The 54,681-nt window shown below is 73.1% G+C and carries 57 protein-coding genes and 3 pseudogenes (1 of these 60 only partly in view); 37 read left to right on the top strand and 23 right to left on the bottom strand.

Features of this window, described 5'->3' with window-relative positions:
- The 4 genes in view from ACFOX0_RS29850 to ACFOX0_RS29835 are tightly spaced (at most 14 nt apart) and all read left to right on the top strand, a layout consistent with a single transcriptional unit that may run on beyond the window.
- A protein-coding gene (locus ACFOX0_RS29850) for a serine/threonine-protein kinase (RefSeq protein WP_377552260.1) crosses the window boundary here: on the top strand, positions 1–1,141 show its 3' end. The gene continues 1,172 nt to the left of window position 1, outside the view; the window shows 1,141 of its 2,313 coding nt (coding positions 1,173–2,313); the start codon falls outside the window, past its left edge; its stop codon occupies positions 1,139–1,141.
- On the top strand, positions 1,138–2,211 hold the full coding sequence (locus tag ACFOX0_RS29845) for a PP2C family protein-serine/threonine phosphatase (RefSeq protein WP_377552258.1): 1,074 nt from the start codon (positions 1,138–1,140) through the stop codon (positions 2,209–2,211). The genes ACFOX0_RS29850 and ACFOX0_RS29845 overlap by 4 nt, the downstream gene beginning before the upstream one ends.
- A complete protein-coding gene (locus ACFOX0_RS29840) occupies positions 2,208–3,503 on the top strand; it encodes a VWA domain-containing protein (protein ID WP_377552257.1) in 1,296 nt (431 codons plus the stop codon). The genes ACFOX0_RS29845 and ACFOX0_RS29840 overlap by 4 nt, the downstream gene beginning before the upstream one ends.
- Positions 3,504–3,517: 14 nt before the next feature.
- A complete protein-coding gene (locus ACFOX0_RS29835; RefSeq protein ID WP_377552256.1) occupies positions 3,518–4,507 on the top strand; it encodes an FHA domain-containing protein in 990 nt (329 codons plus the stop codon).
- A gap of 45 nt (positions 4,508–4,552) precedes the next feature.
- Here ACFOX0_RS29835 and ACFOX0_RS29830 read toward each other — a convergent pair whose 3' ends face one another.
- Positions 4,553–5,197, bottom strand: coding sequence for a response regulator (locus tag ACFOX0_RS29830; RefSeq protein WP_377552255.1), 645 nt, complete (start codon positions 5,195–5,197; stop codon positions 4,553–4,555).
- On the bottom strand, positions 5,197–6,537 hold the full coding sequence (locus ACFOX0_RS29825) for a sensor histidine kinase (protein WP_377552254.1): 1,341 nt from the start codon (positions 6,535–6,537) through the stop codon (positions 5,197–5,199). Before ACFOX0_RS29825 ends, ACFOX0_RS29830 begins: the two co-directional genes overlap by 1 nt.
- Positions 6,538–6,703: 166 nt before the next feature.
- Here ACFOX0_RS29825 and ACFOX0_RS29820 point away from each other — a divergent pair, with 166 nt between their 5' ends.
- Positions 6,704–7,006: a metal-sensitive transcriptional regulator gene (locus ACFOX0_RS29820; RefSeq protein WP_377552253.1), complete on the top strand. Its 303-nt coding sequence runs from the start codon at positions 6,704–6,706 to the stop codon at positions 7,004–7,006.
- Positions 7,007–7,019: 13 nt separating this feature from the next.
- On the opposite strand, the gene ACFOX0_RS29815 is transcribed toward ACFOX0_RS29820, so the two are convergent.
- On the bottom strand, positions 7,020–7,472 hold the full coding sequence (locus ACFOX0_RS29815; protein ID WP_377552251.1) for an Lrp/AsnC family transcriptional regulator: 453 nt from the start codon (positions 7,470–7,472) through the stop codon (positions 7,020–7,022).
- 94 nt (positions 7,473–7,566) lie between these two features.
- On the opposite strand from ACFOX0_RS29815, the gene ACFOX0_RS29810 reads away from it, so the two are divergent.
- The 3 genes from ACFOX0_RS29810 (at position 7,567) to ACFOX0_RS29800 (ending at position 9,413) form a co-directional block, all read left to right on the top strand.
- On the top strand, positions 7,567–8,415 hold the full coding sequence (locus ACFOX0_RS29810) for an LLM class flavin-dependent oxidoreductase (protein ID WP_377552250.1): 849 nt from the start codon (positions 7,567–7,569) through the stop codon (positions 8,413–8,415).
- Positions 8,416–8,429: 14 nt separating this feature from the next.
- Positions 8,430–8,855, top strand: coding sequence for a nucleoside deaminase (locus tag ACFOX0_RS29805; RefSeq protein WP_377552248.1), 426 nt, complete (start codon positions 8,430–8,432; stop codon positions 8,853–8,855).
- A 312-nt stretch (positions 8,856–9,167) separates the two neighbouring features.
- Positions 9,168–9,413, top strand: coding sequence for a hypothetical protein (locus tag ACFOX0_RS29800; RefSeq protein WP_377552247.1), 246 nt, complete (start codon positions 9,168–9,170; stop codon positions 9,411–9,413).
- Between the two features lie 366 nt (positions 9,414–9,779).
- Here ACFOX0_RS29800 and ACFOX0_RS29795 read toward each other — a convergent pair whose 3' ends face one another.
- On the bottom strand, positions 9,780–10,094 hold the full coding sequence (locus ACFOX0_RS29795) for an ArsR/SmtB family transcription factor (protein WP_377552246.1): 315 nt from the start codon (positions 10,092–10,094) through the stop codon (positions 9,780–9,782).
- A 57-nt stretch (positions 10,095–10,151) separates the two neighbouring features.
- On the opposite strand from ACFOX0_RS29795, the gene ACFOX0_RS29790 reads away from it, so the two are divergent.
- Positions 10,152–11,210: a flavin-containing monooxygenase gene (locus ACFOX0_RS29790; RefSeq protein ID WP_377552244.1), complete on the top strand. Its 1,059-nt coding sequence runs from the start codon at positions 10,152–10,154 to the stop codon at positions 11,208–11,210.
- Here the strand turns inward: ACFOX0_RS29790 and ACFOX0_RS29785 are convergent.
- From ACFOX0_RS29785 to ACFOX0_RS29775, 3 genes are all read right to left on the bottom strand, one after another.
- Entirely contained in the window at positions 11,139–11,600 is a 462-nt protein-coding gene (locus tag ACFOX0_RS29785; RefSeq protein WP_377552242.1) for a hypothetical protein, read from the bottom strand. The two genes, ACFOX0_RS29790 and ACFOX0_RS29785, sit on opposite strands and share 72 nt — an antisense overlap.
- A gap of 67 nt (positions 11,601–11,667) precedes the next feature.
- Positions 11,668–11,871, bottom strand: coding sequence for a DUF397 domain-containing protein (locus ACFOX0_RS29780; protein WP_377552241.1), 204 nt, complete (start codon positions 11,869–11,871; stop codon positions 11,668–11,670).
- A gap of 15 nt (positions 11,872–11,886) precedes the next feature.
- On the bottom strand, positions 11,887–12,723 hold the full coding sequence (locus ACFOX0_RS29775) for a helix-turn-helix domain-containing protein (protein WP_377552239.1): 837 nt from the start codon (positions 12,721–12,723) through the stop codon (positions 11,887–11,889).
- Positions 12,724–13,013: 290 nt separating this feature from the next.
- Between ACFOX0_RS29775 and ACFOX0_RS29770 the strand changes: the two genes are divergently transcribed.
- The 4 genes from ACFOX0_RS29770 (at position 13,014) to ACFOX0_RS29755 (ending at position 15,438) form a co-directional block, all read left to right on the top strand.
- Positions 13,014–13,409: a DivIVA domain-containing protein gene (locus ACFOX0_RS29770; protein ID WP_377552238.1), complete on the top strand. Its 396-nt coding sequence runs from the start codon at positions 13,014–13,016 to the stop codon at positions 13,407–13,409.
- Positions 13,402–13,638, top strand: a complete 237-nt coding sequence (locus ACFOX0_RS29765; protein ID WP_377552236.1) for a hypothetical protein — start codon at positions 13,402–13,404, stop codon at positions 13,636–13,638. Before ACFOX0_RS29770 ends, ACFOX0_RS29765 begins: the two co-directional genes overlap by 8 nt.
- A 268-nt stretch (positions 13,639–13,906) precedes the next feature.
- Complete coding sequence (locus tag ACFOX0_RS29760; RefSeq protein ID WP_377552235.1) at positions 13,907–14,752, top strand: VOC family protein; 846 nt, start codon at positions 13,907–13,909, stop codon at positions 14,750–14,752.
- On the top strand, positions 14,749–15,438 hold the full coding sequence (locus tag ACFOX0_RS29755) for an alpha/beta fold hydrolase (RefSeq protein WP_377552234.1): 690 nt from the start codon (positions 14,749–14,751) through the stop codon (positions 15,436–15,438). Before ACFOX0_RS29760 ends, ACFOX0_RS29755 begins: the two co-directional genes overlap by 4 nt.
- 42 nt (positions 15,439–15,480) lie before the next feature.
- Here ACFOX0_RS29755 and ACFOX0_RS29750 read toward each other — a convergent pair whose 3' ends face one another.
- From ACFOX0_RS29750 to ACFOX0_RS29725, 6 genes and pseudogenes are all read right to left on the bottom strand, one after another.
- On the bottom strand, positions 15,481–16,185 hold the full coding sequence (locus ACFOX0_RS29750) for an alpha/beta fold hydrolase (protein ID WP_377552233.1): 705 nt from the start codon (positions 16,183–16,185) through the stop codon (positions 15,481–15,483).
- Between the two features lie 96 nt (positions 16,186–16,281).
- Entirely contained in the window at positions 16,282–17,478 is a 1,197-nt protein-coding gene (locus ACFOX0_RS29745; protein WP_377552231.1) for an NAD(P)/FAD-dependent oxidoreductase, read from the bottom strand.
- A 97-nt stretch (positions 17,479–17,575) separates the two neighbouring features.
- Positions 17,576–18,520: an RNA polymerase sigma factor SigJ gene (gene sigJ / locus ACFOX0_RS29740; RefSeq protein WP_377552230.1), complete on the bottom strand. Its 945-nt coding sequence runs from the start codon at positions 18,518–18,520 to the stop codon at positions 17,576–17,578.
- Between the two features lie 9 nt (positions 18,521–18,529).
- On the bottom strand, positions 18,530–19,480 hold the full coding sequence (locus ACFOX0_RS29735; protein ID WP_377552228.1) for a 5'-3' exonuclease: 951 nt from the start codon (positions 19,478–19,480) through the stop codon (positions 18,530–18,532).
- 78 nt (positions 19,481–19,558) lie between these two features.
- On the bottom strand, positions 19,559–20,539 hold the full coding sequence (locus ACFOX0_RS29730) for an FAD-dependent oxidoreductase (protein WP_377552226.1): 981 nt from the start codon (positions 20,537–20,539) through the stop codon (positions 19,559–19,561).
- Positions 20,529–21,445 (bottom strand): annotated as a pseudogene (locus ACFOX0_RS29725) (MerR family transcriptional regulator). The gene ACFOX0_RS29730 and the pseudogene ACFOX0_RS29725 overlap by 11 nt, the downstream one beginning before the upstream one ends.
- A gap of 164 nt (positions 21,446–21,609) precedes the next feature.
- Between ACFOX0_RS29725 and ACFOX0_RS29720 the strand changes: the two are divergent.
- The 4 genes and pseudogenes from ACFOX0_RS29720 to ACFOX0_RS29705 all read left to right on the top strand — a co-directional run.
- Positions 21,610–22,680 (top strand): DUF4037 domain-containing protein, encoded by a 1,071-nt coding sequence (locus ACFOX0_RS29720; protein WP_377552225.1) that lies wholly within the window; start codon positions 21,610–21,612, stop codon positions 22,678–22,680.
- Between the two features lie 179 nt (positions 22,681–22,859).
- Positions 22,860–23,183 (top strand): annotated as a pseudogene (locus ACFOX0_RS29715) (M24 family metallopeptidase); the annotation flags it as partial.
- Complete coding sequence (locus ACFOX0_RS29710) at positions 23,180–24,322, top strand: acyl-CoA dehydrogenase family protein (protein ID WP_377552223.1); 1,143 nt, start codon at positions 23,180–23,182, stop codon at positions 24,320–24,322. The pseudogene ACFOX0_RS29715 and the gene ACFOX0_RS29710, both read left to right, overlap by 4 nt.
- Before the next feature lie 111 nt (positions 24,323–24,433).
- Positions 24,434–24,935, top strand: a pseudogene (locus tag ACFOX0_RS29705) (Lrp/AsnC family transcriptional regulator); the annotation flags it as partial.
- On the opposite strand, the gene ACFOX0_RS29700 reads toward ACFOX0_RS29705, so the two are convergent.
- Positions 24,924–25,499: a histidine phosphatase family protein gene (locus tag ACFOX0_RS29700; RefSeq protein ID WP_377552222.1), complete on the bottom strand. Its 576-nt coding sequence runs from the start codon at positions 25,497–25,499 to the stop codon at positions 24,924–24,926. The pseudogene ACFOX0_RS29705 and the gene ACFOX0_RS29700 overlap by 12 nt on opposite strands.
- 275 nt (positions 25,500–25,774) lie before the next feature.
- On the opposite strand from ACFOX0_RS29700, the gene rox reads away from it, so the two are divergent.
- The 3 genes from rox (at position 25,775) to ACFOX0_RS29685 (ending at position 28,581) form a co-directional block, all read left to right on the top strand.
- Entirely contained in the window at positions 25,775–27,208 is a 1,434-nt protein-coding gene (rox, locus tag ACFOX0_RS29695; RefSeq protein WP_377552221.1) for a rifampin monooxygenase, read from the top strand.
- 58 nt (positions 27,209–27,266) lie between these two features.
- Positions 27,267–28,163, top strand: a complete 897-nt coding sequence (locus ACFOX0_RS29690; RefSeq protein WP_377552220.1) for a serine hydrolase domain-containing protein — start codon at positions 27,267–27,269, stop codon at positions 28,161–28,163.
- A gap of 223 nt (positions 28,164–28,386) precedes the next feature.
- Positions 28,387–28,581 (top strand): CsbD family protein, encoded by a 195-nt coding sequence (locus ACFOX0_RS29685; RefSeq protein WP_377552218.1) that lies wholly within the window; start codon positions 28,387–28,389, stop codon positions 28,579–28,581.
- Positions 28,582–28,655: 74 nt separating this feature from the next.
- Here ACFOX0_RS29685 and ACFOX0_RS29680 read toward each other — a convergent pair whose 3' ends face one another.
- Positions 28,656–30,068, bottom strand: a complete 1,413-nt coding sequence (locus tag ACFOX0_RS29680; protein WP_377552217.1) for a KamA family radical SAM protein — start codon at positions 30,066–30,068, stop codon at positions 28,656–28,658.
- Between the two features lie 135 nt (positions 30,069–30,203).
- Between ACFOX0_RS29680 and kdd the strand changes: the two genes are divergently transcribed.
- From kdd to ACFOX0_RS29625, 11 genes are all read left to right on the top strand, one after another.
- Positions 30,204–31,259 (top strand): L-erythro-3,5-diaminohexanoate dehydrogenase, encoded by a 1,056-nt coding sequence (gene kdd, locus ACFOX0_RS29675; protein ID WP_377552216.1) that lies wholly within the window; start codon positions 30,204–30,206, stop codon positions 31,257–31,259.
- Positions 31,260–31,264: 5 nt separating this feature from the next.
- On the top strand, positions 31,265–32,854 hold the full coding sequence (locus ACFOX0_RS29670; RefSeq protein WP_377552214.1) for an amidohydrolase: 1,590 nt from the start codon (positions 31,265–31,267) through the stop codon (positions 32,852–32,854).
- Positions 32,851–34,428 carry a lysine 5,6-aminomutase subunit alpha gene (gene kamD / locus ACFOX0_RS29665; RefSeq protein WP_377552213.1) on the top strand — a complete coding sequence of 526 codons (1,578 nt, stop codon included), beginning with the start codon at positions 32,851–32,853 and terminating at the stop codon, positions 34,426–34,428. Before ACFOX0_RS29670 ends, kamD begins: the two co-directional genes overlap by 4 nt.
- 55 nt (positions 34,429–34,483) lie before the next feature.
- Positions 34,484–35,233: a lysine 5,6-aminomutase subunit beta gene (gene kamE / locus ACFOX0_RS29660; RefSeq protein ID WP_377552212.1), complete on the top strand. Its 750-nt coding sequence runs from the start codon at positions 34,484–34,486 to the stop codon at positions 35,231–35,233.
- Positions 35,230–35,625 carry a 3-aminobutyryl-CoA ammonia lyase gene (gene kal / locus ACFOX0_RS29655; protein WP_377552211.1) on the top strand — a complete coding sequence of 132 codons (396 nt, stop codon included), beginning with the start codon at positions 35,230–35,232 and terminating at the stop codon, positions 35,623–35,625. Before kamE ends, kal begins: the two co-directional genes overlap by 4 nt.
- On the top strand, positions 35,622–36,962 hold the full coding sequence (locus ACFOX0_RS29650) for a glutamate mutase L (protein ID WP_377552210.1): 1,341 nt from the start codon (positions 35,622–35,624) through the stop codon (positions 36,960–36,962). Before kal ends, ACFOX0_RS29650 begins: the two co-directional genes overlap by 4 nt.
- A gap of 574 nt (positions 36,963–37,536) precedes the next feature.
- The gene (locus ACFOX0_RS29645) at positions 37,537–37,881 is read left to right on the top strand and encodes an ArsR/SmtB family transcription factor (protein WP_377552208.1); all 345 of its coding nucleotides are present in this window, start codon (positions 37,537–37,539) and stop codon (positions 37,879–37,881) included.
- A gap of 186 nt (positions 37,882–38,067) precedes the next feature.
- Positions 38,068–39,798, top strand: coding sequence for a SulP family inorganic anion transporter (locus tag ACFOX0_RS29640; RefSeq protein ID WP_377552206.1), 1,731 nt, complete (start codon positions 38,068–38,070; stop codon positions 39,796–39,798).
- Between the two features lie 113 nt (positions 39,799–39,911).
- Positions 39,912–41,519, top strand: a complete 1,608-nt coding sequence (gene lnt / locus ACFOX0_RS29635) for an apolipoprotein N-acyltransferase (RefSeq protein WP_377552272.1) — start codon at positions 39,912–39,914, stop codon at positions 41,517–41,519.
- Between the two features lie 31 nt (positions 41,520–41,550).
- Positions 41,551–42,333 (top strand): polyprenol monophosphomannose synthase, encoded by a 783-nt coding sequence (locus ACFOX0_RS29630; RefSeq protein ID WP_377552205.1) that lies wholly within the window; start codon positions 41,551–41,553, stop codon positions 42,331–42,333.
- Positions 42,334–42,393: 60 nt separating this feature from the next.
- Positions 42,394–42,945 (top strand): FxsA family protein, encoded by a 552-nt coding sequence (locus ACFOX0_RS29625; RefSeq protein ID WP_377552204.1) that lies wholly within the window; start codon positions 42,394–42,396, stop codon positions 42,943–42,945.
- A gap of 69 nt (positions 42,946–43,014) precedes the next feature.
- Here the strand turns inward: ACFOX0_RS29625 and ACFOX0_RS29620 are convergent, their stop codons facing one another.
- On the bottom strand, positions 43,015–43,356 hold the full coding sequence (locus tag ACFOX0_RS29620) for an RNA polymerase-binding protein RbpA (protein ID WP_377552203.1): 342 nt from the start codon (positions 43,354–43,356) through the stop codon (positions 43,015–43,017).
- A 227-nt stretch (positions 43,357–43,583) separates the two neighbouring features.
- Here ACFOX0_RS29620 and ACFOX0_RS29615 point away from each other — a divergent pair, with 227 nt between their 5' ends.
- Positions 43,584–45,059: a peptide MFS transporter gene (locus ACFOX0_RS29615; protein WP_377552202.1), complete on the top strand. Its 1,476-nt coding sequence runs from the start codon at positions 43,584–43,586 to the stop codon at positions 45,057–45,059.
- Between the two features lie 8 nt (positions 45,060–45,067).
- On the opposite strand, the gene ACFOX0_RS29610 is transcribed toward ACFOX0_RS29615, so the two are convergent.
- Positions 45,068–46,204 (bottom strand): hypothetical protein, encoded by a 1,137-nt coding sequence (locus ACFOX0_RS29610; RefSeq protein WP_377552201.1) that lies wholly within the window; start codon positions 46,202–46,204, stop codon positions 45,068–45,070.
- Positions 46,205–46,570: 366 nt separating this feature from the next.
- On the opposite strand from ACFOX0_RS29610, the gene ACFOX0_RS29605 reads away from it, so the two are divergent.
- Positions 46,571–47,197, top strand: a complete 627-nt coding sequence (locus ACFOX0_RS29605; RefSeq protein ID WP_449288876.1) for a carbonic anhydrase — start codon at positions 46,571–46,573, stop codon at positions 47,195–47,197.
- Between the two features lie 248 nt (positions 47,198–47,445).
- Complete coding sequence (locus tag ACFOX0_RS29600; RefSeq protein WP_377552200.1) at positions 47,446–48,012, top strand: DUF3455 domain-containing protein; 567 nt, start codon at positions 47,446–47,448, stop codon at positions 48,010–48,012.
- On the opposite strand, the gene ACFOX0_RS29595 is transcribed toward ACFOX0_RS29600, so the two are convergent.
- Positions 47,991–49,172 (bottom strand): MFS transporter, encoded by a 1,182-nt coding sequence (locus ACFOX0_RS29595; RefSeq protein WP_377552199.1) that lies wholly within the window; start codon positions 49,170–49,172, stop codon positions 47,991–47,993. The genes ACFOX0_RS29600 and ACFOX0_RS29595 overlap by 22 nt on opposite strands.
- 54 nt (positions 49,173–49,226) lie before the next feature.
- Between ACFOX0_RS29595 and ACFOX0_RS29590 the strand changes: the two genes are divergently transcribed.
- Both ACFOX0_RS29590 and ACFOX0_RS29585 read left to right on the top strand, forming a co-directional pair.
- A complete protein-coding gene (locus ACFOX0_RS29590) occupies positions 49,227–49,970 on the top strand; it encodes a helix-turn-helix transcriptional regulator (protein ID WP_377552198.1) in 744 nt (247 codons plus the stop codon).
- Positions 49,971–49,991: 21 nt separating this feature from the next.
- Positions 49,992–50,231: a DUF6204 family protein gene (locus ACFOX0_RS29585; protein WP_377552268.1), complete on the top strand. Its 240-nt coding sequence runs from the start codon at positions 49,992–49,994 to the stop codon at positions 50,229–50,231.
- Between the two features lie 125 nt (positions 50,232–50,356).
- Here the strand turns inward: ACFOX0_RS29585 and ACFOX0_RS29580 are convergent, their stop codons facing one another.
- The 3 genes from ACFOX0_RS29580 to ACFOX0_RS29570 all read right to left on the bottom strand — a co-directional run bounded on the left by ACFOX0_RS29580 (position 50,357) and on the right by ACFOX0_RS29570 (position 53,161).
- Positions 50,357–50,917: a DUF1062 domain-containing protein gene (locus ACFOX0_RS29580; protein WP_377552197.1), complete on the bottom strand. Its 561-nt coding sequence runs from the start codon at positions 50,915–50,917 to the stop codon at positions 50,357–50,359.
- Positions 50,918–51,141: 224 nt separating this feature from the next.
- Positions 51,142–52,338 carry an MFS transporter gene (locus ACFOX0_RS29575; RefSeq protein WP_377552196.1) on the bottom strand — a complete coding sequence of 399 codons (1,197 nt, stop codon included), beginning with the start codon at positions 52,336–52,338 and terminating at the stop codon, positions 51,142–51,144.
- A 34-nt stretch (positions 52,339–52,372) separates the two neighbouring features.
- On the bottom strand, positions 52,373–53,161 hold the full coding sequence (locus ACFOX0_RS29570) for an SDR family oxidoreductase (RefSeq protein WP_377552195.1): 789 nt from the start codon (positions 53,159–53,161) through the stop codon (positions 52,373–52,375).
- A 56-nt stretch (positions 53,162–53,217) separates the two neighbouring features.
- Between ACFOX0_RS29570 and ACFOX0_RS29565 the strand changes: the two genes are divergently transcribed.
- A complete protein-coding gene (locus ACFOX0_RS29565; RefSeq protein ID WP_377552194.1) occupies positions 53,218–54,195 on the top strand; it encodes an ArsR/SmtB family transcription factor in 978 nt (325 codons plus the stop codon).
- Between the two features lie 196 nt (positions 54,196–54,391).
- Here the strand turns inward: ACFOX0_RS29565 and ACFOX0_RS29560 are convergent, their stop codons facing one another.
- Positions 54,392–54,547 (bottom strand): hypothetical protein, encoded by a 156-nt coding sequence (locus ACFOX0_RS29560; RefSeq protein ID WP_377552193.1) that lies wholly within the window; start codon positions 54,545–54,547, stop codon positions 54,392–54,394.
- Between the two features lie 7 nt (positions 54,548–54,554).
- Positions 54,555–54,681, bottom strand: a 127-nt coding sequence (locus tag ACFOX0_RS29555) for a zinc ribbon domain-containing protein (RefSeq protein ID WP_377543596.1), incomplete at its 5' end; no start/stop codon positions are given.

Genomic DNA, 54,681 nt, shown 5'->3' with positions numbered 1-54,681 from the left:
GGTCCCGCTGCTGGCCCGGGAGGAGTCCTACTACCGGCTGCTGCGCCGGGCCACCCACCCGGAACCGGAGCGCCGGTTCCCGTCCGCCGTCGAGATGACCGACCAGCTGCTCGGCGTCCTGCGGGAGGTGTTGTCCGCGGCCGACGGGGTTGCCCGACCGGCGGTGTCCCGGCAGTTCACCCCCGAGCGGCGGGCGTTCGGCACGGACGCCGGTGCGGTGGGTCTGGCCGCGGTGGCCCCCCGGTTGGACCCGCCCACCGTCGCGGCGGCCCTGCCGCTGCCGCAGGTGGACATCCAGGACCCGGGCGCGGGCTTCCTGGCCACCCTCGCGGCGACCGACCCCGGCGAGCTGATCGCCCAGCTCGCCGACGCCCCGGTACGCTCCGGCGAGGTGGCGTTCCGCCTGATCCGGGCCCGGATCGAGGCCGGCGACCTGGCCGGCGCGGCGGCCGACCTGGACCGGTCCACCGGCGCCGACCCGCTGGACTGGCGCAACGACTGGTACCGGGGCCTGCTCGCACTCACCGCCGACCGGGCCGGCGACGCCCGGGTGGCCTTCGACGCGGTCTACGACCAGCTGCCCGGTGAACCGGCGGCCCGGCTGGCCCTCGCCGCGGCCGTCGAATGCACCGGCGACGCGGATCTGGCCGAGCGGCTGTACGACCGGGTGTGGCGTACCGATCGGGGCTTCATCAGCGCCGCGTTCGGGCTGGCCCGCATCCGGCTGGCCCGGGGTGCCCGGGCCGACGCGCTGCGGGTGCTCGACGAGGTGCCGGATTCCTCCAGCCACCACCTCGCCGCCCAGGTGGCCGCGGTCCGGGCCAACCTGCCGAGCGAGCTACTGCCCGGCGACGCGGGCGAGCTGCTGGCCGCCTCCGCCCGGCTGCAACGCCTCGGGCTGGACACCGAGCGGCAGGTCCGGCTGACCGTGGAGACGCTGGAGGCGGCCCTGGCCTGGCTCTCGGCCGGCAACCGGTTGCCGGCCGACGCCCAGGTGCTGGGCCACCCGGGCCACGAGCGCGGGTTGCGGTTCGGCCTGGAGCGCGCCTACCGGACCCTGGCCCAGCTCGCGGCGGATTCGCCCACCCGGGTCGCCCTGGTGGACCGGGCCAATGCCGTCCGCCCGAGGACGTTGACGTGACGGCGCCGTCCTGCCCGGAGCACGGGCCGCCGCCGGACGCGGGGGACAGCTTCTGCGAGGTGTGCGGGCGGAACCTGCGTACCGGTGCGGCCCCGACGCTGACCGCGGCGCCGTTGCCGGGGCCGTCCGGCGGGGCGGCGCCGGTCGTACCGTGGCTCTCCTCGCGGGCCGGCGACGGCGCCTGCGCCGGCTGCGGTGGGCCGGTGCCGGCCGGCGCGTACTGCGACCGGTGCGGGCGGCGGCGCGGCACCGGCCGGGACCGGTCCGAGCTGGAGCTGGACGGCCTGGCCGCGGTGACCGACCGGGCCAACCGGCGGCGCAACGAGGACGCCGTCGCGATCGGCCGGACCGCCACCGCCCGGGTCGCGGTGGTCTGCGACGGGGTGTCCACCTCGGCCCGCGCCGACACCGCCGCCCAGGCGGCGGCCGAGGCCGCGGTGGCCACCCTGCTGACGGCGTTGACCGCCGGCGCCGACCCGGCCGAGGCCAGCCGGCGGGCGGCCCGGGCGGCGACGACCGCGGCCCGGGAGGTGGCCGTCGCCGAGGACCGCGATTCGCCGCCGAGCTGCACCTACGTCTCGGCGGTGGTCACCGGCGAGCAGGTGACGGTGGGCTGGATCGGCGACAGCCGGGCCTACTGGCTGGGTCGGGAGCCGGCGCAGTTGACCGTGGACGACTCGGTCCGCGCCCTGCTCGCCGCGGGCCGGCCGTTGCCGGCCGGACTGGCCGGGGTGGACGAACGCTCCGCGTCGCTGGTCCGCTGGCTCGGTTCGGACGGCGACGGCGCCGAGGCCCAGCTGGTGACCGTCCGACCGACCGGCCCGGGGCTGGTCCTGGTCTGCTCCGACGGGCTGCACCACTACCTGCCGTCGGCGGCGGACCTGGCCGACGCGGTGACCGGCCTGTCCGCCGGTCTTCCCGGAGCGCGGGGCGGTCCGGCCGGCCGCCCGCTGGACCTGGCCCGGGGCCTGACCGCGCTGGCGGTACGGGCCGGCGGGCACGACAACATCGCGGTCGCCGTCCTGCCGTATGCGGCGACCGGAACAGCAGAAGGAGGAACGATGCTATGAGCGGGCAACCGGAGTTCGTGGCCGAGGTCGACCAGAACGAGTACCTGCCCGCCGGGCGGCGGATCGTCGACGCCATCGTGACGGTCACCGCCAGCGGCGCCGGGCTGCGCGGCGGCGGCACCGGCGCGTTGAGCGCGGCCGAGGTCATCATGATTGACACTTCCGGGTCGATGAACGTGCCGCAGTCCAAGATCCAGGAGGCGAAGCGGGCCACCGCCGTCGCCATCGACACGCTGCGCGACGGGGTCGCCTTCGCGGTCATCGCCGGCTCGGCGCACGCCCGGATGGTCTACCCGGGCCAGCCCGGCATGATGGCCGCCAACCCGCAGACGAGGGCCGAGGCCAAGCAGGCGGTGTCCCGGCTGCGCGCCGAGGGTGGTACCGCGATCGGCCGGTGGCTGCACCTGGCCAACCACCTGTTCGCCCACCAGCCTGCCGAGGCCCGGCACGCGATCCTGCTCACCGACGGCCAGAACGCCCACGAGACGCCGCACGACCTGCAACGGGTGCTGGACAGCTGCGAGGGCAGGTTCGTCTGCGACAGCCGAGGAGTGGGCGACGACTGGGTGGCCGACGAGTTGCGCAAGGTCGCCTCCACCCTGCTGGGCACCGCCGACGGGCTGGAGGACCCGGCCGAGCTGCCGGCGGCGTTCCAGGCGATGATCTCCTCGGCGATGGGCAAGTCGGTGGCCGACGTGGCGCTGCGGGTGTGGACCCCGACCGGCGCCACCGTCCGCTTCGTCAAGCAGGTCTTCCCTCAGGTGGAGGACCTGACCGGGCGGCGTACCGAGGTCAGTGCCCGGATCGGCGAGTACCCGACCGGGTCCTGGGGCGCGGAGAGCCGCGACTACCACGTCTCGGTGGAGCTGGAGCCGCAGGCCGTCGGGGAGGAACTGCTCGCCGCCCGGATCAGCCTGGTCGCCGCCGATCAGGTGCTCACCGAGCGGCTGGTGCTGGCCCGGTGGACCGACGACGAGGAGTTGTCCACCCGGATCAACCGCCAGGTGGCCCACTACACCGGGCAGGCCGAACTCGCCGAGGCGATCCAGGACGGCCTCAAGGCCCGGGACGCCGGCGACGTGGAGACCGCGACGGCCAAGCTCGGCCGGGCGGTGCAACTGGCCACCGAGTCCGGCCACACCGACACCGCCAAGCTGTTGGCCCGGGTGGTCGACGTGGTCGACGCGCCGAACGGTACCGTCCGGCTGAAGAAGCGGGTGTCCGGTGTGGACGCCGAGCTGACCAACGTGCGGTCGGTGAAGACCGTCCGGGTGAAGAAGACGCAGGACTGACGGGAGCCGACGCGATGGCCACCTGCCCCAGGGGACACGACTCCGCGACGCTGGACTACTGCGACCAGTGCGGCACGCCGATGGGCGGCACCGCCGCCGGCGGCCCGGCGCCGACCTCCGGTGCCGGGCCCGCACCGACGACCGGGTCCGCCGCCGGGCCCGCGCCGAACCCGACCGCGCCCACCGCCGCCTTCGTGCCGGACGCCGAGGCCGCCGGCAGGCCGTGCCCGCTCTGCGGTACGCCGCAGGCCGGCCGGTTCTGCGAGGAGGACGGGTACGACTTCCTGCTCGCCCCGCCGGTGCCCACCGCCTCGCCGTCCGTTTCCCCCGCCGGGCCCGGTCCGGCCACCGGTGCCCCGGCCGACGGAGCTGCCCCGCCGTCCGGGGAGGACGCTCCGCCGACCGACCCCTGGGCGCTGGCCGAGGAGGAAGAGGCGCCGGCGTCCGGCGCCGACGCGACCGGTCCCGCGCCGACGGGCCAACCCGCCGGCACCGGCGCGGGCACCGCCGCCGGCGGTAACACGGGCGCGGGCACCGCCGCCGGCGGTGACCCGGGCACCGGCGCGGGTCGGTCCGGGTCCGGGTCGTCCGGCCGGCCGGCCCTGGTGGTCGTGGTCGGCGCGGACCGGGCGTACTTCGACACGGTGACCGGCCAGGGCGGCGAGGACGCCGACGAGCTGCGGTTCCCGCCGTACGTCGTCGAGCGGCGGTTCCCGTTGCGCGGCGTGCAGCTGCTGATCGGCCGGGCCAGCCGGTCCCGGGGGGTGCACCCGGAGATCGACCTCGGCGGTCAACCGGAGGATCCGGGCGTCTCGCACACCCACGCGCTGCTGGTCTCCCGGCCGGACGGCTGGGCCGTGGTGGACCTGGGTTCGGCCAACGGGACGTACCTGAACGACCCGGCGTCGGACCCGATCCCGGACAACACCCCGGTGCCGGTCCGCGACGGTGACCGGATCTTCGTCGGCGCCTGGACCAGCCTGTCGATCCGGACGGCCGGCTGACCTGGCGGTCGACGCCGAACCGACATCCGGTTGGGCCCCTCCCGCTCAGCCGTCGGTGGCCGCCCGCAGGTAGGTCAGCACGGCCAGCACCCGGCGGTTGGTGTCCTCGGTCGGCGGCAGGTCGAGCTTGGCCAGGATGTTCCCGACGTGCTTGCCGACGGCCGGCTCGGAGATCACCAACGACCGGGCGACGGCGGCGTTGGACCGCCCCTCGGCGATCAGCGCGAGCACCTCGCGTTCCCGGGCCGACAGCCGGGCCAGCGGGTCGCGCCGCCGGCGCAGCAGCTGGCGGACCACCTCGGGGTCGACCACGGTGCCCCCGTCGACCACCCGGTGCAGCGCGGCGACGAAGTCCGGCACGTCGACCACCCGGTCCTTCAGCAGATAGCCGACCCGCCGCCCGTCGCCGGAGTCGAGCAGCTCGGCGGCGTAGCTGGACTGCACGTACTGGCTGAGGGCGACCACGGCCAGGTCGGGCCGGTCGCGGCGGAGCGCGACGGCGGCCCGCAGGCCCTCGTCGGTGAAGCCCGGCGGCATCCGGATGTCCGTGATCACCAGGTCGGGGGAGTGCGCGGCGACCGCGGCGGTCAGCGCCGCCGCGTCGCCGACGGCGGCGGCCAGGTCGAAGCCGAACCGGGTGAGCAACCCGGCCAGCCCCTCCCGCAACAGCGCGCCGTCCTCGGCGAGCACTACCCGGACGGTAGGTCGGTGTTCTGGTCGCACGGGATCTCCACACGCAGCAGGGTCGGGCCGCCGGCCGGGCTGGACAGCAGCATTCTGCCGGCCACCGCGGCGACCCGGTCGGCCAGGCCGGTCAGCCCGCCGCCCGGTCCCGGGTCGGCGCCGCCCCGGCCGTCGTCGCCGACCTCGATCACCAGCCGGCCGTCCCGCCGGTACGCGGTCACCCGCGCGCCGGTGGCGCCGCTGTGCCGGGCGACGTTGGTCAGGGCCTCGGCCACCACGAAGTAGCCGGTGGACTCGACCGGAGCGGGCAGCCGGCCGGCCAGGTCGGCGTGGACCGTGACCGGGAGCGGGGACCGTTCGGCAAGGTCGTGCAGGGCCGCGGCCAGCCCGAGGTCGGTGAGCACCCGGGGATGGATGTTGTGGATCAGCTGCCGCAACTCCGTCATCAGCTCCTTGGCCCGCTCGTGCGCGTCGCCGACGGCCCGGCCCGCCGGGCTGTCGGGCGGCAGGTCGAGCCGGGCCAGGCCGAGCTGCAGGGTGAGCCCGACCAGGCGTTGCTGGGCGCCGTCGTGCAGGTCGCGTTCGATCCGGCGGCGCTCGACCTCGAACGCGTCCACCAGCCGGGACCGGGATCGGGACACCTGCACCAGTTCGGCCCGTAACCGGTCGTCCGGCCCGCCACCCAGCAGCGCCCTGGCCAGCGCGGCGTGTCCGCCCGCGAGCACCGCCACCAGGTACGGCACGGCGGGCAGCAGCACCAGTCCGGTGATCAGGTAGGGGACGGTCTGCCCGACGGAGTCGACCGTCCGGAAGCCGAGGGTGATCGGCTCGCCGGCGCCGACCAGCGCCGGACTGGCCAGGAGAACGGCGATCAGGAACAGCACGAGGGCGAGCATCCCGTACGCGGCGGGGACCAGGGTGGCCAGCAGCGCCAGGTAGCCGAGCGCGCGCCAGGTGGCCGGTTCGGCGTACCGGGTGCGCAGCCAGGCCCACGGGCCGGGCGCGTCGGGTCGGCGGTGCCCGGACCGGACCGGACGCCGATCCACCAGCCGCAGCCGGCGGCGCTCCACCGCCGCGACCGGCAGCGCCGCCAACGGCCCGAGGGCACCGACGAGCACGCCGCTGACCACGGCGAGCGCGGCGATCAGGCCGATCGGTTGGTGGCCCGCGCCGGACAGCCGACGGGCCAGCGCCAGCCACGGCAGGGCGAGCACCGCGGCGGGCAGGCCCACGGCCAGCAGCACCGGCACGGTGCCGAGCAGGTAGCCCAGCGACCGCCAGGGCCAGCCGGTCAGCAGGAACCGGCGCCGACCGATCGCCGCCAGCGGGTTGCACGGGGTGGACACGCCGACGACGCTAGCCGGCCGGCGGGCGCCGGCCCAGCCGGCCAGGCGTACCCCCGGGGTATGCCTGGCCATACCGCGGCCCGGCGCGGGGCCGGGGTGAATGCCGGGCCGATGCCGGTACGGACCGTGGTTGGCATACCCCCAGGGGGTTAGCTATCCTTGCCGCATGACCTCACCGTCGTCGTCCCCCGTCCGGGGCTACACCGCCAGCAAGGACCAGTTGCTCGCCCGGCTGCGCCGGGTGGAGGGGCAGGTGCGCGGCATCGAGAAGATGGTGGACGACGACCGGTACTGCATCGACGTCCTCACCCAGATCTCCGCCATCCAGGCCGCCCTGGACAAGGTGGCCCTGGGCCTGCTCGACGGCCACGCCCGGCACTGCATGCGGGAGGGGGCCGCCGACGGGCGGGCCGACGAGATGGCCGGCGAGATGATGGCCGCCGTCGGGCGGCTGATGAAGCGCGGCTGACCGATCCCACGGCTCACCCGCCGACCGGGCGTGGCCCCCGGTACGGCAGCGTCGCGCTGTAGACCACGTTCGTGGTGGTGCTGCCGAACGACGCGAGGTCGTTGATGATCTGCTCCAGGTGGGCCGTCGACGTGGCGGCCACCTTCAGGACGTAGCAGTCGTCGCCCGTGGTGCGCAGACACTCCAGCAACTCGGGTCGCTCGGCGAGCATCCGTCGCAGCGGCTCGTGCCGGCTGCCGGGGTACTTCAGCCGCACCACGGCGAGCACGGCGAACCCGACCTTCGCCAGGTCGACCTCCGCCCGGTAGCCCGTGATCACCCCGCTCGACTCCAGCCGCTTCACCCGCTCGGTGGCCGCCGACGCGCTGAGGTTCACCCGCCGACCCAACTCGGTGAGCGGGAGCCGGCCGTCGTTCTGCAACTCGGTGAGGATGGCCCAGTCGACGGAATCGAGACTCACGGTCATCCGGGGAAACTACCGGCAGATCCCCGGCGGAAGCGAGGGGATACCGGCAGCACTCCGTTCCCCGTCGGGACGTCGTCCCGATAGCGTTGCGTCCGTGGATATCGGCGTAAACGTACCGAACTTTGCCCCGGGCACCGAGCCGGAGACGCTGCGCCGGTGGGCGCAGACCGTCGAGGGCCTAGGCTTCGACATGCTGCTGGTCTCCGACCACATCGTGGTGACCCCGGACGTGGCGCAGCAGTATCCGGCCCCGTTCTACGAGCCGTTCACCACGCTGTCCTACCTGGCCGGGGTGACCCGCCGGGTGCGGCTGGGCACCACCGTGCTCATCGTGCCGTACCGGCATCCGCTGCTCACCGCGCGGATGGCGGCGAACCTCAACCGGCTCAGCGGCGACCGGCTGGTCCTCGGCGTCGGGGTGGGCTGGGCCCGGCAGGAGTTCGAGGCGCTCGGGGTGCCGTTCCGGCAGCGTGGCGCCCTGACCGACGAATACCTGGCGACGATGCGGCGGGCGTGGGCCGACACCGCCGACTACGACACCGCGCCGATCCCGATCTGGGTCGGCGGCAACAGCGACGCCGGCATCCGTCGCGCCGTACGGCTCGGCGACGCCTGGCATCCGCTGCGGGTCACCCTCGACTGGTTGACCGACGCGGTGGGCCGACTCAAGGCGACCGCGGACGAACTAAACCGTCCGGTGCCCGCGCTGGTGCCCCGGATCGCGCTGCGGATGACCGACGAACCCGTCACCGACCCGGACCGGCTCGCCGGCGTCGGCACCGTCGACCAGATCGCCGCCGACCTCGACCGGCTCCGGCTGCTCGGCGCGCGGACGGTGGTGCTCGACCCGTTCAACAACGACCTGACCGAGATCCGCGAGCCCGAACGGGCCTGGCGGGCCCTGGCCGCCGTGGCCGCCCTGCGCGACCCGACCACCCGATGACGGAGGAAGACCGGATGACCCCCGACGACGAGAAGTTCCTGCGGCGGGCGATCGAGCTGGCCGACCGGGCCGGCGCGGCCGGCGAACGGCCGTTCGGCTCGTTGCTGGTCGGTCCGGCCGGCGAGGTGCTGGTCGAGGACCACAACACGATGGTCTCCGAGGCCGACATCACCGCCCACCCGGAGCTGAAACTGGCCCGCTGGGCGGCCCGGGAACTCGCTCCGGAGGTGGCGGCCGGCACCACGATGTACACCAGCTGCCAGCCGTGCCCGATGTGCGCCACCGCCATCGACCGCTCCGGCCTCGGCCGGGTCGTCTACGCCCTGTCGAGTGAGCAGTTCGAGAGCGTCAAGCCCGCCACGCCTGCTCTCCCACCCGTCCGGTACGACGGGCCGGCCCTGTTCGCCGAGGCCCGCAAGCCGATCGAGCAGCACTACTGACGGGCTTCGCGGGCATCGGCCCCGCCGGCCCGCGTCACCCGAGGCGGCTCAGGTGGTCAGAGGGTGAGTCCGGACGGCAGTCAGGAGAGCCGACCAGCGGCACGCGCCATCGACGTCCTTGAGTGGTATAGGCCGATGGCGCCGCCACGAGCCTCCGGCTGTCCGTCCTGTAGCCTGGGACAGGTCGAGGTGCGCGGCGGTGGCGTGGTTCGAAGTCGGATTGCTCGGATCAGCCAGCCTGGCCCGCACGCACTCTGACCGACTTGTGGCGTCGCAAACGCTGGGAAATCGCACGTTCCGGAGGTGAAGAGCATGAGCGGGCTGTCACCGGTACTCCTGTCGATCGCGGTGCTGCTGGTCATGTTCGGCTCCGATCTGTGGGTGCTGACCGATGCGCGCGGCCGTGCCCGTCGCGGTGACCCCGTCTCGGTCCGAATCGGCAACCTGCGGGTGGAGACCCCTGAGGCATGGTTCCTGGGCTGCCTCGTGCTTTGGGTGATCTTCATGCCGCTCTACCTGACGGCCACGAGACGCAACCCGTTCGTTCGTCAGAGCTAGCCCGCACGCGAACGCGACCCGCTCGGCCGACGGCACCGTGATGGCACGCCAGGCCCGGCCGGACGAGGCCGGAGGCGGCTCCTCCATTAGGCGGTCAGCCGGTCGGCCTTGACCGCCGCCAGGAAGGTCGCCCAGGGCGCAGGCCGGAACACGAGGACGCGCGCTGACCAGCCAGTCGCCGTTGGGGCGCAGCCTGCTAACGGATGCTGCTGATCCCCTCCGCGTAGCAGCACTAGCCAGCTCGAACCAGCAGTGCCCCCGCCGTTCCAGGTGCGGGGGCATCGCTGTGTCGAGGGCCAGTCGCGGTCGATGATGGTCCGGAACGTCACGCACTATCAGGAACAGAAGCGGGCTGCGGCGCACACCTCAGCTGCTTGCCTCCGGTGGGCAGCAGCGAGCGAGGACCTGTTGTAGTTCGGACAGCGCAGCCGCTATCCCATCGCCATCAGCCATATAGCGCACGGTCTTACCGTTCCGTTCCGCGCGTACCAGGCCACCCCGTCGCAGCAGGGTCAGCTGTTCCGAAGCGGTTGATTGCCCCACACCCGCCTCCGCGGCCACCTGGCCGACGGTCCGGGGCTGACCGTCGGCGAACAGCATCACGATCCGCTGCCGGTTCTCGCTCGCTAGCGCCCTCAGGAATTCCTGCGTCCGCTCGCTCACCAGTTGCTGCGTCGTCACCGCTGAATCCTAACACCGACGATTCGTCATTTCGCGATATTACGATATGATCTCCGCATGCATGACACCCTCGTCATAGGAGCTGGACAAGCCGGCTTGGCCACCGCACATCACCTCACCCGTACAGGCGTGACGCCCCTGGTGTTAGAGGCAGGCCAGGAAGCAACGGGAGCGTGGCCTCGCTTCTACGACAGCCTCATCCTGTTTTCCCCTGCGCGGCACTCACAGCTACCCGGCGTCGCCTTCGAGAGAGACCCCGACGGATATCCAAGCCGTGACGACGTCGTCGCCTACCTGCGCCGCTACGCCAATCATCTGGACGCCGACATCCGCACCAGCACGACTGTCACCCGCGTGACCTGGCAAAATGGCACCTTCGACGTAGCGACCAGCACCGGGGAGCTGTTCACCGCCCGCCACGTGATCTCGGCGACCGGCGGATTCGGTCGGCCACACCGCCCTCAACTACCCGGCCTCGATAGTTTCACCGGCACGGTGCTTCACTCGGCCGACTACCACAACCCTGCCCAGTTGCCAGGCACCCGACTGCTCGTTGTCGGGGCCGGAAACTCCGCCGTCCAGATCGCCGTTGAACTCGCCGCGCATGCCGAGGTCACCCTGACCTCCCGACGCCCTGTGCGCTGGGTCAAGCAACGCCCCGGCGGCCGAGACATTCACGACTGGCTCGCCTGGACACGACTTCAACATCATCCAGCAAGCCGCGTACTGCGGCCCCAGGGCATCGGCGTCCTCGACGACGGCACCTACCGGCAGGCCATCGACGGCGGACAGCCCGAATGGCGACCCATGTTCGAACTCATCGACGGCGACAAGGTGACCTGGGCTGACGGGACCATCGAACGCGTAGACGCGCTCATCCTCGCCACTGGCTTCCGACCGCAGACCGGGCATCTTGTGGCACTCGCCGGACCCAACGGGGACAGCGCCATCGATAGCGCCGGCCTTCCCCGGCACCGATACGGCGTGTCAAGCACCGTGCCAAGACTTGGGTTCGTGGGCCTGGAATGGCAGCGAGGTTTCGCCTCAGCAACGCTCCGTGGCGTCGGCCCCGACGCCGCGTACGTCCTTCCAAGGGTCCGCGCCAAGTCCAAGTAGCTGTGGCACCCCGGGGGCGCTGACCACTGCCTCGCCGGAGTGTCGGAGCTGGTGCAGGTCCCAGCCGGGCAGTCCCGGCCCGGGCGAGGTGTAGCGGTCCAGGAGCACCCGAGCGCGGTCGTAGCCCAACCTCGCCCGGCCGGTGACCGGGCACAGGTCCTTCGCCGCCGGCCGGCAGGCCGGGCCCGGACGGCGTGCGGAGAGGAACACCGGGCCGCCCACCCGGCCGCGGAGCAGCCGGGGCAGCAGGTGGGCGGTGCCGGAGGCCCAGTACACGTACTCGACCGCGCTGCCCTTCGACGTGACCCGGGCGCGGCGGGCCTCCAGCTCCAGGTCCTCGATGTCGAGGGCGAGGATCTCCGAGGCGCGGGCGCAGGTCTCGCACAGCATCCCGGCCAGGCCGATAGCCGCGATCAGCTCCGTTGATCTGGTGGCGCTGAGGGCGGCGGCGTGCAGGTCAAGCGGTCAGCCGGTCGGCCTTGACGGCCGCCAGGAAGGCCGACCAGGGCGCGGGCCGGAACGCCAGGACGCCGGCTTCGGGGTTCTTGGAATCGCGTACGCCGATCGTGCCAGCCAGGTCGGCCACCTCGACGCAGTCGCCGGAGCCGTTGCTGCGGGTGCTCTTCCGCCAGGTCACGCGGGCCGTACCGTCCGTGTCCACCCCGCGCCCGTCCTCTCACAGGTCGTTCATCGCCTCCGAGATCAGGTTGCGGGACTCGCGTGCACCCTTGGCGGTCGCCATCAGATGGTCGAATACCCGGCCGTACTCCCGGACGTCTTGGCCTTCGAGATAGAGGCTACCGGCTCGCGTTTCGACGTACACCACCCCCGGGTCGGTCGGTTCGGGGAAGTCCAGGATGCTGAACGAACTGCCCATCGAGCCGTGCTCGCCGGCGTCGAAGCGCAGGATCTGAACGGTGTTGCCGGGCTGCCTGGCGACGTCGGCCAGGCGTTGAAGCTGGGCTTTGAACGTCGCCGCCCCGCCGATGGGCCGGCGTAGCGCCGCCTCGTCCAGCACCACCCACATCTTGGGCGGGTCCTCGTCCCGCTGGCGGCGCATCCGCAGTTCGACCCGCCGGTCGATCTCAGTGGCCGGCGCGTCCGGATGTTCGGCCCGGATCACCGCCGCCGCGTAGTCGGCCGTCTGCAGCAGACCCGGGATGAGCTGCGGTTGGAAGGTTCGGACCTCCGACGCCTCGGTTTCCAGGCCGACGTAGACCTCGAACCAGTCCGGCAGCACATCGTCGTACTTCTGCCACCAGCCGCGCTTGCGGGCGTCGCGGGCGATCTGGGCCAGCGCGTCGATCTCCTCGCGCTCGGCGCCGTACAGCTCAAGCAGGCCGCGGACGACCGGCGGCAGGGCGGAGACCTGCGCGTTCTCGATCCGGCTGATCGCGGACTTGGAGATGCCGATCTCCTTGGCCGCCTGGTCGGCGGTCATCCCGGTTTCCTCGCGTCGCCGCTTGAGGGCGATGGCGAGCCGGCGGCGGCGCAGCGTGGGGCTTCCAGTCATGCCGATGAGTCTCTCCGAAAAGGACGCGAAGCGCAATGGGTCTCACCCAAATCGGGAGTTGCGCAAAACAACTCCCTCCGGTAGTTCTGGAAGAGCGCAAGGTTCTCGATGTCCCCGGGGTCGTACCGCTGCTCGTAGCTGCGGCCGTGGGCAGGCCGGAGAACCCATCGGGTGCGGGATCGCGCGGCAACGCGATCCCGCACCCACCAAAGGATCACCGCTTCGCCGGCCTGCCGGCGGGCGACGCGACCATCCCGAGACCGAGCCACCAATCGCAAAAGGGGAGCGCCATGGCGGAGCATTGGCCCATCGGCAACGGCACCGAACCCATCGGTAGCGATCTCGAACCGGCGGGGGAGCGCTGTGGTGGCACGGTCTATCGGGCCGAACGGTCCGGCCGGCTCGGCCCGCGACAGATCCGCGGCGCCCGGTTCACCGCGCGTCGGTTCGGCCGCCGGGGCGTCGACCCGGACGAGGTCCGCCGGTTCCTGGCCCGCGTCGCCGACGAGGTCGGCGACCTGCACACCGAACTGTCCGCCGCCCGCGACGAGGCCAACCGCCTGCGGTTCGCCCTGCGCGAGTGGCAGGCCGGCTTCCCGTACGGCAACGAACGCCCCACCCGCTACGACCGCAACGAACGGTCGGGCATCCTGCCGCGCCAACCCCGGCGGTACGGCGGTGCCTGACTACCCGCCGATTCATGCTCCTTGGCGGCCGGCGTGGTCCTGCCTGGCCTGCGGCGAGGACTGGCCCTGCCCGACCCGGCGCCGGCAGTTGTCCGAGCTGTTCGGCGGTGACCCGGGCGGCATCCGACGCTACCTGGCCGTCTACCTCACCGACGCCACCACCGACCTCGGCCACCTGTCCACCCTCCAGGTCCGCGACCGGCTCCTCGGCTGGTGCGACAAACCCTGACCCTGGCCACAACCGGCGCGGTTGGCGGCGATGCCGTTTTCGGCGCCACATCGAGGATGTTGTAGCTACTACGAATTCGATGTGGCGCCGAAATCGACATGCCCGGCCGGTGACGCGGCGAGAGTGGGCCGCGCGCCGGTCGGTGACGCGGTGGGAGCGGGATGCGCGCACGGTCGGTGACGCGGCGACAGCGGGCCGCGCGGACGGCCGCCGTCGTGTCGTAGGGGGCCGGTAACGTCCCGGACCGATGACGGAAGGGAGGCCCGGAATGTCCGGACCGAGGACGTACCTGCACGGGGTGACCTGCTGGATCGACACCGAGCAGCCCGATCCGGCGGCCGCCGCCCGGTTCTACGGCGAGTTGTTCGGCTGGACGTTGACCGAGGCGGTCCCGCCCGGCGCGCCGGGTTCCTACCTCATCGCCACCCTGGATGGAAAGGACGTCGGGGCGATCGCACCCGGCTCCACGGACACGGCCGCGTGGAACACGTACGTCGCGGTCGACGACGCCGACGCGACCGCGAGGGCCGTGGCCGAGGCCGGCGGCACCGTCGGGTCGGCACCCACGGACGTCGGTCCGGCCGGCCGGACGGCGACCTGCGTCGACCCGGCCGGCGCCGAGTTCCGGCTCTGGCAGGCCGGCCGCCGCCTCGGCGCGCAGGTGGTGAGCGCGCCGGGCGGCTGGAACTTCAGCGACCTGCACACCCCGGACCGGGACGCCGCGCTGGCCTTCTACCGGTCGGTCTTCGGCTGGCGGGCGGTCGACCTCGCGCCGGGCGGGCCGATCATGCTCCAGGTCCCCGGGTACGGCGACCACCTGGCCGCCACCGTCGACCCGGACATCCACCGCCGGCAGGCCGCCGCGCCGCCGGGCTTCGCCGACGTGATCGGCGGTCTGGTGCTCACCGACCTCGGTGAGCCGGCGCGCTGGCAGGTCACCTTCACCGTCGCGGACCGGGACAACAGCGCCGCCACGGTCGAGCGGCTCGGTGGACAGATCGTCACCTCTGCCGACGACCTGTGGAGCCGCAAGGCGTTGATCCGCGACCCGCAGGGCGCCCACTTCACCATCAGCCAGTTCACCCCGCCGTCGACAGGGAGCAACCGAACATGACCACCTTCGTCCTCGTTCCCGGTGCCGGCGGCGCCGCCTGGTACTGGCACCGGCTGGTGCCCGAGCTGCGCGGGCGGGGTCACGACGCGCTGGCTGTCGACCTGCCGGCCGACGACGACACCGCCGGCCTGACCGAGTACGCCGACACCGTGGTCCAGGCCGTCGGTGACCGCACCGATCTGGTGCTGGTCGCCTCCTCGATGGGCGCCTACACCGCCCCGCTGGTGGCCGAGCGGCTGCCCACCCGGATGATCGTGCTGGTCAACGCGATGATCCCGACGGCCGGAGAGTCGGCCGGCGAGTGGTGGGCCAACACCGGCCACGAGCAGGCCCGCCGGGAGCAGGCCGAGCGGGACGGCCGCACCATCGGCGCCGACGACGACCTGGCCGACGCGTTCATCCACGACCTGCCGCCCGACCTGGTCGCCGAGTCCGTCCGGCACGCGCGGGACCAGTCCGGTACGCCGTTCCAGAAGCCGTGGCCGTTGCCGGCCTGGCCGGAGGTGCCGACCCGGGTGTTGGCCGGCCGGGACGACCGGTTCTTTCCGGTCGAGTTCCAGCGGCGGGTGGCGCGGTGGCGGCTCGGCATCGTGCCGGACGAGATGCCCGGCGGTCACCTGGTGGCGCTCAGCCGTCCCGCCGAGCTCGCCGACCGGCTCGTCGACTACCTGCGCACCGTGCCGTAAGGGGGCGCATGCCCCGGCCGTACGCTCAGCGGACGTAGCGGGTCAGGGCGCCGGCAGCAGCTCGAACACCAGGTCGGCGACCGCGTCCGGCCTGGACAGCATGGGGTGGTGGCCGGCCTCGATCTCGACCACCCGGCCGGCCCGCGCGGCCTGCGCCCGCTGCACGGCGGGCGGTGTGCCGTTGTCCCGGGCGCAGACCAGGTAGGTGCTCGGGACATCCCGCCAGGCGGCCGCCCGGACCGGCTGGCCGGTCACCGCGACGCTCTGCCGGACCAGCCGGGCGTGCGCCTGCTCGACGTCGGCCGGGTCGCAGTCCTGCAGGAACGTCGCGGTGGCCAGCTCCGGCCGGACGCCGAAGGTGCCGTCCGGCCGAACGTCCAGATACGGCGCGGGCGAGCCGTCGCCGAACGAGGCCAGGCTCTCGCCGACCTCCGGCAGGAAACTCGTGATGTAGAGCAGGTGGCCGACCTGGGGCAGGCCAGCCGCGGCGTCGCCGGCCACCACACCGCCGTAGCTGTGCGCCACCACCACCGTCGGCTCGGCCCCGGCCGCCAGGAGCTGGCGTACCGCCGCGACGTCGTCCGGCAGGGACGGGCCGGTGGTGCCCGGCGCGGAACCGGTCTCGCCGCAGCTCGGCAACGGCGGGGCGACGCTGGTGACGCCCCGCCGGTCGAGCAGGTCGGCCACCCGGTGCCACCACCAGTCGCCGTCCCGGACACAGGCGCCGTGGACGAAGACGACACGCATCGCCTGCTCCCTTCGTCGGGTCTGGGCTCGACGGTAGAGGGACCGACCCGCACACCGGAACGCCCGTCTGCCACCAGCGAAACGCCCGGACCGCACCTATGCCGTGGCCTCGGCGCCGGAGCGGGCCGGGGTCGGGTCGGCCGTGACGCGGCGGCGCCGGGCCGGCATCCCGAACATCGGGTTCAGCACGCCCCAGGTGGCGCCCTTGCAGACCACCTCCTTGTACCGGGCGGCGAGCCGTCCGGTCAACGCCGTCGGGACCGACCGGTCGTCGGCCGTGACGTACTGGATCAGGCCCTCCCGGCGGCCCAGCGAGATGCACTGGTTGTAGTAGCGCAGCGGCACGTGCGGGAGCTTCCCGCCGGTCAGTCGCGCCGCGATCGAGTCCGCGCCCTGCCACGCCATCGGTACGCCCGAGGCGCACGACATCCGCAGCGGCGTGTCGTTCGCGCCCATCGCGTACGCGGCGTCGCCGATCGCGTACACCTCGGGGTGCGAGACCGAACGCATGGTGTCGTCGACCACGATCTGGCCGGTGTCGGTGACCCGCAGCGCGGTTGCCTTCGCGAGGGGGTGGACCGCGAAGCCGGTGGTCCACACCGTCACCGCGGCCGGGATGGTCCGCCCGTCGGCGGTGCTGATCCGGTCGGCCTCGACGCCGGTGACGTCGATGTGCTCGTGCGCGGTGATGCCGAGCCGGCCGAAGACCTCCCGCAGGTACCCGCGGCCCTTGGCCGAGAGCCAGTCACCGAGGTCGCCACGGGTGACGAGGGCGACCTTCAGGTCGGGGCGGGCCTCGGCGATCTCGGTCGCCGCCTCCACGCCGGTCAGGCCGCCGCCGACGACGGTCACCGCCTGCCCGGCCGTCAACGTCGCCAGCCGCTCGCGCAGCCGGAGGGCACCGGGCCGGCTGGCGAGTTCGTGGGCGTGCTCGGCGACACCGGGGACGCCGTGGGTGCTCCAGCGGCTGCCGAGGGCGTAGACGAGGGTGTCGTACGGCAGCTCGCCGGCGCCGTGCTGGTCGGTGACGGCGACGGTCCGGCGGTCCACGTCGACGCCGGTGACCCGGGCGATCCGTACGTCGACACCGGTGCCGGCGAACATCCCGGTCAGCGGCCTGGGCTTGAGCTCCTGGCCGACCGCCAGCTGGTGCATCCGGACCCGCTCCACGAAGTCGGGTTCGGCGTTGACGAGGGTGATGGTGACGTCCGCGCGGTGCAGTCGTCGGGCGAGGCGACCGGCGGCGAAGGCTCCGGTGTAACCGGCGCCGAGGACGACGATGCGGTGAGACATGTCCGTGCTCCTGTCTGCTGCGGGTTCGCCACCTGAACCGGGTGGCCCGCCGGTTCCTGACAGGAACGCGAGGTGAAGCAGCTCACACGCCGGGTGGTCAGGTCGTGAGCAGCGGCCGGCCGTGGTCGGCGGCGGCGAACAACTCGGTCGCCCGGGCCAGCTTGTCGGGGTTGGCCTGGTTGCGGATCGCGGCGATGCCGCCCTCGGGGGTGACCTCCAGGCACATGACGCCGATGACCCGCCCGTCGACGACGACCACGACGGCGGGTTCGCCGTTGGCGGTCCAGGCGTAGGCCTCCGCCGTGCCGCCGACCAGGGCACGCTTGGCCTCGCCCGGCCGGAACATGCCGCGCATGAACCGCGCGACCGCCAGGGCGCCCTGCAGCGCCGCCGTCCGGGCCGGGACCTTGCCGCCGCCGTCGCCGATCGCGGTCACGTCCCCGGTGAGCAGCCGCACGAGCGGCTCGACCCGACCGCTCGCGGCGGCGGCGAGGAACTCCTCGACGATCCGTCGGGCCGCCACCCCGTCCACCTCGGTACGGGCCCTGCCGTCCGCGACGTGCTTCTTGGCCCGGTGGAAGACCTGCTGGCTGGTGGCCTCGGTGATGTCGAGGATCTCGGCGATCTCCCGGTGCGGGTAGTCGAAGGCGGCCCGCAGCACGTACACCGCCCGCTCGGTGGGGGACAGCCGCTCCATCAGGGTCAGGACCGCGTACGACACCGATTCGCGCTGTTCGGCGGTCTCGGCCGGCCCGAGCATCCGGTCCCCGGCGAGCAGCGGCTCCGGCAACCACTGACCCACGTACGTCTCGCGCCGGGCCCGCGCGGAGGTGAGCTGGTTGAGGCACAGGTTCGTGAGCACCTTGGTGAGCCAGGCGTCGGGCACCTCGATGCGCCCGACGTCGGCGGCCTGCCAGCGCAGGAACGTCTCCTGCACGGCGTCCTCGGCCTCGCCGGCCGAACCGAGCAAGCGGTAGGCGATCGCCTCCAGGCGGGGCCGGGCGGCTTCGAACCGGTCGACATCGCTTGCCGTCAGGGACATGGCCCGATGCTATCCCGCCGGTTCTCCCGGCCCCGGCTCAGCTCGGTCGGCCATCGCGTCGACCAGCCGGCGGCACGGTCCGGCCAGGTTCCACCGCTGCGCGAAGGCCAGCAGCCCGTCCGGGTCGGCGGGCGCCGTCGGCAGGTCCAGGTCCAGCCCGGCGGGCAGCGGTACGTCCCGGGCCACCCGCACCACCGTCGGCGCCACGGCCAGGTAGTCCCGCGCGGCGGTGAGCCTGGTCCGCAGGCCGGGTGCGAAGCCGGACCCCGGATCGTCCAGCGCCGCCAGGATCCCGGCCAGGCTGCCGTACCGGTCGATCAGCCGGGCGGCGCTCTTGTCGCCCACCCCGGGCACGCCGGGCAGCCCGTCGCTGGGGTCACCGCGCAGGGCGGCGAAGTCGGCGTACCCGGCGGCCGGGACGCCGTACTTGGCGCGGACCGCGGCGTCGTCGCAGTCCTCCAGTTTCGCCACGCCCCGGCCGCAGTACAGCAGCCGCACCGGTTTGTCGTCGTCGATCAGCTGGAACAGGTCCCGGTCCCCGGAGGCGACCTCGACCGGACCGGGCTGGGTGGTGGCCAGGGTGCCGAGCACGTCGTCGGCCTCGTAGCCGTCCGCCCCGATCGCCGGGATGCCGACCGCCGCCAGCGCGGCCAGGATCAGCGGCACCTGCGGGCCCAGGGTGTCCGGCACGATCTCCCCGCCGGCCGGCGCCAACCGGTGCGCCTTGTACGACGGCAGCAGCTCCACCCGCCAGGCCGGTCGCCAGTCGTAGTCCAGCGCGCAGACCACCCGGTCCGGGCGCCGGTTGCGGATCAGCGTGGCGAGCATGTCCAGGAAGCCGCGGACGGCGTTGACCGGACTGCCGTCGGGCGCCTTGGCGGCGGACTCCGGGATGCCGAAGTAGGCCCGGAAGTAGAGGCTGGCCGAGTCGATGGCGAGCAGGGGGCGTCGGTCGGTCACCCGGACAGCCTGGCACAGCCGTACCGCAGCCGGCGGCCCCGGCACCCGCCGCGACCGGGGTGCATTCCGACGTGCCGGTCAGCGGGGCGGGCCGAAGCCGGTCAGCGAGGCGGCCACCATCTCGGCGCCGTACCGCAGCAGCTCGGTCTCGTAGCCGACCTTGGCCCGGGCGAACCTGGCCGGGTCGGTGCTGCCGGCCAGCGCCGCCACCAGGGCGGCCGCGTCCCGCAGCGCCGTGTTCGCGCCCTCGCCCAGGGCCGGCGACATGGTGTGTGCGGCGTCACCGAGCAGGGTCACGTTCGGCGTGTCCCACGGCGGTACGGGTCGGGCCGAGCCGAGCTCGATCCGGGTGGTGGCCGGCACCTCCGCCTCGGCGACCAGTCGTCGCACGCCGGGGTGCCAGTCGCGGACCAGCTCCTCGGCGTGCCGGTGCAGCTCGTCCGGTCCCGCGTCGACCGGGGCGTGCGGCGCCTGCAGGGTCCAGGACAGGTAGTCGGGCACCGGGGTGAGCCGGACCCGGGGCGCCAGCCGGGCGACGGCCGGCCCGACCGGTTCCCGGGTCCGGCAGGTGCCCACCATCAGGAAACCGCCGTCCGGCGCGGTGACCTTGTTGAAGGTGTCCAGCAGCACGTCCGGCAGCCAGCCCGGGGTGGCGTCGGTGAGGGGCGTCCGGCCGTAGAGGACCGACCGCAGGTGGTCGACGCCGGCGTCGGGCAGCAACTGCCGGCGCACGGCGGAGTTGGTTCCGTCCGCGCCGACCAGCAGCTCCCCGTCGACGACGGCCCCGCCGGCGAAGTGTGCCCGGACCAGCCCGCCGGGTCGTTGCTCGTACCGCGTGAGGACGTGCCCGGGATGGACGACGTCGGTGAGGTCGGCCAGCAGGATCTCCCGCAGGGTGCGCCGGTTGATCCCGAAGCCGGCCGCGACGCCCGGCTCGTACACCGCGACGCCGACACCGGCCCGGCGCAGTCCCTGGGCCAGGCAGAGCCCGCCCACGCCGGCGCCCACCACGATCACCCGCTCGGGCGCGGCGGGTCGGGTGTCCGGTTCACCGGCCATGACGAAGGTCCTCTCGGGCAGCTGGAGACGGGTCGAGCCGGTTCGGCGGGTGCGGGTGGGCGCGCAGCGCGGCGGCCAGCCAGGCATGGTCGGCCGTGGTCGACGGCGGCGCCGGGACGCCCTCGACGGCGGCCAGCAGCTCCCGGTACCGGGCTATCCGCGGGTCGGCGCCGGCCTCGACGCGGGTCAGCACCGCGCTCCGGTCGACCGGGCCGAGCAGCCGGTCCAGCAGGTCGGCCGCCGCCGGGTCGGTGGGCGCGACACCACGTTCCCGGGCGGCGCCGACCAGACCGGCGACCTTGCGGGCGAACCACCGGTACGCGCCGGGCTCCCCGCCCGGTCCGCCGGCTGCCCGACCGGCGGCGCTGTGCTCGATCATCGCCCGCATCCGCTGCCGGAAGTCCGGGTCCCGGGCCAGCTCGGCGAGTTCCAACCACGCCTCGACCTGTTCCGGCGCGGGTTCGTCGGGCAGCTCGGTACCGGGGTAGCGCAGCCGTTGCCGCAGTGTCGGATCGGCGTCCAGGTCGTCGAACACCTCGTCGAGGAAGTCCTCGACGATCCGTCGGCGCTCGACGTCGGCCAGCCGGGCCAGCCGGTTCAGCCTGGTGGTCTCCTCGGGCCGGGGTTCCCGCCGGGCCAGGCCGGCGAGGACGGCCCGGCGCAGCCGCAGGGCACGGATCTGGGCGTCCAACGCCGTGACGTGGACGGCGGCGACGGCGGCCACGGTGGTCTCGCGGGCCAGTACCCGGCGTACGTCGGCCAGCCCCAGCCCGAGTTCCCGCAGCGTCCGGATCAACTCCAGCCGGGCCACCGACGCGTCGTCGTACCGCCGGTAGCCGCCACCGCTGCGGTCCACCGGTGGCAGGACCCCAGGTCGGACCAGTACCGGATGGTGCGAACCGGCAGGCCGGTCCGTCGGGCCAGTTCCCCGATCGTCAGCAGCTCACCGGAGCCGTCGTCGGTCATGTCCGAGAGTCTGAACCTTCCAGCGGCTGGAGACGCAAGCGCCGCGGGGCCGGAGGCGGGCATATCAGTCGCCCGGTGGCCCCGTGATGCGGCAGGCTGTCGGCATGAGCTTCGTGCCCGGGCTGGTGCTCTGCCGGCGCTTCCACGACGAGGTGGTCGGCCCGGCGGTCCGGCGGTCGTTCCCCGGGCTGCGCTACGCGGCCGGGCGGCTGGACTCCGGCTCGGAACTGCTCGGCCTGGACACGCCGCGTTCCACCGATCACGACTGGGGACCCCGGGTGCAGATCTTCGTCGGCCCGGGAGATCTCGGTCTGCCGGCCCGGATCGAGACGGCGGTCGCGGCCGCGCTGCCGCCGTCGTTCCTCGGCTACCCCACCGCGTACGCCGGCGGCCCGACCACCGGACTGGGGGTGCTCTCCGCGCACGGCGACCGGCACGGGGTGGGCGTGGTCGAGCTGGGCGAGTGGCTGCGCGCGGCGCTCGGCTTCGACCCGCGCCGGGGCGTCCGCACGGCCGACTGGCTCGCCATCCCCACCCAGCGGCTCGCCGAGGTCACCGGCGGGGCGGTCTTCCACGACGATCTCGACGAGCTGGCCGGGATCCGGGCCGCCCTGGCCTGGTACCCGGACGACGTCTGGCGGCACGTGCTGGCCGCCCAGTGGACCCGGATCGGTCAGGAGGAGCACTTCGTGGGCCGGTGCGCGGAGGTGGGCGACGAGCTGGGCAGCCGGCTGGTGGCCGGCCGGATCGCCCGGGACCTGGCCCGGCTGCACCTGCTGCTCGGCCGCCGGTATCCGCCGTACGGCAAGTGGTTGGGCAGCGAACTGGCCCGGTTGCCCGGGTCGGAACCGGTGACCGGGGCGCTGACCGCGCTGGTCACGGCCGACTCCTGGCCGGACCGGCAGGTGGCGCTGTGCCGGGCGTTGGAGGCCGCCGCGGTCCGCACCAACGAGACCGGCCTGGCCGAGCCGGTGGAGCCGACCGTGCGGCCGTTCCACCACCGGCCGTTCCTGGTGCTGCACGCCGACCGGTTCGCGGCGGCCCTGCGGGCGGCGATCACGGATCCGGCGTTGCGGCAGCGTCCACCGGTCGGCGCGGTGGACCAGTTCGTCGACAGCACCGACGTGCTGGCTTACACGGAGCGCTTCCGGGCCGCCGCCCGCAGCCTCCGGTAGGGGCCGGCCCGGCCGTCGCCGACGACGGAAAAGATCACGGACGGATCCGGGATCCACCGGAAAGCGGCAGCCCGTGACCCGGTCCGGACAACCGTTTCTGCGCCGACCCGAACGAACGTTAAGCTGAGGGCATGCGCATCGGGGACGACGACCTCCACCCGCCTCGGCGACTGGCCGACGCCCAGCGGGCCACCGCCGCGGCCGTCGCGCCCGGCGTCACCGCCGAGTCCGTGGACGCCGCGGCCCGGGACGTCATCGCCGACGCCGGGTACGGCCCGGCGTTCCTGCACCGCACCGGGCACGGCATCGGCCTGGACGGGCACGAGGAGCCGTACCTGGTCGGCGGCAACTCGCTGCCGCTGGAACCCGGGATGGCGTTCTCGATCGAGCCCGGCATCTACCTCGCCGGGCGGCACGGCGCCCGGATCGAAGACATCGTCGTCTGCACCGACGCGGGCGTCGAACGCCTCAACACGATCCCCACGGAGCTCGTCCAGCTATGACCGTCGACCGCATCCTGCCCTCCGACGAGGCGTACGACCTCATCGACCTGGCGACCGAACTCGCCGATCGGGAACTCGCGCCCCGGGCGGCCGACTTCGACGCCCGCGGGGAGTTCCCCCGCGAGGTGCTGCGCACCCTGGGCCGCTCGGGCCTGCTCGGGCTGCCCTACCCGGAGTCCCACGGCGGCGCCGCACAGCCGTACGAGGTGTACCTCCAGGTACTGGAGATCCTGGCCAGCCGCTGGCTCGCGGTGGCCGAGGCGGTCAGCGTGCACACCCTGTCCTGCTACCCGGTCGCCCAGTACGGCGACGACGAACTGCGCAAGCGGCTGCCGGAGATGATCGGCGGCGAGCTGCTCGGCGCGTACTGCCTGTCCGAACCGCAGGGCGGCTCGGACGCCGCGGCGCTGACCACCCGGGCCGTCCGCGACGGCGACGACTACGTCGTGTCCGGCACCAAGGCGTGGATCACCCATGCCCACGTCGCGGACTTCTACAACATCTTCTGCCGCACCGGCGGCCCCGGACCGCGTGGCATCTCCTGCCTGCTCGCCGACGCCGACACGCCCGGCATCGTGCCGCAGGCCGCGGAACGGACCATGGGGCTGCGCTCCTCACCGATCGCCCAGATCGCTTTCGACGACGCCCGGGTCCCCGCCGACCGGCTGGTCGGCGCGGAGGGGACCGGCTTCACCATCGCCATGACGGCGCTGGACTCCGGCCGGCTCGGCATCGCCGCCTGCGCCGTCGGCCTGGCCCAGGCCGCGCTCGATTACGCCCTGGCCTACGCCCGGGAACGGGAACAGTTCGGCCACCCGATCGTCGACTTCCAAGGGCTGGGCTTCCTGCTCGCCGACATGGCCACCGGTGTCGCGGCGGCCCGCGCGCTGACCCTGGCGGCGGCCCGGCTGCGCGACGCCGGCCGGCCCTACTCGGTGGAGGCGGCCAAGGCCAAGGTCTTCGCCACCGACACGGCGATGCGGGTGACCACCGACGCGGTCCAGGTGCTCGGCGGCGCCGGCTACGTCGCCGACCACCCCGTCGAGCGGTACTTCCGTGAGGCGAAGGTGCTGCAGATCGTCGAGGGCACGAACCAGATCCAGCGCCTGGTCATCGCCCGGTCCATGGCGAAGGGCTGAGCGCCGCGCGGAAAGGTGAACCGGTCTCCTCCGGTTCACTCCCGCGAGCCGTACCCCCGAACAGCGCCACGGGTGCGCGCCACGGGCCGTCGTACCGGTAGGTTTTCTCGCGTGGAGGACATCGATCGCGCCATCATCGTCGCACTGACCGCCGACGGCCGCCTGTCCTACACGGATCTGGCGGAGAAGGTCGGTCTGTCGGTGTCGGCGGTGCACCAGCGGGTCCGTCGGTTGGAACAGCGCGGCGTGGTCAAGGGCTACACCGCCCGGGTGTCGTACGAGGCGCTGGACCTGCCGCTGAGCGCATTCGTGGCGATCCGGCCGTTCGACCCCTCGCAGCCCGACGACGCGCCCGAGCGGCTGGCCCACCTGCCGGAGATCGAGTCGTGCTACTCGGTGGCGGGGGAGGACTTCTACCTGCTGCTGGTACGGGTCGCCAGCTCCGCCGAGCTGGAACGGGTACTGCAGGAGATCCGCACCAGCGCGAACGTGACCACCCGTACCACCGTGGTGCTGTCCACCCCGTACGAGGGTCGGGCCCCGAAGATCGCCCCGCCGCGCCGCTGACGGCCGGTCCCGCGGCCGGCCCGGAAGATCGGGGTCAACCGCCGGCCGGCACGTTCCAGGTCAGCACCACTCGCCGCTCGTGTTCGTGGCCGAGGGTGGACAGCGTCGCGGTCTCCAGCCGCAGCCGGCCACCGCCGTCGGCGCCCAGGCCGATCCACCGGGCCGCCGCCACCCGCAGGCTGTGCCCGTGCGCCACCAGCGCCACGTCGCCGCGCTCCAGCAGCGCGGCGGCCCGCTCCAGCACCCGGTCCAACCGGGCGGCCACCTGGTCGGGGGCCTCCCCGCCGGGACAGCCGTCGGTCCACAGGTCCCAGTCCGGCCGGTCCCGCCGGATGTCGGCGCTGGTCCGGCCCTCGTAGTCGCCGTAGTTCCACTCGGCGAGGTCGTCGTCGACGTCGGTGACCGTCAGCCCGGCCAGGTCGGCCGTCCGGCGGGCCCGTCGCCGCGGGCTGCACAGCACCGCGACGAAATCCCGGCCGGCCAACCGGCCACCCAACGCCGCCGCCTGCCGCTCACCCTCGTCGGTCAACTCCAGATCGGTGTACGACGTGTGCCGCCCCGCCGCGCTCCACTCGGTCTGCCCGTGTCGGATAAGAACGATCTTCCCCATCCGCCCAGTCAACCATCCGCGCCGGCCACACGCGCGGTGAGCGGATCAACCGGTGATCTCAGTGCGACGGGGTGACCCGGATGGAGAAACAAGAATGGCAAGGGAGTCGAACTCCTCTTGCCATCTTCAACATATAGCGCACCCCGGGACTTGTGGCAAGACCCCGGTCATGCCGCAGAATCTCCGGCCGAAGGCAGAACCCGCGAAAAGCAGGCGTCCGCGAATTGTTCGCGCCTTGTCAGCGGGCCGATCCCGCAGAAATCTCGGGGGGTTTCATGTTCGACGTGGTCATTGCCGGCGGCGGACCGACCGGCATGATGCTGGCCGGGGAGTTGCGCCTGCACGGGGTGCTGGTGCTGGTGCTGGAGAAGCAACCGGAACCGACCAGGGACGTCCGGTCCCTCGGTCTGCACGTCCGGAGCATCGAGGTGATGGATCAGCGCGGCCTGTTGGAGCGTTTCCTGGCCAACGGCAGCAAACACGTCCTCGGTGGCTATTTCGCCGCCATCGACAAGCCGTGGCCGGCCCGGATGGACAGCGCGCACTCCTACATCCTCGGCATCCCGCAGCCCACCACGGAACGGCTGCTGGCCGAGCACGCCGCCGAGTCGGGTGCCCAGATCCGGCGCGGTTGTGAGTTGGTGGGCCTGAGTCAGGACGACGACGCGGTCACCGCCGAACTGGCCGACGGTGGGCGGGTCCGGACGCGCTACCTGGTCGGCTGCGACGGTGGACGCAGCACGGTGCGCAAGCTGCTGGGCGTCGGCTTTCCCGGCGAGCCGGCCCGGAACGAGACGCTACTGGGCGAGATGGAGCTGACCACGCCGCCGGCGGAGGTGGCCGCCGTGGTGGCCGAGATTCGCAAGACGTACAAGGGGTTCGGTGTCGGGCCCTCGCCGTCCGGGGGCGGGTTGTTCCGCGTCGTCGTGCCCGCCGCGGAGGTGGCCGAGGACCGCGCGGTCCCGCCGACCCTGGCGGAGGTCCGGCAGCGGCTGCGGGTGTTCGCCGGCACCGACTTCGGCGTGCACTCACCGCGCTGGCTGTCCCGCTTCGGCGACGCGACCCGGCTGGCCGAGCGGTACCGGGTCGGTCGGGTGCTGCTGGCCGGCGACGCCGCGCACGTCCACCCGCCGCTCGGCGGGCAGGGCCTCAACCTCGGCATCCAGGACGCGTTCAACCTCGGTTGGAAACTCGCCGCCGAGATCCACGGTTGGGCGCCGGACGGGCTGCTGGACAGCTACCACACCGAGCGGCACCCGGTGGCCGCCGACGTGCTGAACAACACCCGGGCGCAGGGCGAGCTGATGTCCACCGAGCCGGGCCCCGCGGCGGTACGCCGGCTGCTGACGGAACTGATGGATTTCGAGGAGGTCAACCGGTACCTGATCGAGAAGATCACCGCGATCGGGGTCCGCTACGACGTCGGCGAGGGGCACGAACTGCTCGGCCGGCGGCTGCGCGACGTGCGACTCAGGCGGGGGCGCCTGTACGAGCTGACGCGCGGTGGCCGCGGCCTGCTGCTCGACCAGACCGGCCGGCTCTCGGTGGCGGGCTGGGCGGACCGGGTCGACCACGTCGTCGACGTCAGCGAGGAGTTGGACGTGCCCGCCGTGCTGCTGCGGCCGGACGGTCACGTCGTCTGGGTCGGCGACGAGCAGCGTGACCTGGTCGACCGGCTGCCCCGCTGGTTCGGCGCCGCCACCGGCTGACCGTGGTCGGGTCCCGTACGTGCGGGGTCGTGTCGGGGGAGCGGCCTACCATCCGCCGATGGACGCAATCCTCGACGATTTCAGCCGGGCGGACCGCGAACGCGGCCTGGGCACGTACGGGATCCAGCTGTACCGGGAGGGGCAGCCGCCGGCCGAGCGGCGGTTCCGGTCCGACGACCGGGTGAACCTCTACTCGGTGTCGAAGACGTTCACCTCGGTCGCGCTCGGCCTGGCGGAGGCCGAGGGACGCCTGACCCTCGACGACCGGTTCCTCGACCATTTTCCGGAGCTGCGGACGCTGGCGGCCGAGGGGGTGGCGGAGGTCACGCTGCGGCAGTTGCTGACGATGACCAGCGGGACCAGCCACCGCTGGTTCGCCCACGAACGCGTCGACGCGGCGGATCTGCTGCACGAGATCGTCGCCGCGCCGCTGGTCGCCGCCCCGGGGAGCCGGTTCGCGTACACCGGCTCCGGCCCGTACGCGATCGGTCGGGTGATCGCCCGGGTCACCGGGGCGGACCTGCGGTCGTACCTGATGCCCCGGTTGTTCGGCCCGCTGGACCTGCACAACCCGGCGTGGCACACCTGCCCGCTGGGGTATCCGTTCGCCGAGAGCGACCTGTTCCTGCGTACCGGTGAACTCGCCCGTTTCGGGCGGTTGCTGCTGCAGGAGGGCCGGTGGCAGGACCGCGAGGTCCTGCCCGCGGCGTACCTGCGGCGGCTGACCGCCGACCCGGTCGACACCGGCGCGGTCACCTTCGGGGAGCGGTACACGCACGGGTACGGGCTCGGCGTGTGGATCGACCGCGGCGGCGCCTACCGGATGGACGGCGCCTACGGGCAGTACGTGATCGTCGATCCGGCTCGTCGGGCGGTGGTCGCGGTGACCGCGCACTCGGAGAAGGAGGAGGACCTGCTCGCCGCGGTGCACGAGCTGGTGGACCGGCTGGAGTGATGCCGGGTTGTGGTCCGACGCGTCGACCCGAACGACGCTCGGCCGCGCTGCGGGACACACACCTAGCATCCTAGGACGCTCTACAGGGTGTGACCCAGCCGGCCACCATTCAAAAACCGACATGTTTCTCCGACAAGCCCTCCGGGCATTTCTCGGTCGAGCCCCAAATCGCCCGTTCGGCGGGCAACCGATACGAGCAGAACAACTTCGGAAGGAGTCCGACATGAGCCTCGCGGACAAGGCGGAGAACAAGGCCGAGGAACTGAAGGGTGCCGCCAAGGAGAAGTTCGGCGACGCGACCGACAACGAGCGGCTGCAGGCCGAGGGCGCGGCCGAGAAGACCGAGGCCCGGGCGAAGCAGGCCGGCGAGCACGTCAAGGACGCCGGCCGCGACGTACGCGACGCCTTCAGCGGCTGAACCCACGCCGGACACGCGAACGGCCCCCGCGGATATCCCGGGGGCCGTTCGCGTGTCTCAGGTGGGGGATCCGCCTACTGCGCGGACCACCACGCCTGGCCGGTCGCGGGCAGGGTGTCGATCGGGTCGTAGTACGCGTAGCGCTTGTCCAACGCCTCCGGGTCGGCGGACTCGATCGAGGTGCGGTAGTTCTTGGTCCAGTACGAGATGCCGCGTTCGCGGTCGTACTCGGTGAGCATGTGCACCCAGCGCTTGCCGACGAACGGCACGTCGCAGACGATCCGCGGGGTGGCGTAGCCGGGCAGGTAGCCCATCATGTCGTGCTGGAGCTGTTGGGCGTGCCAGACCGGCACCCGCCAGTGCTCGGCGTTGGGGATCATGTCGCACATGTAGAAGTAGTACGGCAGGATGCCCGCCTCGCCCTGCAGCGCGAAGCACAGGTCGAGCAGTTCCGGCGCGGTGGCGTTCACGCCGCGCATGAGGACGCCCTGGTTGCGCACGTCGCGGACGCCGACCTCCAGGGCGGTCTGTGCGGCGCGGGCCACCAGCGGGGTGAGCGACTGGGCGTGGTTGACGTGGGTGTGGATGGCGAGGTTGACCCCGCGCCGGGCGGCGGTGCGGGCCACCCGTTCCAGTCCTTCGACCACGTCGTGCTGCAGCCAGTGCTGGGGCAGGCCCATCAGTGCCTTGGTGGCCAGCCGGATGTCGCGAATGGTGTCGATGGACAGCAGTCGCATCAGGTACGACTCGAGGTTGCGCCAGGGGACGTTGGCCACGTCGCCGCCGGAGACCACGACGTCGCGTACGCCGGGGTGGGCCTTGAGGTAGTCGATGTGGGCGTCGTAGCGGTCGACCGGCTTGAGGGTGAGCTTGAGCTTGTCGACGGTGGGGGTGGAGTTGCCGACCAGGTCCATCCGGGTGCAGTGCCCGCAGTACTGCGGGCAGGTGGAGAGCAGTTCGGCGAGGACCTTGGTGGGGTAGCGGTGGGTGAGCCCTTCGGCGACCCACATGTCGTGTTCGTGCAGTGAGTCGCGGCTGGCGTACGGGTGTGAGGGCCAGTCGGTGCGCCGGTCGGAGGCGACCGGGATCATGTACCGGCGGATCGGGTCGGCGTAGAAGGCCTCGGTGGTGATTGGGGCGAACGGCACCATCGTGTTGAGCATCTGCGGCGGTACCAGCATCGACATGGTGGCGTGCGCGGCCTGGTCCTCGGTGAGGTCGGCGTAGAAGGTCTCGTCGACCAGGTCGCCGAGGACGGTGCGTAGCTGCTTGATGTTCTTGACGCAGTTGACCCGTTGCCATTGGGCGGATTCCCACTGTTCGCGGGTTACCTGCCGCCACCCGGGGAACCGGGTCCAGTCGGGCTCGACGAGGGGGCGGCGGTGGTATTCGTACGGCTGCCCGGCGGAGAGGGTGGTGGTGCCGGTGGGCGCCTCGGGTGTGGTCCGGGGGCGGGGCACGGTCTCGATCGGTTCGGTCTGTGTCACGAACCCTCCTGGTGTCCGGGGCGATCAACGATCAGCAGCGCCTGGGAAGGCTACTGGAAAATATCCTGCTCAGAAACTAGTCTGCCGTAAGTTTTCCCGCCGGGCGAGCGCTGCGGGGGTCGTTGGGAGGTCGGTATGACGTCACCGGTCGGTCTGCACCGGGTGCTCGAGCCGTCGGGGGTGCTGCCGCAGGCGGCGCTGCGGTTGGACAACCGTCCGGAGATCGGCGCCGACGAGGTGCGGATCCGGGTGGAACGGCTCAATCTGGACGCGGCAAGTTACCGACAGTTGTCGGAGAAGCACGGTGGCGACGGCGCCGCGGTGCGGACCGAGGTGCTGGACATCATTGCCAAACGCGGCAAGATGCACAATCCGGTCACCGGTTCCGGCGGGATGCTGATCGGCACGGTGGACGAGGTGGGGCCGTGCTCCCCGCTGCGGCTGAAGCCGGGTGACCGGGTCGCCACCCTGGTGTCACTCACCCTGACGCCGCTGTCGGTCGACGACGACCTGGCCGGTTGGGACGGCCTCGGCGAGCAGGTGCCGTGTTCCGGGCACGCGATCCTGTTCGCCCGGTCCATCGCGGCGGTGCTCCCGGCCGACCTGCCTCCGGGGTTGAGTCTGGCGGTGCTGGACGTGTGTGGGGCGCCGGCGTTGACCGCGCGGGTGGTCGGTGACCTGGTCGCGCGGCGGCAGGACCGGTCGGCCGGGGTGACGGTGGCGGTGATCGGTGGGGCCGGCAAGAGCGGGTCGCTGGCGTTGGCGGCGGCCCGGCGGGCGGGCGCCGCCCGTACGGTCGGGGTGGTGCCGGTGGCGGCGGAGCGGGACCGGCTGCTGGCGGCGGGCCTGGCGGATGAGGTGGCGTTGGCCGACGCGCGGGATCCGGTGGCGTTGGCGGCGGCGGTCGAGGGGGCGTTGGGCCGGGCGGCGGACGTGACGGTGGTGTGCGTGGACGTGCCGGGGTGCGAGCACGGCGCGGTGCTGGCGACGGCGGACGGCGGCACGGTGATCTTCTTCTCGATGGCGACGAGTTTCGCGGCGGCGGCGTTGGGTGCCGAGGGGCTGGCCGCGGACGTGACGATGCTGGTCGGCAACGGCTTCGTGCCGGGTCACGCGGAGTTGGCGCTGTCGTTGTTGCGGGAGGTTCCGGGGGTGCGTTCGTTGTTCGAGGCGCGGCTCGCGGCAGACTGATCGTCATGACGAACCCCTCGATCCTGTACCGCGGCGGGCTGCTGTTCTGCCCCGCCGACCCTCGGGCTACGGCGTTGTTGGTGCGTGACGGGCGGATCGCCTGGATCGGTGCGGACGTGGACGCGCCGCGGGCGGACCGGGTGGTGGACCTCGACGGTGCGCTGGTGACGCCGGCGTTCGTGGACGCGCACGTGCACGCCACCGACACCGGATTGGCGTTGTCCGGGTTGGACCTGTCGGTGGCGCGGTCGGCGGCGGAGGTGTTGGAGCTGTTGGCCGGGTTCGCGGCGGCGTTGCCGTCGGACGCGGTGGTGTTGGGGCACGGCTGGGACGAGTCGGGCTGGGAGCGGCCGGAGCCGCCGTCGGCGGCGGAGTTGGACCGGGCGGCGGCGGGTCGGCGGGTGTACCTGTCGCAGGCGTCGATCCATTCGGCGTTGTGTTCGTCGGCGTTGTTGGCGGCGGCGCCGGCGGCCCGGGACGCGGTGGGGTTCGATCCGTCGGGGTTGGTGCGGCGGGACGCGCACCATGTGGTGCGGGAGGTGGCGTTCGCGTCGGTGACGGCGGCGCAGCGGGAGCGGGCGCAGCGGGCGGCGTTGCGGCGGGCGGCCGCGTCGGGGATCGCGGCAGTGCACGAGTGTGGTGGTCCGGGCACGTCGAGCGAGGCTGATTTCACGGCGGTGCTGGGGCTGTCGGGTGTCGGTGGGCCGGAGGTGTACGGCTACTGGGGCGAGTTGATGGGGGCGGCGAAGGCCCGCGAGTTGGGTGCGGTGGGTGCCGGTGGGGACCTGTACGCGGATGGTGCGTTGGGGTCGCGGACGGCGCATCTGTCGTCGCCGTATCTGGATGATCCGGACGGTGGGTGCGGGTTCGGGTATGTGACCGCCGAGGAGGTGCGGGCGCATCTGTTGGACTGCGCGGAGCAGGACATGCAGGGTGGGTTCCACGCGATCGGTGACGCGGCGGTGGGCACCGTGCTGGAGGGGTTCGCCGGGGCGGCGCGGGTGCTGGGGGTGGACCGGTTGCGGGCGGGGCGGCACCGGATCGAGCACGCGGAGATCCTGGACAAGCGGTTGATCGCGGGGTTCGTGGATTTCGGGATCGTGGCGAGTATGCAGCCGGCGTTCGACCGGTTGTGGGGTGGCGAGCGGGGGATGTACGCGTCGCGGCTGGGGGTGGACCGGTCGTTGGCGTCGAATCCGATGGGCGCGATGCACGGGGTGGGTGTGACGTTGGCGTTCGGGTCGGATTCGCCGGTGACGCCGTTGGATCCGTGGGGTTCGGTGCGGGCGGCGGCGTGGCATTTCAATCCGGTGCAGCGGATGAGTGTGCGGGCGGCGTTCGCGGCGCACACCCGGGGTGGTTGGGAGGCGTTGCCGGGTTCGTCGCTGCGGGGGCGGTTGGCCGAGGGGGTGTTGGCGCCGGGTGCGGCGGCGACGTTCGCGGTGTGGTCGGTGCCGGCGGGGGTGGAGCGGGGTCTGCCGGTGTTGTTGGCCGCGGATCCGGAGCTGCGGGGGCCGGCGGATCCGACGCCGTTGCCGGTGTGTCGGCGGACGGTGCTGCGTGGTGCGGTGATTTACGAGGAGGGTTCGCCGTGAGTGGGAAGCTGTCGCTGGATCCGGTGCTGGTGGGTCGGGCTCGGGAGTTGGCGCGTCGGGCGGGTCAGCCGGTGGTGGATCTGGCCCGTAGTCACACCACGGTGTCGGTGGAGCGGGCGGTGTTGCGGCTGGCCGGGGTGGTGGGGGCGGATCCGGACGGGATTCCGTGGGTGAACCGGTTGGTGGACGCGGTGGTGGCGGATGTCGGGTTGGGGCACGGGGTGTCGTTGCCGGTGTTCGACGCGATGGCGCGGGACGGGTTGCGGGTGGGTGAGGCAGCTGACATCACCTTGCTTGCCCAGAAGGCGGCGGCGGGTTCGGTGCGGTTCGTGGTGCCGGAGGGGAAGGCTGCGACGGCGGCCCGGCGGGCCGCCCGGCGGGCGGTGGCGGCGGGGGTGCGGTTGATCGACCGGCGGCGGGCCGAGCGGGACCGGCTGGTGCGGCGGTACGGTGATCCGCCGCGGCGGCCGTGGATCTATCTGATCGTGGCGACGGGTGACATCCACGAGGACATTCCGCAGGCGCAGGCGGCGGCGCGGGCCGGGGCGGATGTGATCGCGGTGATCCGGTCGACGGGGCAGTCGTTGCTGGATTACGTGCCGGAAGGGGCGACCCGGGAGGGTTTCGCGGGGACGTACGCGACGCAGGAGAACTTCCGGTTGATGCGGGCGGCGTTGGACTCCTCGTCGAAGGAGTTGGGTCGCTACATCCGGTTGACGAATTACGCGTCGGGCTTGTGCATGCCGGAGATGGCGACGTTGGCCGGCCTGGAGCGGCTGGACATGATGTTGAACGATTCGATGTACGGGATCCTGTTCCGGGACATCAATCCGATCCGTACGTTCGTGGATCAGCGGTTCTCCCGGCAGGTGCACGCCCGGGCGGGGATCATCATCAACACCGGTGAGGACAACTACCTGACGACGGCGGACGCGGTGGACGAGGCGCACACCGTGACGGTGTCGCAGTTGTTGAACGAGTTCTTCGCGCACGAGGCGGGGTTGCCGGACGAGTTGTTGGGGTTGGGGCACGCGTTCGAGATCAATCCGGATGTGCCGGAGTCGTTCCGGTTGGAGTTGGCGCACGCGTTGTTGGCGCGGGAGTTGTTCCCGGGCGCGCCGTTGAAGTGGATGCCGCCGACGAAGCACATGACGGGGGACGTGTTCCGGGGCAACCTGTTGGACGGGTTCTTCAACCTGGCGGGCGCGATGACGGGTCAGGGGATCCTGCTGGTGGGGATGATGACCGAGGCGGTGGTGACGCCGTGGTTGTCGGATCGGGACATCGCCCTGCAGAACGTGCGGTACGTGCTGGGTGCCGCTGGTGGGTTGCACGAGGATTTCGTGCCGGCGCCGGGCGGGTTCATCCAGCGGCGGGCGGCGACGGTGCTGGGTGAGGCGGTGGGCCTGTTGGAACGCATCGCGGACGACACCCTGTTGAACGCCATCGCGGACGGCACGTTCGGGATCATGAAGCGGCCGGCGGATCGGGGCAAGGGTCTGGACGGGGTGGCCCGGCACGAGGCCGGCTACTACAACCCGGCCACCGAGATCCTGGAGGGTGGTTCCCGGTGAGCGCGAGGAGTGCAGCGAAGCGGAGCCCCGCAGTCGCGAACGAAAGGTCGGCGCGGTGAGCGGGAAGACGATCGTGCGGCCGTACGGGGACACCACCGGGGACGGCATGGTGCAGGTGTCGTTCACGTTGCCGGTGCCGTACGACAAGCGGGCCGAGGGTGCGGCGTTGCAGTTGGCCGCGAAGATGGGCCTGGATCCGGCGATGCTGGTGCACGCGAAGCAGATGGGTGACGGGTTCACCTTCTTCGTGGTGTACGGGCGGGTGAGCCATCTGGTGGACCTGTCGAGGGTCGAGGTGGTGGAGCGGGATTTCCCGTTGTTGTCGGCCAAGGAGGTCAACGCCCTGGTGCGCAGTCGGTTGCGGCGGAAGCTGTCGGTGGTGGGGGCGTGTATCGGCACGGACGCGCACACGGTGGGCATCGACGCGATCCTGAACGTGAAGGGGATCGCGGGGGAGAAGGGGCTGGAGTACTACCGGGAGTTGTCGGTGACCAATCTGGGTGCGCAGGTGAGTGTGCCGGATCTGGTGGAGGCGGCGCGGGCGGCGCGGGCCGACGCGGTGCTGGTGTCGCAGGTGGTGACGCAGCGGGACGCGCATCTGCACAACACGCGGGAGATGTCGGCGGCGTTCCGGGAGGCGTTGCCGGCGGCGCGGCGGCCGTTGCTGGTGGTCGGTGGGCCGCGGTTCGACGAGAAGATGGCCGGCGAGCTGGGGGTGGACCGGATCTTCGGTCGGGGTACCACGCCGGGTGAGGTGGCGAGTTACCTGGTGCACAAGTTGATCACGGAGAGGGCGGCGGCGTGAGCGATTCGCGGTTGGGATTGACGGTGACCCACCGGCGGTATGTGCCGTACTCGCACGCGCACTACGCCGGGAACCTGGTCGACGGGGCGTACGCGTTGGGGTTGTTCGGTGATGTGGCGACGGAGGTGTGCATCCGGACCGACGGTGACGAGGGGTTGTTCGCGTCGTACTCGGATGTGCAGTTCCGGGGGCCGGTCCGGGCCGGTGACGTGGTGGAGGTGACGGCGACGGTGACCCGGGTGGGCACCCGTAGCCGTACGGTGGACTTCGTCTGCCGGGTGGTGTGCCGGGGCCGGCCGGAGCGGGGTGGGTCGGCGGCGGAGGTGGTCGATCCGCCGGTGGTGGCGGTGACGGCGACCGGCACCGTGGTGGTGCCGCCGGCGGACCGGTGACGGCCGGTTTCGCGGTCTGCGCGGACGTCGGGTCCACGTTCACGAAGGTCGCCGTGGTGGATCTGGTCGACGGGGCGTTGCTGGCGGCGGCGGCGGCGCCGACCACCGCGGGCAGCGACGTGCTGCGCGGCCTGGACGCCGCGGTGGCCCGGGCCGTCGACGGCCTGCCGGGGGCGGCCGGGGCGCCCTGGTACGTGTGTTCGTCGGCCGGTGGTGGGTTGCGGCTGGCGGTGGTGGGCTACGAGCGTCTGGTCACCGCGCGGGCGGGCGCGCGGGTGGGGCTGTCGGCGGGTGCCCGGCTGGTGCACGTGGCCGCCGGCCCGTTGGACGCCGCCGCGGTGCGGGACCTGCGGGCGGCCCGTCCGGACGTGGTGCTGCTGGTGGGTGGCACCGACGGCGGGGACGCGGAGGTGCTGACGCACAACGCGGCCCGGTTGGCGCGGGCCCGGTGGCGGGTGCCGGTGGTGATGGCCGGCAACGCGGACGTCCGGGACGAGGTACGGGATCTGCTGTCGGGCGCCGGGGTGCCGGTGTCGGTGGTGGGTAACGTGCTGCCGCGGATCGGGGTGTTGGACCCGGGGCCGGCGCGGGCGGCGATCCGGGAGGTGTTCCTGCGGCACGTCATCGGTGGTAAACGCCTGTCCCGGGGTTCCCGGTTCGGGTCGCTGGTGCGGGCCGCGACCCCGGACGCGGTGTTGACCGGGGTGGAGCGGTACGCCGATCTGACCGGTGGGGATCTGGCGGTGGTGGACGTGGGTGGCGCCACCACCGACGTGTACTCGGTGTTGACGCCGGACGAGCGGGCGGTCGGGCCGTCGCGGCCGGCGTCGGGCACCCTGTGGCGGGCCCGCACGGTGGAGGGGGACCTGGGGATGCGGTGGTCCGCGCCGGGGGTGGTCGCGGCGGCGGACGCGGAGCGGCTGCTGGCGCCGGCCGAGCGGGAGTCGTTGGCGCGGGCCGCGGCGGCGCGGGCGGGCGATCCGGGGTTCCTGTCGGTGACCGCTGAGGATCGGGCGGCGGATCGGCGGATCGCGGCGTTGGCGGCGACGGTGGCGGTGCGTCGGCACGCCCGCGGTGGCGCGTCCGGCGAACCGGGTCGTGATCTTCGTGACGTGCGGGTGTTGATCGGTTCGGGTGGGGTGTTGCGGCACGCGGCGGGACCGGACGCGGCGGCGGTGCTGTCCGCGGTGTTGACCGATCACGGCGGTGGGTGGGCGGTGCCGCGGGCGGCGGACGCGGTGGTGGACGTGGACTACGTGTTGGCTGCGGCGGGTCTGTTGGCCGGGGAGCATCCGGCCGCCGCGGCGGGTCTGTTGGCGGGTCGACTGTCCCGGTGACGGTCCCCGCCTGCGGGCGGGGACCGGTTTCCGCGGGGTTCGTTACGCGACACGCCGGTCGCGGCGCGCCCGACAGGCCCGGGGCGGGTTGACAGCGGCGGGGGGGCACCACGTACCGTCTTTGAGTCCTACAACGGGAAGCGGCTGTTGTTCGCTTCGTCCCTTCGTCCGCTGGCCGAGCGGCAGGTTTTCCACCTGTGTCGCGGCGGCCAGGTCCAGCGGGCGGGGGTCGGCGGGGCGGCGCGAACCGGCCGCGGATACCGGTGTCGGGCAGGACGACGTGCACGGCCAGTAGACAACGGCCGGGCGGGGCCAGCCAGGTGCCCGACCGGTCGGTCCGAAGGTCGCCGCGGGTCGTTTCTGTCACACCGGCCGGGAAGGGCCTGGGAGCATCGGGGCGCGGCCAGTGGCCGCGCCCCGATTTTCGTCCGACCGGGTGCGGCCGAGTGCTCGCGCGATGCGGGACCCCGACACCCCGTGCCCACTGTCTTGCGGGAACGGTTCGCCGCCGCGCGGTCGACGATCGGGTCCCGGTGCCCGCCGGGTACGGTTTCGGTCAGGAGGGGATGGACCGGTGAGCACGCCGCTGTATCAGGCCAAGGCCGAGTTCTTCAAGGCGTTGGCGCACCCCGCCCGGATCCGGGTCCTGGAGCTGCTGGCGCAGCGGGATCATGCGGTGTCGGAGATGCTGCCCGAGGTCGGTATCGAGGCGGCGCACCTGTCGCAGCAGTTGGCCGTGCTGCGCAAGATGAACCTGGTTGTCACCCGCAAGGAAGGCTCGACGGTCATCTACTCCCTGGTCAGCCCGCAGGTCGCCGAGCTTCTCGCGGTCGCGCGCCGGATCCTGACCGAGGTGCTGACCTCCCAGGCCGGTCTGCTGGACGACCTGCGGACGGCGGCCGAGTCCCGCTCCCGGTAGACCGGGTCGCGGGTCGTCGGCGGGGAGCCGGCCGGCGTGACGGACCACACAACCAGCCACCACCGCCACAGGATTGCTTAATTGCTAATCTTGGCAAGTCGGCATTTGCCGTCGTGACGGGCGTGAGGGCGAGGGCCGCATGGGGGTGTCTGTGCCGTTGACGCAGCCGCCCGGCCGAGGACGGCGATGAGCGTCGCCCGGACGGTCCGGTCGCTGGGTGCCCGGTTCGGCGACCTCCTGCCACAGCGCGGCGACTGGACGGCGGTACGCCGCGCACCGCGCGCCGACCTGCTCGCCGGGCTGACGGTCGCGGTGGTGGCGTTGCCGTTGGCGTTGGCGTTCGGGGTGACCTCCGGGCTCGGCGCTCAGGCCGGGCTGGTTACCGCGGTCGTCGCCGGGGCGGTGGCCGCGGTGTTCGGCGGCTCGAACCTGCAGGTGTCGGGGCCCACCGGGGCGATGACGGTGGTGCTGGTGCCGGTCGTCGCCCAGTTCGGCCCCACCGGGGTGCTGATGGTGGGCGTGTTGGCCGGGGTGATCCTCATCGGTCTGGCGGCGGCCCGTCTGGGCCGCTATGTGCGGTACCTGCCCACTCCGGTGATCGAGGGTTTCACCGCCGGTATCGCCGTGGTCATCGCGCTGCAGCAGCTACCGGCCGCGCTCGGCGTCGCGGACGCGCACGGTGGGAAGGTGTGGGCGGTGGCCGCCGACGCGGCGGTCCGCTTCGCCCGCGACCCGCACCCGGCACCCGTGGCGGTGGCCGTGGGTGTCGCGGCGTTGATGCTGTGCGGGGCGCGCTGGCGTCCCGCGGTGCCGTTCTCGCTGCTCGGGGTCGCCGGCGCGACAGCGCTGGCCGAGGCCGTCCCGATGGGTCTGGCGCGTATCGGTGCCCTGCCCGCAGGTGCGCCGGCCCCGTCGCTGGGTTTCCTTGACGTCCACGCTGTGCGGACGCTGCTGCCCGCCGCGTGCGCGGTGGCCGCGCTGGCCGCGTTGGAGAGCCTGCTGTCGGCCACCGTCGCCGACGCGATGAGCGTCGGCGAACGACACGACCCGGATCGGGAACTGTTCGGTCAGGGACTGGCCAACCTCGCCGCGCCGGTGTTCGGCGGGATCCCCGCCACCGCGGCGATCGCCCGCACCGCCGTCAACGTGCGCGCCGGCGCCCGGTCGAAACTCGCGTCGCTGACCCACGCGCTCGCCCTGGCCGCCATCGTGCTCGCGGCCGGGCCGCTGGTCGGGCGCATCCCGCTCGCCGCGCTCGCCGGGGTCCTGCTGGCCACCACCGTACGCATGGTGGAGGCCGGTTCCCTGCTCGCCCTGGCCCGCGCCACCCGCGGTGACGCGCTGGTCCTGGCCCTGACCTTCACGGTGACCGTCGTGTGGGATCTGGTCACCGCCGTCGTCGTCGGCATCGGCGTCGCCGTCCTGCTGGGGCTACGCGCGGTCGCCCGCACCGCCCGCCTCGAGCAGGTACCCCTGGAACCCGGTGACCACAGCGCCGAGGAACACGCCCTGCTCGCCGAACACATCGTCGCCTACCGCCTCGACGGGCCCCTGTTCTTCGCCGCCGCCCACAGCTTCCTGCTGCAACTGGCCGAGATCACCGACGTGCGGGTGGTGATCCTGCGCATGTCGCGGGTGTCGACCGTCGACGCGACCGGCGCGCACGTGCTGGGCGACGCCGTGAACCGCCTGCAGCGCCGCGGCATCACGGTGCTGCTGTCCGGTATCGCCCCCGGCCACGAGGAGATCCTGAGCACCCTCGGTGTCGCCGAGCAGCTCCGCCGCGACGGGCGGGTCTTCCCCGACACCCCCGCCGCCATCACCTACGCCCGTACCCACGTCCTGCACCGCACCGCCGACGATCCGGGGCCGCTGTCCGGCGCCGCCGCGGGCCGCGGTGGCTCCGGGTACGGCTGACGGACGTCCGGGGCCGCTCTGCTGGTCGCCCCGGTAGCCTTCGACCGGAACTTTGTCCGTGACCGGTCCCGGTCACGGTGACGCGGGTGGCGGGTGAGGCTCGGGTGGCGACGATGGTGGACACGGCGGATGCGCGGCTGGACGGGCCGCCCGCGCCCGCGACCGGTGCCGGGGCCGCCGGACGGCCGCTGCCCTGGTGGGTGGCTGTGGTGTGCGCGGCGGTGGCCGGCGCGGTGCTGCTGCTGGCGTTCCCGCCGTACGGGTGGTGGTGGGCGGCGCCGGTGGCGGTGGCGCTGCTGGCGGCGGCGACGCACCGGCGCCGGTTGTGGGCGGGCGCCGGGCTCGGCGCGCTGACCGGGCTGGTGTTGTTCGTGCCGATGCTGGGCTGGACGAACCTGTACACCGGTTTGCTGCCGTGGCTGTTGTTGTCCGCGTTGCAGGCGGCCTACCTGGGGCTGCTGGGGGCGGCCGGGGCGCTGGTGTCGCCGCTGGTGGACCGGTGGCGGTGGCTGTGGCCGCCGGTGACGGGGCTGCTGTGGGTGGCGCAGGAGGCGCTGCGGGCCCGCACCCCGTTCGGCGGGTTCCCATGGGGCCGGTTGGCGTTCAGCCAGGACGACTCGCCGCTGCTGCGGCTGGCCGCGGTGGGCGGCGCCCCGCTGGTGACGTTCGGGGTGGCGCTGGCCGGTGGGTTCCTGGTGGCGGCGGCGTGGCGGGACTGGCGGGCCGGCCGGGTGCCGGTCGGGGTCGGGGTGGCCGTGGCGGCGCCGGCGGTGGTGGCGGCGGGGCTGCTGGTGCCGGTGGGTGCCCCGGCGGGCCGGCCGGTGACGGTGGCGATCGTGCAGGGCAACGTGCCGCGGCTGGGGTTGGACTTCAACGCCCAGCGGCGGGCGGTACTGGACAACCACGTCGCGGCCACGGTGAAGCTGGCCGACCGGGTGGCCGCCGGGCAGGTGGACCGGCCGGATCTGGTGGTGTGGCCGGAGAACTCCAGCGACATCGACCCGTTGACCTACCCGGACGCGGCGGCGCTGATCTCCCGGGCCGCGGACACGATCGGCGCGCCGATCCTGGTCGGCGCGGTGCTGCTCGGCCCGGTCCGCAACGTGGGCCTGCTGTGGCGGCCGCACACCGGGCCGGACCTGGCGCAGCTGTACGTCAAGCGGCACCCGGTGCCGTTCGCCGAGTACATCCCGCTGCGCCCGGTCGCCCGGATGGTCAGCAAGGAGGTCGACCGGGTCCGGGAGGATTTCACCCCGGGTGACCGGCCCGGGGTGATCCGGGTCGGCCCGGTCACGGTCGGCGACGTGATCTGTTTCGAGGTGGCGTACGACGAGGTGGTCCGGGACACCGTCACCGGCGGGGCGGACCTGCTGGTGGTGCAGACCAACAACGCCAGCTTCGACGAGGCCGAGGCGCGCCAGCAGTTGGCGATGGTGCGGCTGCGGGCGGTGGAACACGGCCGGGCGGCGTTGATGTCCTCCACGGTCGGGGTGTCCGGGTTCGTCGCCCCGGACGGGCGGGTAAGCGACCGTACCGGTTTCAACACCGGTGAGGTGGTTATCCGCTCGGTCGACCTGGCCGGTACCCGTACCGTCGCCACCCGGGTGGGCCTGTGGCCGGAGGTGGCGCTGGTGGGCCTGGGTGTGCTGGCGTTGGCCGGCGCGGTGGTGGTGCGACGCCGGACGCGCGACCGGGTCGACGGGCGGCGGCAGACCGGGTGAGGCGACCACCCGGCCAGGGGGCGGAGGTGCGGTGGGCGCAGCAGCCGGTACGGACGCCGGGTTGGACGAGTTCCCCGGCGTGGGACGGGTCCTGACGGTGGTGCCGACCTACAACGAGGCCGACAACCTCGCCGGTGTCGTGGGACGGGTCCGGGGCACGGTGCCGTCGGTGGACGTCCTGGTCGTCGACGACAACTCCCCGGACGGTACGGGGGCGTTGGCCGACCGGCTGGCGGCCACGGACCGGCACGTGCGGGTGCTGCACCGGGCCGACAAGGACGGCCTCGGCGCGGCGTACGTGGCGGGTTTCGGCTGGGGTCGGGACCACGGCTACGACGCGGTGGTGGAGATGGACGCCGACGGTTCGCACGCGCCGGAGCAGTTGCCCCGGTTGTTGGCCGCGGCGGCCGACGCGGACGTGGTGATCGGATCCCGGTGGGTGCCCGGTGGTCGGGTGGTGGACTGGCCGTGGCGGCGGCAGGTGCTGTCCCGGGTGGGCAACCTGTACACCCGGGTCGCGTTGGGCATGCCGGTTTCCGACGCGACGGGTGGTTTCCGCGTCTACCGGGTGGCGGCGTTGGAGAAGATGGACTTCGAGTCGGTGTCCTCGCAGGGCTACTCGTTCCAGGTGGAGTTGTCCTGGCGGGCGCACCGGGCGGGGCTGCGGACGGTGGAGGTGCCGATCACGTTCGCCGAGCGGGAACGGGGGGCCAGCAAGATGTCCCCCACGATCGTCGGGGAGGCCCTGTGGCGGGTCACCGTGTGGGGGGTGCGGGGCCGGTTGTTGGACGGTGGCCGGTCGGGCCGACCCTGACCGGCGGGCGTGTCATGCTGGAGGGGCGGGTTTCGCAAGCGGTTTTCCGGATGAGGTGAGATGCGCCGAAGGCTGAGGTTCGTACCGCTGGTGCTGCTGATCGCCGCGGTCGTCGAGATCGCGGTTTTCGTGCTGCTGGGCCGGTCGATCGGGTTCGGTCCGACGATCCTGCTGGCGCTGGTGGCGTCGGCGGCCGGGTTGGTGCTGTTGCGGCGGGAGGGGCTGCGGGCGTGGCGCGGGTTCCGTACGGCCGCCGCGTCGGGGCAGCCGCCCGGGTCGCAGGTCCTCGACGGGCTGGTCGGGTTGGCCGCCGGGCTGCTGCTGGCGTTGCCGGGCCTGGTCAGCGCCGTGGTGGGTGTGTTGCTGGTGATCCCGCCGGTGCGTCGGTTGGCCCGCCGGACGGTACGGGTGGCCACCGAGCGGCGGGTGTCGTCGATGGTGGCCGGGGATCTGTTCGGGCCGCGGCGGGTGCGGGTGCGCCGCGGGCAGCCGTCGTCGTCGGCGACGGCGCCGCCGGACGGTCCGGTGTCGCCGCAGGCTCCGGCCGCGCCGGGGCCTGCGACCACCGGTGAGGTCGTCGAGGGCGAGATCGTCGAACCGCGTCAGCGCTGATCCGCCGGGTGACACGCGATCGCCCCGGACGGCGTACCGTCCGGGGCGACAAGTGGGTCGCGGTGGATCTCAGGCGCGGCCGCGGCGGGTGCGGACCTCCTGCAGCCGCTCGGCGAGGATGTCCTCCAGTTCGGCGATGGATCGCCGCTCCAGCAGCATGTCCCAGTGGGTACGCGGCGGCTTGGCCTTCTTCTGCTCCGGTTCGCTGCCGTCGACCAACCGGGCGACGCTGCCGTCGAACTTGCACTCCCAGGTTATCGGGACCTCGGCGTCGACCGCGAACGGCACCTCGAACTGGTGTCCCTTGGCGCACAGGTATTCCCGGGTCTGGCGCGGCGCGAGTTCGGTGTTGCGGTCGGACTCGTAGCTGACTGCGCCCAGGCGGCTACCGCGCAGCATGCGCTCGCCCATGTTCGGCTTCCCCCTCGGTCGTGGTGCTGGTCTTCACGTGTAACGCCGTGAACCGGACGGGCGATTCCCGCTGCCGGTGATCAGGTTACTTCTGGTTAAACGTTCCAAGCGTAGCGGGACGTACTCGGCCGTGACGCACCTCACCGGGCTCCGGATGCATTACAGTGACCTAGGCCCGATTAGTGAATTTTGTTCGCTCCTGCCGGATGGTGCCCGAAGGAGGCCGGATGTCCACCGCCGTTCCGCCCTCCGCCGCCCGGCAACGCACCTTCTTCGGCCACCCGCCGGCCCTGGCCACCCTGTTCCTCACCGAGATGTGGGAACGGTTCAGCTTCTACGGCATGCGGGCCATCCTGGTGCTCTACCTGACCGCCTCGGCGGCCAACGACGGCCTGGCCTTGGGCCAGGACCGGGCCAACGCCGTGTACGGCACCTACAACGCCATGGTCTACCTGATGGCGTTGCCCGGCGGGTGGGTCGCCGACCGGCTGATCGGGCCGCGCCGCAGCGTGCTGTGGGGCGGCGTCGTCATCGCCGCCGGCCACTACGTGATGGCGATCCCCACCGGCTGGAGCGTGTTCGCCGGGATGACCCTCATCGTGCTCGGCACCGGCCTGCTCAAACCCAACATCTCCACCATGGTCGGCGAGCTGTACGACCGGGACTCGCCCCGCCGCGACGCCGGGTTCTCGCTGTTCTACATGGGCATCAACCTCGGCGGGTTCATCGCGCCGCTGATCACCGGCCTGCTCGGCGAGAAGGTCAACTGGCATCTCGGATTCGCCGCCGCGGCCGTCGGGATGACCTTCGGCGTGATCCAGTACGTGCTCGGGCGGCGGCGCCTGGGCCAGGCCGGCGCACACCCGAACGACCCGCTGCTGGGCCGGGCCCGTCGCCGGGCGTTGCTGCGGGCCGGTCTCGTCGTGGTCGCCCTGCTGCTGGTCGTGCTGGTCCTGGCCCTGGCCGGCTGGTTCACCGTCAACACCGTGGTCAACCTGCTCACCGCGCTGACCGTCCTGGTCACCGTCGGCTACTTCGCCCGGATCATCACCGACCGGGACATCAGCCCGACCGAACGCAGCCGGATGCGGGCGTACCTGTGGTTGTTCGTCTTCGCCGCCGCGTTCTGGCTGATCTACGACCAGGCCGGGTCGGTGCTGAACATTTTCGCCGAGCAGCGCACCGACCGCGACATCGGTGGTTTCACCTTCCCGGCCTCCTGGCTGCAGTCGGTCAACCCGATCCTGATCATCATCGGTGCGCCGCTGTTCGCGGCGCTGTGGCTGAAGGTCGGCAACCGGCTCGCCGCGCCGGCCAAGTTCGCCATCGGGCTGGTCCTCAACGGCCTGTCGTTCGTGCTGATGGCCGCCGCCGCCCGGGCCGCCGTCGGTGGGTCGGGCGTGTCGCCGTTGTGGCTGGTGGCCGTCTACGCCATCCAGGTGTGCGGGGAGCTGTCACTCAGCCCGGTGGGCCTGTCGGTCACCACCAAACTCGCCCCGGTCAAGTACGCCAGCCAGATGATGGGCCTGTGGTTCCTCGCCACCGCCGTCGGCGACGCGATCGGCGGGCAGGTGGCCCGGCTGGCCGCCACCTGGAACGAGGCCACCTACTTCCTGACCTTCGGCTTGGCGTCGGTGCTGCTCGGCCTGGCCGCGATGATGTTCGCCCGGCACATCCGCGCCCTGATGGCCGGCATCCACTGAACCGCCGGTCAGCCGCGCGACGCCGCCCTGGTGCCCAGGCTCGCCAGGGCGGCGGCCAGGTCGCTGACCTGGGTGGACAACTGGCCCACCCGCTCGGTGGCCCGGTCCCGGTCCGCCTCGACCGCGCCGAGGCGGACCGCCAGGTCGGCGAGTCGCCGCTCGGTGCCGGCGGCGTCGGCGCGGACGGTGGCCAGGTCGGCGGCCACCCGGTCACGTTCGGCGGCCGACTCGGTCGCCTGGCGGCGCGCGGCGGTCAGCTCGTCGCGCAGCCCGGCCACGGCCGCCCGTTCCCGGTCCGCGGCCTCCCGGGCGGCCGCCGTCTCCCGGGCCGCCGTCGCGGCGGCCCGGCGGGCCTGGTCCACCTCGGCCCGTAGCCGCCGCACCGTCTCGTCGGCGTCGGCGCGGGTCCGGTCCAACTGCTCGACGGTGGCGGCGACCGCCCGGGTGGCCCGGTCGGCCTCGGCGCGCGCCTCGTCCCGGTCCCGCACCAGCTCGGCCCGCTGCCGCCGCACCGAGGTGAGTTCGGTCCGCAGGTCGGCGGCCTGCGCGCGGGCGGCCTCGCGGTCCCGCTCGGCCTGCTCGCGCAGGGCCTGCGCCGCGCCGGCCGCCTGCCGGGCGGTGTCCCGGTCCCGCTCGGCAGCGGCGAGCCGGGCCTGCGCGGCCGCGACCGTACGGTCGGCCTCCCCGGCCCGTTCGACCGCCTCCGCCCGGTCGGCGACGGCCGCCGCGGCCGCCTGCCGGGCCACCGCCAGCGCCGCCGCAGCCGCCTCGGCCTCCCGGCGGGCCTCGTCCCGTTCGGTCTGCGCCGCCGCGACCTGCGCGGCGGCCTCGGCCCGCACCTCGGCGACCTGCCGTTCCACCCCGGCCGGGGACAGCTCCGCGTGCAGCGCCTCGACCAGGGTCTGGCTGACCTGGTCGAGCCGGTCCACCGCCTCCCAGGCCCGGGCGACCTGACCGGCCAGCCCGGGGGCGTTGCGGTGCCGCATCCGCACGTTGCGCGACGCCCGCTGGCAGGCGCCGTCGTTGTCCCGGCAGTACCGGAACGGCCGTCCCGCGGCGGCGCGCTGCGGCACCGGTCGTCCACAGTGGGCGCACGGGCGGGTGTCGCCGGCCTGATCGGTGGGCGGCGGGGCCTGATCATCCATCGTCGGCGGATTCTAGTCCCGCCCGGGCGTGCGCGCCGCGCAGCGGTGCCATAACCTCCGGGCACGGGGGAGGAGACCCACGACGAGCCGGACCCGTCGGTCGAGGTCCGCGCCGCCCCGACGGCCACCACCACGGACGCCGGGCCCGGGCCCGCCCCCGGCGGAGCCGCGCCGACACGCCGAGGCCGCCTCGGCGCGGCGGGCGTCGCGCCGATCGCCGGGGTCCGTGACCGGGTACGGTACGGGCACACCGGCCGGTGTCGTCGCCCGGACACGGGTGAGCGGCGCCATCCCGACGCGACCCCGCCGACGGACCGGAACCGGCGACCGGCGACAATCAGCCGACGGGCGAGGGGAGACAGTGGCGTGGCTGAGACGGAACCGGCGGCACCGACGACACCCGCGGCGGCGTTGAGCCTGCTGATGGCCGGCAACGAGCGGTTCGTCAGTGGACAACGGCTGCACCCGCACCAGGACGCCGACTACCGCGCCTCGGTGGCGCCCCAACAGCGTCCGTTCGCGGTGCTGTTCGGCTGTTCCGACTCCCGCCTCGCTGCGGAGATCATCTTCGATCGCGGGCTGGGGGACCTGTTCGTAATCCGCACCGCCGGGCACGTCGTGGGCCCAGAGGTGCTGGGCAGCATCGAGTACGCCCTCGCCGTGCTGGACGTGCCGCTGATCGCCGTGCTGGGTCACGACTCGTGCGGCGCCGTCACCGCCACCCTGGACGCCCTGCGCGACGGCACCCGCCCGGAGGGCTACATCCGGGACGTCGTGGAACGGGTCATGCTGAGCGTCCTGGGCGTCCGCGACGAGGCCCTGACCGACACCGACGTCGCGGTCCGGGAGCACGTCCGCCGTACCGTGGAGCACCTGGCCCAACGGTCCGCCATGATCGCCGAGCGGTTGGCCGACGGCCGGTGCGGGGTGGTGGGCCTGTCCTACCGCCTCGCCGAGGGCAGCGTCGGCCAGGTCGTCGCCCGCGGCGTCTGAGGTCCGCTCACCCGCTCCCACCCCGGTCCGTCCGGTGACCACCGTCGTCGACCGGGGGCACGGGGCCGAACCGGCTCTCGTACCCCGGGTCGGACACCCGACAGTGCCCGTACCGGGTGTCGTGGCCGCCGTGCCCCATGGCGCCCCTATCCTTCCCGGCCAGGACCTTCGCCGGGGGCATCCGGTCACGGCCGGCTCCGGGCCGACCCGCCGCGACGGCGTGCCTCCCCGACCGGGCAGGAAACCTCATGAACCTCCGTTCTCGGCGGCTCGTCCGGCCCGCGCGGACGCTCGCGGGTGTCGGGCTGGCCGCGACGCTGCTGGCCACCGTCGCCGGCAGCGCCGGCTACGCCGCCGACGGCCGGCCGCGGCCGGTCGACGTGCCGGCGGTGTTGCGCCCGCCGGCCGGTCAGGTGCTGTCGGCCGACTTCGCCGCCGCCGGCGTCCAGGTGTACGGCTGCGCCGACGGTGCCTGGACCTTCACCGAACCGGCGGCGAATCTGCTGGGCTGGGTCCGCCGGCGGCCCGGCGCGGCCACCGCCGTGCACTTCCGCGGCCCGAGCTGGGAGTCCACCGACGACGGGTCGTTGGTGGAGGCCACCGTCGTGGCCTCGTCGCCGGTGCCGGGGTCCGTCCCGGAACTGCTGCTGCGGGCCACCCGCAACCGCGGCGACGGCGTCTTCGGCCGGGTCGGCTACGTGCAACGCCTGCACGCCCGGGGCGGCACCGCACCCACCGGAAGCTGTCCGGCAGGCGCGACCACCGGCGTGCCGTACCGGGCCGAGTACCGGTTCTACGTGCCGGCCGGTAGCTGACCGGCCGTATCGGAGACCTGCCGGTCGACGGCCGGTTCCCGCAGGGTGTGGAACAGCAGCCAACTGAGCACCGGCATCAGGACCAGCGGCGCCAGGGCGGTCCGCAGGGACGTGATGTCGGCGAGCCTGCCGATGGCCGGGCTCAGCAGACCACCGACGCTGACGGTCAACCCCAGCGTGATCCCACTGGCGGTGCCGATCCGCGAGGGCAGATAGTCCTGGCCGAGCGTCACCTGCAGCGAGAACGGGACGTAGAGACTGATCGAGGTCACCGCCACGAACAGGTACAGCAGCGGGCCCGGGGCGAGCAGCACGCCCGCGACCGCGCCGGCCGCGACCGCGTACGACCAGCGGCAGACCGTGACCCGGTTCCAACGTTCGGCCAGGGCGCCGCCCAGCACCGAGCCGACCGCCCCGCCGAGGTAGAGCACGAACAGGGCCGTGGTGCCCGCCGCGGTGTCGCCGCCCGTGCGCTGCTGCGCGTACAGCGCGATGAAGGTACTCAGGCCGACGAAGACGATCGAGCGGCACATCACGGCGACGGTGAGCCGCCGGAACGACGCCGCGTCGTCGACCAGGGCCGGCGGCGTCCCCCGGGCGGCGGTGACCGGCCCTCGGCCCCGGCGACGAAGCATGGGCAGGCACAGCGCTCCGCCGACGAGGGCCGGTAGCACGAGCAACGGCGTCCGGCGCAGTCCGCCGTCGGACACCACGGCGGCGACCGTGAACGGAGCCAGCGCGAAGCCGACGTTGCCGCCGGTGGAGAACCAGGCCATGGCGCGGTGGCTTCCCCGGCTGACGAGCCGGGCGACCCGGGCGGATTCGGGGTGATAGGCGGCCACGCCGATTCCCGAGACCGCCACGAACAGGAGGGTGAGCCCGTAGGACGGGGCCGTCCCGCACAGAGCGACACCCAGACCGCCCAGCGCCGTGCTGGTCGGCAGGAGCCAGGGCACCGCCCGGCGGTCGGTCAGGACCCCGAAGAGCGGCTGGGTCACCGACGACAGCAGGGAGGCCGCCAGGACGACACCGGAGACGGCGGCGTAACCGTAGCCGCGCTCGGCGACGAAGAACGGCACGAGCGCAGCCACCGCGCCCTGGTAGATGTCGACGCAGGCGTGCCCGACGGCCAGCAGGATGATCGAGATGTTCCTTCGCACCACGCCATGATGGGGACCTGACCCGGTGGCGCACTTCCGATAATCTGCCGAGCGATGACGCGAATCCGCCACAAGCCGATCGCCGCCACCCGCACCCAGTGGCTGACCCCGGGTGGCGCGATAGCGGCCCACTGGCACGACGACCACCACATCGTCTACGCCGGGCGCGGGGTTCTGGCGGTCACCACGGCCGCGGGATCCTGGGTCACTCCGAGCACCCGGGCGATCTGGGTGCCCGCTGGTGTCGTACACGCCCATCGGGCCCACGGCGAACTGGAACTGCACCTGGTGGGGCTGCCCGCGACCGAGAACCCGCTCGGTCTGGACACGCCGACGGCGCTGGCCGTGGGACCACTCCTGCGTGAGCTGATCGTCGCCTACGCCGGTGGGCCGCACGACGACAGTTCGGAACGGTCCCGGCTGCGCGCCGTGTTGCTCGACCAGTTACGGATCTCGCCCCAGCAGCCGCTGCACCTGCCCGAGCCGTCCTCGCCCCCGCTGCGGGCGTTGTGCGACATCCTGCGCGCCGACCCTGCCGACGGCCGCACCCTCGGCGAACTGGGTCGGCAGGTCGGGGCGAGCGACCGGACCCTGTCCCGACTGTTCCGCGCCGACCTGGGTATGACGTTCCCCCAGTGGCGTACCCAGTTGAGGCTGCAGTGCGCACTGGTCCTGCTGGCCCAGGGGACGCCGGTGACCGCGGTGGCGCACCGCTGTGGCTGGTCGTCGGCCAGCGCGTTCATCGACGTCTTCCGGCGCGTGGTCGGGCACACGCCCGGCTCCCATCCGGCGGCCTGACGGCGCTGTCCGTGGTCGTACCTGACCGGTCGGAGGCTCAACGTCCAGGCCGACGGCGCGGCCGAGTCGCCGGTCGGCCCCGGCGATCCGAGTATCTCCGCCTTCACCTTCCGATGTCAGGTGCCGGCGGGACCGGACGACGACGAGGACGACGCCACCCTCGCGGCGCTCGAACTGCTCGACCGGCGGGGCTACCCGCACCAGGTCCTCAGAAGCGGCGTGACGGACCTGCGTGAGGTCACGATCCGCCCTAGGCGGTGAACCGGTCCGCCGGTGCCGCCGCCGAGCAACCGTCTGGTCGCCGCGGCGGAGAACGTTCACCGTGTCCGAGCCGCTTCCGAGGTGGCCGGGCGGGCCGATTGGGGTCCGCCCGGCCACCGCCCCGGCTACCGTTCGGCCATCACCATGAAGGTGAAGTCGGCGCTGGTCGGACGGCGTAGCGAGATGTCGCACTTGACGCGGCGTAGAACGTCGTTCCGGCTGAGGCCGAGCCCGTGCGCGACGAGCCGTCCCGGACGCACCGGTACCGGATCCTCGAACGCCACCCGCACCTGGACCGGCCACCCCTCGTCGATCCATTCCGACGGGGCGTCCAGCCGCCAGGCCCCCGTCCAGTCCAGGGTGTACCGGTTGCGCCGGGCGAGCCACGGATCCAACAATCTGGACGCCACCAGCTCGGGATCGTTGACGTGGTAGCCGTGCAGCACGGCCGGATCGAAGGAACTGACCGGCGCCCGCTCGTGTACGGCCAGCTTGTTCGTCCGGTCGCAGGACACGCAGCGCACCAGCAGCCACACGTGCAGCAGCTTGCCGTTGGCGTTGACGCGGAACCTGCTCTCGCCGGCGATGGCCGACTCCGAGCCGCAGTCCACGCACCGCAACGACAGCAGCGGAAGCCTGGTCCGGCGAACCACCCAGGGCAGCACGATATGAGGTTGTGAAGGCATGATCTGTAGACCTGATCTCTCTAGACCTGACCCGAGGCCGATGACGCGCGGCCCCGAACGCTGTACGGCCGGGCAGCCGAGGGCAGCCCGGCGGAACCGACGGGAACGTCGGTTACCGGTGAGCGGGAGATGTCAGGTCTAAAGAGCAGGTGGGGTCACGCGATTGTCCTCTGTCCTCACGCAGGGCGGATCGCAGAAAACCTACGAGAAGGGGAAGGCAGTGCTCAACCGGTTTTCGACCGACGAGCGGACCGGCGGTCGACGCCGGTGGTCGCCGTGAGATGCCGGACCAGGGCAGCCGTGGCGGACAACGCCAACACCGCGCACACGCCCGCCCAGCCGGCCTGGGCGTAGGCGCGGGCCCCCAGCCAGGAACCGACGCCGCCGCCGAGGTAGGCGCACGTCATGTACGCGGTGGTGAGCCGGCTGCGCACCTCGGGCCGCAGGGCGTAGATCCGGACCGAGTTGGCGACCATGCCGCACTGCATGGCGACGTCCAGCAGCAGCGTGCCGGCCACCAGGGCCACCAGACCGGCCGGCCCGCCGCCACCGCCCACCGCCAGGACTGCGGCCGCGGCGAGGACACCGAGCAGACAGACCAGATTGACCGGGTCGGGGCCCCGGCGGTCCACCTGGCGGCCGGCGACCGGTGTGCACACCATGGTGACCGCGTTGACCAGGGCCAGCGTCCCGACGGCCGGCGCGCCCAAGCCGTACGCCGGACCGGTCAGCAGCAGCGCCACGCTGGTCCACACCGCCGAGAAGCCGCCGAACACCGTGGCCTGGTAGAAAGCCGAGCGGCGCAACTGCGCCTCGGTGCGCAGCAGCCGCAGTGATTGCGCCAGCAGGGCCGGGTACCGGTGCCGGGACGGGGGTCGGACGGTGGGCAGCAGCCGTGCCGTGGCCACCGCGACGAGCAGCATGGCCGTCGCCGCCGTCAGGTAGGGCGCGCGCCAGCCCCACCATTCGCCGAGGGTCCCGGCGGCCGTGCGGGACAACAGCATGCCGCCGGTCGAGCCGCTCAGCAGCATGCCGCTGACCAGGCCACGTCGCTCGGCGGCGACCAGGCCGGCCGCCACCGGCCCGATCACCGGCGCGACCACGGTCACCGCCCCGACCAGTGCGTTCGCGCCGACCAGCGCAGGCAGGGTGGGGGCGACGCCCGCGGCGAGCAGCCCCGCCGCGGTGACGCCCAGCAGGGAGACGACCAGGCGGCGCGGCGGGAACCGGTCGCCGAGCGGCACCAGCAGGAAGATCCCGGCCGTGTAGCCGAACTGCACGGCGGTGACCACCAGGGTGGCCGTGTCCGGCGGGACCCGCAGGTCGGCGGCGATCAGCGGGCTCACCGCCTGCGGGAAGTAGACGTTCCCGACGGCGATCCCGCAGGTCAGGGTGAGCAGGGTCAGCAGCTGACGATTCATCGGCGGCTCGCTCGGCCGCAGGTGGTCGGTCATGTCAGTCGACCGGGCCGCCGGCCACGTAGAGGGTCTGGCCGGAGACGAACCCCGCGCCGGGGCTGACCAGGAAGGACACCGCGTGCGCGATGTCCTCGGGCTGCCCGACCCGGCCGACCGGGATGGTCTCGGCGACGATCCGCTGGTGCTCGGCGAAGCTGCGACCCAGCCGCCGGGCCGTGGTCCGGGTCATCTCGCTGACCACGAAGCCCGGGGCGACGGCGTTGGCGGTCACCCCGTGTCGGCCCAGCCGCAGGGCGAGGGACTTGGTGAAGCCGACCAGCCCGGCCTTCGCGGCGGCGTAGTCGACGCGGCCGGGGTCACCCAGCGCGGAGATGCTCGACATGTTGACGATCCGCCCCCAGCCGGCGGCCACCATGTGCGGGGCCACGGCCCGGGTGAGGAAGAACGCCCCGCGCAGACTCACCCCGGTGACCGCGTCCCACTGCTCGGTGGTGGTCTCCTCGACGCCGGCGTCGGGGCCGCCGATGCCGGCGTTGTTGACCAGTACCGTCGGCGCGCCCAGCTGGGCGCCGATCCGGTTGACGGCCGCGGCCACCGCCGTCTCGTCGTTGACGTCGGCGGCGAACGCCGCGGCCGTCCCGCCGTCGTCGACGATGGCCGCGACCGTCCGCGCGCAGTCCCGCTCGCGCAGGTCGACCACGGCGACCGCGAGGCCGTCGCGGGCCAACCGGACGGCCACCGCGGCGCCGATGCCCCGCGCGCCGCCCGTGACCACCGCCGTACGTCGCCCGTCGACCGGGCCTGTCGTGATGTTCTCGGATGTCATGACGACGAGTTCATGCAACGACCGGCGACCGGGGAATGGATGTAGCGTATGGCTTAATGATCAGCATCGAGCTCGGGGTGGAGGATCTCGCCGACACCCGGTTCGCGCTCTCGCCGCTGCACGAGACCGTGCTCAGCCTGCGGGTGCTGCGGGAGCCGGGCCTGTACGCGTTGCATCTGCCATGGCGCCGGTCGATGCTCGACCGGCTCGACGGCGTCGACACCGAGCTGCTGCTCGCCCTGGTCGGGCCGGAGCGGGCGCTGCCGGACTACCTGACCCCGCGACCGGCCGGCTTCGCCCCGACCGTCGAGGAGGAACTCGCCACCGTCGGCCGCACCCCGGCCGCCGTCGTGCGCCGGGACGTGCTGGCCGCCTACCCGCGGGGGCGGCTGCCGGCGGTTCTGCGGGCGGTCACCCGTTCCGACGACGACGCCGTCGATACGCTGCGCGACGCCATCTGCGCGCGGTTGCGGCACTATTGGGAGCTGGCGATCGCGCCGGTCTGGCCACAGATGCGGCTGGTCATGGAGGCCGACATGACCTACCGGGCCCGGCAGTTGGCCGTCGGCGGCGCGCGGCTGCTCTTCGCCGACATGCACCCGAACCTGCGCTGGCGCGACGGGGTGCTGCACATCGACAAGATGATCGGCAGGCACCACGTGGTGGCCCCCGGGCGGGGACTGCTGTTGGTGCCGTCCGTGTTCGCCCACAAGCCCGCCCCGCCCGTCGGCCGGGACGAGGCGCCGCTGCTGTCGTACCCCTGTCGGGGGGTGGCGACGTTGTGGGCGTCGCCACCGGCGGCCGACCCGACGGCGCTCGCGGCGCTGATCGGACCGCCCCGGGCCCGGCTGCTCGGCCTGCTCGACGAGCCGTTGCCGACGGTGGAGATCGCCCGCCGGCTCGCCGTGACGCCCAGTGCCGTGTCGCAGCACCTGCGGGTGCTGCACGCGACCGGACTGCTCACCCGGGTCCGCGACGGCCGGCACGTGCTGTACCGGCGCAGCTCACTGGGCGACCGGCTGGTGGACCTCTGACCGACCGCGCCGTCGCGTGCGACCGACGGGCTCCCAGTACAACAGCGTAAGTCCTTACGCACAATAACAGTCATTATGGTATGTCATCTGACCGCGGTCATTCCGGCGGTGGCTGCCTCGGTCTATTAATTGATTGTCGATTTATATAATCCGATAATCGGACCGTGACGATAGGCTGCCGCCTGGGCGCCCCGCCTCAGGTCATGCGGCGCGGGGCGGTTTCCACGGCGTCGATCAGCGGATCGCCGTCGCCGCGCGGGTGCCGCGCGAGACCGAGTTCGACGTCCGGCAGGGTAGGCAGGGCGGCGGACGGGTCGTGGCAGGCCGTGACTCCTCCGATGCCTGAAGGCACCGGCTTCTCAGGCCGCGGGTGCGGCCTGACGGGCAAGCCCTGCCCGCAGGATGTTGCTGGCCGCGTTCACGTCGGCGTGGGCGGTGTGCCCGCAGGCGACGCACCGGAATTCGGCTTGGGTGACGCGGTTCTGC

It is taken from the genome of Micromonospora zhanjiangensis (genome assembly GCF_042650605.1).
GTDB lineage: Bacteria > Actinomycetota > Actinomycetes > Mycobacteriales > Micromonosporaceae > Micromonospora_J > Micromonospora_J zhanjiangensis.
The sequence above is the reverse complement of the archived record's forward strand: the minus strand, read 5'-3'. Positions and strand labels throughout refer to the sequence as shown.

Coding starts and splice junctions, on each gene's coding strand:
- rox (WP_377552221.1), top strand. CDS start 25,775: ATGTTCGACGTGGTCATTGCCGGCGGCGGACCGACCGGCATGATGCTG.
- ACFOX0_RS29760 (WP_377552235.1), top strand. CDS start 13,907: ATGTCCGGACCGAGGACGTACCTGCACGGGGTGACCTGCTGGATCGAC.
- ACFOX0_RS29690 (WP_377552220.1), top strand. CDS start 27,267: ATGGACGCAATCCTCGACGATTTCAGCCGGGCGGACCGCGAACGCGGC.
- ACFOX0_RS29745 (WP_377552231.1), bottom strand. CDS start 17,478: ATGTCTCACCGCATCGTCGTCCTCGGCGCCGGTTACACCGGAGCCTTC.
- ACFOX0_RS29835 (WP_377552256.1), top strand. CDS start 3,518: ATGGCCACCTGCCCCAGGGGACACGACTCCGCGACGCTGGACTACTGC.
- ACFOX0_RS29750 (WP_377552233.1), bottom strand. CDS start 16,185: ATGCGTGTCGTCTTCGTCCACGGCGCCTGTGTCCGGGACGGCGACTGG.
- ACFOX0_RS29840 (WP_377552257.1), top strand. CDS start 2,208: ATGAGCGGGCAACCGGAGTTCGTGGCCGAGGTCGACCAGAACGAGTAC.
- sigJ (WP_377552230.1), bottom strand. CDS start 18,520: ATGTCCCTGACGGCAAGCGATGTCGACCGGTTCGAAGCCGCCCGGCCC.
- ACFOX0_RS29580 (WP_377552197.1), bottom strand. CDS start 50,917: ATGCCTTCACAACCTCATATCGTGCTGCCCTGGGTGGTTCGCCGGACC.
- ACFOX0_RS29670 (WP_377552214.1), top strand. CDS start 31,265: ATGACGAACCCCTCGATCCTGTACCGCGGCGGGCTGCTGTTCTGCCCC.
- ACFOX0_RS29700 (WP_377552222.1), bottom strand. CDS start 25,499: ATGGGGAAGATCGTTCTTATCCGACACGGGCAGACCGAGTGGAGCGCG.
- ACFOX0_RS29685 (WP_377552218.1), top strand. CDS start 28,387: ATGAGCCTCGCGGACAAGGCGGAGAACAAGGCCGAGGAACTGAAGGGT.
- ACFOX0_RS29820 (WP_377552253.1), top strand. CDS start 6,704: ATGACCTCACCGTCGTCGTCCCCCGTCCGGGGCTACACCGCCAGCAAG.
- ACFOX0_RS29815 (WP_377552251.1), bottom strand. CDS start 7,472: ATGACCGTGAGTCTCGATTCCGTCGACTGGGCCATCCTCACCGAGTTG.
- kdd (WP_377552216.1), top strand. CDS start 30,204: ATGACGTCACCGGTCGGTCTGCACCGGGTGCTCGAGCCGTCGGGGGTG.
- ACFOX0_RS29640 (WP_377552206.1), top strand. CDS start 38,068: ATGAGCGTCGCCCGGACGGTCCGGTCGCTGGGTGCCCGGTTCGGCGAC.
- ACFOX0_RS29710 (WP_377552223.1), top strand. CDS start 23,180: ATGACCGTCGACCGCATCCTGCCCTCCGACGAGGCGTACGACCTCATC.
- ACFOX0_RS29565 (WP_377552194.1), top strand. CDS start 53,218: ATGATCAGCATCGAGCTCGGGGTGGAGGATCTCGCCGACACCCGGTTC.
- ACFOX0_RS29755 (WP_377552234.1), top strand. CDS start 14,749: ATGACCACCTTCGTCCTCGTTCCCGGTGCCGGCGGCGCCGCCTGGTAC.
- ACFOX0_RS29615 (WP_377552202.1), top strand. CDS start 43,584: ATGTCCACCGCCGTTCCGCCCTCCGCCGCCCGGCAACGCACCTTCTTC.
- ACFOX0_RS29775 (WP_377552239.1), bottom strand. CDS start 12,723: ATGACTGGAAGCCCCACGCTGCGCCGCCGCCGGCTCGCCATCGCCCTC.
- ACFOX0_RS29620 (WP_377552203.1), bottom strand. CDS start 43,356: ATGGGCGAGCGCATGCTGCGCGGTAGCCGCCTGGGCGCAGTCAGCTAC.
- ACFOX0_RS29590 (WP_377552198.1), top strand. CDS start 49,227: ATGACGCGAATCCGCCACAAGCCGATCGCCGCCACCCGCACCCAGTGG.
- ACFOX0_RS29800 (WP_377552247.1), top strand. CDS start 9,168: ATGAGCGGGCTGTCACCGGTACTCCTGTCGATCGCGGTGCTGCTGGTC.
- lnt (WP_377552272.1), top strand. CDS start 39,912: ATGGTGGACACGGCGGATGCGCGGCTGGACGGGCCGCCCGCGCCCGCG.
- ACFOX0_RS29785 (WP_377552242.1), bottom strand. CDS start 11,600: ATGCTGTGCGAGACCTGCGCCCGCGCCTCGGAGATCCTCGCCCTCGAC.
- ACFOX0_RS29720 (WP_377552225.1), top strand. CDS start 21,610: ATGAGCTTCGTGCCCGGGCTGGTGCTCTGCCGGCGCTTCCACGACGAG.
- ACFOX0_RS29790 (WP_377552244.1), top strand. CDS start 10,152: ATGCATGACACCCTCGTCATAGGAGCTGGACAAGCCGGCTTGGCCACC.
- ACFOX0_RS29575 (WP_377552196.1), bottom strand. CDS start 52,338: ATGAATCGTCAGCTGCTGACCCTGCTCACCCTGACCTGCGGGATCGCC.
- ACFOX0_RS29770 (WP_377552238.1), top strand. CDS start 13,014: ATGGCGGAGCATTGGCCCATCGGCAACGGCACCGAACCCATCGGTAGC.
- ACFOX0_RS29625 (WP_377552204.1), top strand. CDS start 42,394: ATGCGCCGAAGGCTGAGGTTCGTACCGCTGGTGCTGCTGATCGCCGCG.
- ACFOX0_RS29610 (WP_377552201.1), bottom strand. CDS start 46,204: ATGGATGATCAGGCCCCGCCGCCCACCGATCAGGCCGGCGACACCCGC.
- ACFOX0_RS29730 (WP_377552226.1), bottom strand. CDS start 20,539: ATGGCCGGTGAACCGGACACCCGACCCGCCGCGCCCGAGCGGGTGATC.
- ACFOX0_RS29805 (WP_377552248.1), top strand. CDS start 8,430: ATGACCCCCGACGACGAGAAGTTCCTGCGGCGGGCGATCGAGCTGGCC.
- ACFOX0_RS29570 (WP_377552195.1), bottom strand. CDS start 53,161: ATGACATCCGAGAACATCACGACAGGCCCGGTCGACGGGCGACGTACG.
- ACFOX0_RS29600 (WP_377552200.1), top strand. CDS start 47,446: ATGAACCTCCGTTCTCGGCGGCTCGTCCGGCCCGCGCGGACGCTCGCG.